The sequence below is a fragment of the Nonomuraea sp. NPDC049152 genome (assembly GCF_040648355.1).
In the GTDB taxonomy this organism is placed as follows: Bacteria; Actinomycetota; Actinomycetes; order Streptosporangiales; family Streptosporangiaceae; genus Nonomuraea.
The window spans coordinates 1-54,525 of record NZ_JBEZDO010000013.1 but is presented as its reverse complement, the minus strand read 5'-3'; the positions used below and the strand labels follow the sequence as shown (position 1 = coordinate 54,525).

Annotated in this window: 55 protein-coding genes and 3 pseudogenes (1 of these 58 only partly in view); 26 read left to right on the top strand and 32 right to left on the bottom strand. The window is 69.4% G+C overall.

What is annotated here, in order from left to right; all coding sequences use genetic code 11:
* Together AB0B45_RS23850 and AB0B45_RS23845 are read right to left on the bottom strand one after the other, a co-directional pair.
* Positions 1–860 carry the 5' portion of an ABC transporter permease gene (locus AB0B45_RS23850; RefSeq protein ID WP_358134109.1) on the bottom strand. The gene continues 112 nt to the left of window position 1, outside the view, so the window shows 860 of its 972 coding nt (coding positions 1–860); it begins with the start codon at positions 858–860; its stop codon lies beyond the left edge, outside the window.
* A 2-nt stretch (positions 861–862) separates the two neighbouring features.
* On the bottom strand, positions 863–2,407 hold the full coding sequence (locus AB0B45_RS23845; protein WP_358134106.1) for an ABC transporter substrate-binding protein: 1,545 nt from the start codon (positions 2,405–2,407) through the stop codon (positions 863–865).
* Between the two features lie 81 nt (positions 2,408–2,488).
* On the opposite strand from AB0B45_RS23845, the gene AB0B45_RS23840 reads away from it, so the two are divergent.
* On the top strand, positions 2,489–3,367 hold the full coding sequence (locus tag AB0B45_RS23840) for a MurR/RpiR family transcriptional regulator (RefSeq protein ID WP_358134103.1): 879 nt from the start codon (positions 2,489–2,491) through the stop codon (positions 3,365–3,367).
* 17 nt (positions 3,368–3,384) lie between these two features.
* On the opposite strand, the gene AB0B45_RS23835 is transcribed toward AB0B45_RS23840, so the two are convergent.
* Together AB0B45_RS23835 and AB0B45_RS23830 are read right to left on the bottom strand one after the other, a co-directional pair.
* Positions 3,385–3,876, bottom strand: coding sequence for a VOC family protein (locus tag AB0B45_RS23835; RefSeq protein WP_358134100.1), 492 nt, complete (start codon positions 3,874–3,876; stop codon positions 3,385–3,387).
* A gap of 172 nt (positions 3,877–4,048) precedes the next feature.
* Positions 4,049–4,489, bottom strand: a complete 441-nt coding sequence (locus AB0B45_RS23830) for a MarR family transcriptional regulator (protein ID WP_358134098.1) — start codon at positions 4,487–4,489, stop codon at positions 4,049–4,051.
* Between the two features lie 58 nt (positions 4,490–4,547).
* On the opposite strand from AB0B45_RS23830, the gene AB0B45_RS23825 reads away from it, so the two are divergent.
* Entirely contained in the window at positions 4,548–5,090 is a 543-nt protein-coding gene (locus AB0B45_RS23825; RefSeq protein ID WP_358134095.1) for an isochorismatase family protein, read from the top strand.
* A gap of 105 nt (positions 5,091–5,195) precedes the next feature.
* Here the strand turns inward: AB0B45_RS23825 and AB0B45_RS23820 are convergent, their stop codons facing one another.
* Positions 5,196–6,242 carry an ROK family transcriptional regulator gene (locus AB0B45_RS23820; protein ID WP_358134092.1) on the bottom strand — a complete coding sequence of 349 codons (1,047 nt, stop codon included), beginning with the start codon at positions 6,240–6,242 and terminating at the stop codon, positions 5,196–5,198.
* Positions 6,243–6,315: 73 nt separating this feature from the next.
* Here AB0B45_RS23820 and AB0B45_RS23815 point away from each other — a divergent pair, with 73 nt between their 5' ends.
* Positions 6,316–7,479, top strand: a complete 1,164-nt coding sequence (locus AB0B45_RS23815; protein ID WP_358134089.1) for an MFS transporter — start codon at positions 6,316–6,318, stop codon at positions 7,477–7,479.
* A 59-nt stretch (positions 7,480–7,538) separates the two neighbouring features.
* Here the strand turns inward: AB0B45_RS23815 and AB0B45_RS23810 are convergent, their stop codons facing one another.
* The 3 genes from AB0B45_RS23810 to AB0B45_RS23800 all read right to left on the bottom strand — a co-directional run bounded on the left by AB0B45_RS23810 (position 7,539) and on the right by AB0B45_RS23800 (position 11,724).
* On the bottom strand, positions 7,539–9,770 hold the full coding sequence (locus AB0B45_RS23810; RefSeq protein WP_358134087.1) for a catalase: 2,232 nt from the start codon (positions 9,768–9,770) through the stop codon (positions 7,539–7,541).
* Between the two features lie 235 nt (positions 9,771–10,005).
* Positions 10,006–10,770: an ankyrin repeat domain-containing protein gene (locus AB0B45_RS23805; protein ID WP_358134084.1), complete on the bottom strand. Its 765-nt coding sequence runs from the start codon at positions 10,768–10,770 to the stop codon at positions 10,006–10,008.
* Between the two features lie 129 nt (positions 10,771–10,899).
* Positions 10,900–11,724: an alpha/beta hydrolase gene (locus AB0B45_RS23800; protein ID WP_358134081.1), complete on the bottom strand. Its 825-nt coding sequence runs from the start codon at positions 11,722–11,724 to the stop codon at positions 10,900–10,902.
* 73 nt (positions 11,725–11,797) lie between these two features.
* Between AB0B45_RS23800 and AB0B45_RS23795 the strand changes: the two genes are divergently transcribed.
* Complete coding sequence (locus tag AB0B45_RS23795) at positions 11,798–12,376, top strand: TetR/AcrR family transcriptional regulator (protein ID WP_358134079.1); 579 nt, start codon at positions 11,798–11,800, stop codon at positions 12,374–12,376.
* Positions 12,377–12,386: 10 nt separating this feature from the next.
* A complete protein-coding gene (locus tag AB0B45_RS23790) occupies positions 12,387–12,800 on the top strand; it encodes a PPOX class F420-dependent oxidoreductase (protein WP_358134525.1) in 414 nt (137 codons plus the stop codon).
* Between the two features lie 141 nt (positions 12,801–12,941).
* Here the strand turns inward: AB0B45_RS23790 and AB0B45_RS23785 are convergent, their stop codons facing one another.
* Positions 12,942–13,535, bottom strand: coding sequence for a TetR/AcrR family transcriptional regulator (locus AB0B45_RS23785; protein WP_358134076.1), 594 nt, complete (start codon positions 13,533–13,535; stop codon positions 12,942–12,944).
* A gap of 142 nt (positions 13,536–13,677) precedes the next feature.
* Here AB0B45_RS23785 and AB0B45_RS23780 point away from each other — a divergent pair, with 142 nt between their 5' ends.
* The 3 genes and pseudogenes from AB0B45_RS23780 (at position 13,678) to AB0B45_RS23770 (ending at position 14,959) form a co-directional block, all read left to right on the top strand.
* Positions 13,678–13,983 (top strand): SDR family NAD(P)-dependent oxidoreductase, encoded by a 306-nt coding sequence (locus AB0B45_RS23780; protein ID WP_358134073.1) that lies wholly within the window; start codon positions 13,678–13,680, stop codon positions 13,981–13,983.
* A 20-nt stretch (positions 13,984–14,003) separates the two neighbouring features.
* Positions 14,004–14,413: pseudogene (locus AB0B45_RS23775) on the top strand (SDR family oxidoreductase).
* Positions 14,414–14,557: 144 nt separating this feature from the next.
* Positions 14,558–14,959 carry a hypothetical protein gene (locus AB0B45_RS23770; protein ID WP_358134070.1) on the top strand — a complete coding sequence of 134 codons (402 nt, stop codon included), beginning with the start codon at positions 14,558–14,560 and terminating at the stop codon, positions 14,957–14,959.
* A 148-nt stretch (positions 14,960–15,107) separates the two neighbouring features.
* Here AB0B45_RS23770 and AB0B45_RS23765 read toward each other — a convergent pair whose 3' ends face one another.
* Positions 15,108–16,253, bottom strand: coding sequence for a hypothetical protein (locus tag AB0B45_RS23765; protein WP_358134067.1), 1,146 nt, complete (start codon positions 16,251–16,253; stop codon positions 15,108–15,110).
* Positions 16,254–16,489: 236 nt separating this feature from the next.
* Here AB0B45_RS23765 and AB0B45_RS23760 point away from each other — a divergent pair, with 236 nt between their 5' ends.
* Together AB0B45_RS23760 and AB0B45_RS23755 are read left to right on the top strand one after the other, a co-directional pair.
* Positions 16,490–17,083 (top strand): WHG domain-containing protein, encoded by a 594-nt coding sequence (locus AB0B45_RS23760; RefSeq protein WP_358134522.1) that lies wholly within the window; start codon positions 16,490–16,492, stop codon positions 17,081–17,083.
* Positions 17,080–17,919, top strand: coding sequence for an alpha/beta fold hydrolase (locus AB0B45_RS23755; RefSeq protein WP_358134065.1), 840 nt, complete (start codon positions 17,080–17,082; stop codon positions 17,917–17,919). Before AB0B45_RS23760 ends, AB0B45_RS23755 begins: the two co-directional genes overlap by 4 nt.
* Positions 17,920–18,068: 149 nt before the next feature.
* Here the strand turns inward: AB0B45_RS23755 and AB0B45_RS23750 are convergent, their stop codons facing one another.
* The 4 genes and pseudogenes from AB0B45_RS23750 to AB0B45_RS23735 form a co-directional block, all read right to left on the bottom strand.
* Positions 18,069–18,896 carry an SAM-dependent methyltransferase gene (locus tag AB0B45_RS23750; protein WP_358134062.1) on the bottom strand — a complete coding sequence of 276 codons (828 nt, stop codon included), beginning with the start codon at positions 18,894–18,896 and terminating at the stop codon, positions 18,069–18,071.
* Positions 18,897–19,063: 167 nt separating this feature from the next.
* The gene (locus tag AB0B45_RS23745; RefSeq protein WP_358134059.1) at positions 19,064–20,107 is read right to left on the bottom strand and encodes a S66 peptidase family protein; all 1,044 of its coding nucleotides are present in this window, start codon (positions 20,105–20,107) and stop codon (positions 19,064–19,066) included.
* 138 nt (positions 20,108–20,245) lie between these two features.
* Positions 20,246–20,644: pseudogene (locus AB0B45_RS23740) on the bottom strand (winged helix-turn-helix domain-containing protein); the annotation flags it as partial.
* A 102-nt stretch (positions 20,645–20,746) separates the two neighbouring features.
* Positions 20,747–20,956: pseudogene (locus AB0B45_RS23735) on the bottom strand (helix-turn-helix domain-containing protein); the annotation flags it as partial.
* 395 nt (positions 20,957–21,351) lie between these two features.
* Between AB0B45_RS23735 and AB0B45_RS23730 the strand changes: the two are divergent.
* The 3 genes from AB0B45_RS23730 to AB0B45_RS23720 all read left to right on the top strand — a co-directional run bounded on the left by AB0B45_RS23730 (position 21,352) and on the right by AB0B45_RS23720 (position 24,863).
* Entirely contained in the window at positions 21,352–22,176 is an 825-nt protein-coding gene (locus AB0B45_RS23730) for an oxidoreductase (protein WP_358134057.1), read from the top strand.
* Between the two features lie 174 nt (positions 22,177–22,350).
* On the top strand, positions 22,351–23,244 hold the full coding sequence (locus tag AB0B45_RS23725; protein WP_358134055.1) for an ABC transporter ATP-binding protein: 894 nt from the start codon (positions 22,351–22,353) through the stop codon (positions 23,242–23,244).
* Positions 23,241–24,863, top strand: a complete 1,623-nt coding sequence (locus AB0B45_RS23720) for a hypothetical protein (protein WP_358134052.1) — start codon at positions 23,241–23,243, stop codon at positions 24,861–24,863. The genes AB0B45_RS23725 and AB0B45_RS23720 overlap by 4 nt, the downstream gene beginning before the upstream one ends.
* Positions 24,864–24,945: 82 nt before the next feature.
* On the opposite strand, the gene nadE is transcribed toward AB0B45_RS23720, so the two are convergent.
* From nadE to AB0B45_RS23690, 6 genes are all read right to left on the bottom strand, one after another.
* Entirely contained in the window at positions 24,946–25,788 is an 843-nt protein-coding gene (nadE, locus tag AB0B45_RS23715) for an ammonia-dependent NAD(+) synthetase (RefSeq protein WP_358134049.1), read from the bottom strand.
* 83 nt (positions 25,789–25,871) lie between these two features.
* A complete protein-coding gene (locus tag AB0B45_RS23710) occupies positions 25,872–27,107 on the bottom strand; it encodes a GNAT family N-acetyltransferase (protein WP_358134047.1) in 1,236 nt (411 codons plus the stop codon).
* A 320-nt stretch (positions 27,108–27,427) separates the two neighbouring features.
* Positions 27,428–27,670 (bottom strand): hypothetical protein, encoded by a 243-nt coding sequence (locus tag AB0B45_RS23705; protein WP_358134044.1) that lies wholly within the window; start codon positions 27,668–27,670, stop codon positions 27,428–27,430.
* A 140-nt stretch (positions 27,671–27,810) separates the two neighbouring features.
* On the bottom strand, positions 27,811–28,467 hold the full coding sequence (locus AB0B45_RS23700) for a VC0807 family protein (protein ID WP_358134042.1): 657 nt from the start codon (positions 28,465–28,467) through the stop codon (positions 27,811–27,813).
* Complete coding sequence (locus AB0B45_RS23695; RefSeq protein ID WP_358134040.1) at positions 28,464–29,075, bottom strand: TetR family transcriptional regulator; 612 nt, start codon at positions 29,073–29,075, stop codon at positions 28,464–28,466. The genes AB0B45_RS23700 and AB0B45_RS23695 overlap by 4 nt, the downstream gene beginning before the upstream one ends.
* Before the next feature lie 370 nt (positions 29,076–29,445).
* Positions 29,446–29,742: a hypothetical protein gene (locus AB0B45_RS23690; protein ID WP_358134038.1), complete on the bottom strand. Its 297-nt coding sequence runs from the start codon at positions 29,740–29,742 to the stop codon at positions 29,446–29,448.
* A gap of 265 nt (positions 29,743–30,007) precedes the next feature.
* On the opposite strand from AB0B45_RS23690, the gene AB0B45_RS23685 reads away from it, so the two are divergent.
* A complete protein-coding gene (locus AB0B45_RS23685) occupies positions 30,008–31,429 on the top strand; it encodes an amino acid permease (RefSeq protein ID WP_358134035.1) in 1,422 nt (473 codons plus the stop codon).
* Positions 31,430–31,684: 255 nt separating this feature from the next.
* Here the strand turns inward: AB0B45_RS23685 and AB0B45_RS23680 are convergent, their stop codons facing one another.
* Both AB0B45_RS23680 and AB0B45_RS23675 read right to left on the bottom strand, forming a co-directional pair.
* Positions 31,685–32,176: a hypothetical protein gene (locus AB0B45_RS23680; protein WP_358134032.1), complete on the bottom strand. Its 492-nt coding sequence runs from the start codon at positions 32,174–32,176 to the stop codon at positions 31,685–31,687.
* A gap of 279 nt (positions 32,177–32,455) precedes the next feature.
* A complete protein-coding gene (locus AB0B45_RS23675; protein WP_358134029.1) occupies positions 32,456–33,049 on the bottom strand; it encodes a TetR/AcrR family transcriptional regulator in 594 nt (197 codons plus the stop codon).
* Between the two features lie 109 nt (positions 33,050–33,158).
* Between AB0B45_RS23675 and AB0B45_RS23670 the strand changes: the two genes are divergently transcribed.
* The 3 genes from AB0B45_RS23670 to AB0B45_RS23660 all read left to right on the top strand — a co-directional run bounded on the left by AB0B45_RS23670 (position 33,159) and on the right by AB0B45_RS23660 (position 35,497).
* Positions 33,159–33,974 carry an SDR family NAD(P)-dependent oxidoreductase gene (locus tag AB0B45_RS23670; protein WP_358134026.1) on the top strand — a complete coding sequence of 272 codons (816 nt, stop codon included), beginning with the start codon at positions 33,159–33,161 and terminating at the stop codon, positions 33,972–33,974.
* A gap of 110 nt (positions 33,975–34,084) precedes the next feature.
* Complete coding sequence (locus tag AB0B45_RS23665; protein WP_358134024.1) at positions 34,085–34,618, top strand: redoxin domain-containing protein; 534 nt, start codon at positions 34,085–34,087, stop codon at positions 34,616–34,618.
* 27 nt (positions 34,619–34,645) lie between these two features.
* A complete protein-coding gene (locus AB0B45_RS23660) occupies positions 34,646–35,497 on the top strand; it encodes a cytochrome c biogenesis protein CcdA (RefSeq protein ID WP_358134021.1) in 852 nt (283 codons plus the stop codon).
* A 35-nt stretch (positions 35,498–35,532) separates the two neighbouring features.
* Here the strand turns inward: AB0B45_RS23660 and AB0B45_RS23655 are convergent, their stop codons facing one another.
* Complete coding sequence (locus AB0B45_RS23655; RefSeq protein WP_358134018.1) at positions 35,533–35,718, bottom strand: hypothetical protein; 186 nt, start codon at positions 35,716–35,718, stop codon at positions 35,533–35,535.
* Between the two features lie 53 nt (positions 35,719–35,771).
* The gene (locus AB0B45_RS23650; protein WP_358134519.1) at positions 35,772–36,209 is read right to left on the bottom strand and encodes a VOC family protein; all 438 of its coding nucleotides are present in this window, start codon (positions 36,207–36,209) and stop codon (positions 35,772–35,774) included.
* Positions 36,210–36,741: 532 nt separating this feature from the next.
* On the opposite strand from AB0B45_RS23650, the gene AB0B45_RS23645 reads away from it, so the two are divergent.
* A complete protein-coding gene (locus tag AB0B45_RS23645; RefSeq protein WP_358134016.1) occupies positions 36,742–38,541 on the top strand; it encodes an ABC transporter ATP-binding protein/permease in 1,800 nt (599 codons plus the stop codon).
* A 175-nt stretch (positions 38,542–38,716) separates the two neighbouring features.
* Here AB0B45_RS23645 and AB0B45_RS23640 read toward each other — a convergent pair whose 3' ends face one another.
* Both AB0B45_RS23640 and AB0B45_RS23635 read right to left on the bottom strand, forming a co-directional pair.
* Positions 38,717–39,352, bottom strand: a complete 636-nt coding sequence (locus tag AB0B45_RS23640) for an isochorismatase family cysteine hydrolase (RefSeq protein WP_358134013.1) — start codon at positions 39,350–39,352, stop codon at positions 38,717–38,719.
* 177 nt (positions 39,353–39,529) lie between these two features.
* Positions 39,530–40,558, bottom strand: coding sequence for an alcohol dehydrogenase catalytic domain-containing protein (locus tag AB0B45_RS23635; protein WP_358134010.1), 1,029 nt, complete (start codon positions 40,556–40,558; stop codon positions 39,530–39,532).
* A gap of 283 nt (positions 40,559–40,841) precedes the next feature.
* Between AB0B45_RS23635 and AB0B45_RS23630 the strand changes: the two genes are divergently transcribed.
* The 6 genes from AB0B45_RS23630 (at position 40,842) to AB0B45_RS23605 (ending at position 44,282) form a co-directional block, all read left to right on the top strand.
* A complete protein-coding gene (locus tag AB0B45_RS23630; protein WP_358134008.1) occupies positions 40,842–41,051 on the top strand; it encodes a hypothetical protein in 210 nt (69 codons plus the stop codon).
* Between the two features lie 175 nt (positions 41,052–41,226).
* The gene (locus tag AB0B45_RS23625; RefSeq protein WP_358134005.1) at positions 41,227–41,658 is read left to right on the top strand and encodes an SRPBCC domain-containing protein; all 432 of its coding nucleotides are present in this window, start codon (positions 41,227–41,229) and stop codon (positions 41,656–41,658) included.
* Positions 41,648–42,031 (top strand): metalloregulator ArsR/SmtB family transcription factor, encoded by a 384-nt coding sequence (locus AB0B45_RS23620; RefSeq protein WP_358134002.1) that lies wholly within the window; start codon positions 41,648–41,650, stop codon positions 42,029–42,031. The genes AB0B45_RS23625 and AB0B45_RS23620 overlap by 11 nt, the downstream gene beginning before the upstream one ends.
* Positions 42,024–42,512 carry an SRPBCC domain-containing protein gene (locus AB0B45_RS23615; RefSeq protein WP_358133999.1) on the top strand — a complete coding sequence of 163 codons (489 nt, stop codon included), beginning with the start codon at positions 42,024–42,026 and terminating at the stop codon, positions 42,510–42,512. The genes AB0B45_RS23620 and AB0B45_RS23615 overlap by 8 nt, the downstream gene beginning before the upstream one ends.
* Before the next feature lie 23 nt (positions 42,513–42,535).
* Positions 42,536–43,405 (top strand): DUF899 domain-containing protein, encoded by an 870-nt coding sequence (locus AB0B45_RS23610; RefSeq protein ID WP_358133996.1) that lies wholly within the window; start codon positions 42,536–42,538, stop codon positions 43,403–43,405.
* A 130-nt stretch (positions 43,406–43,535) separates the two neighbouring features.
* Entirely contained in the window at positions 43,536–44,282 is a 747-nt protein-coding gene (locus tag AB0B45_RS23605) for a hypothetical protein (RefSeq protein ID WP_358133993.1), read from the top strand.
* A 13-nt stretch (positions 44,283–44,295) separates the two neighbouring features.
* Here AB0B45_RS23605 and AB0B45_RS23600 read toward each other — a convergent pair whose 3' ends face one another.
* Positions 44,296–44,907 carry a TetR/AcrR family transcriptional regulator gene (locus AB0B45_RS23600; protein ID WP_358133990.1) on the bottom strand — a complete coding sequence of 204 codons (612 nt, stop codon included), beginning with the start codon at positions 44,905–44,907 and terminating at the stop codon, positions 44,296–44,298.
* A gap of 86 nt (positions 44,908–44,993) precedes the next feature.
* On the opposite strand from AB0B45_RS23600, the gene AB0B45_RS23595 reads away from it, so the two are divergent.
* Complete coding sequence (locus tag AB0B45_RS23595; protein WP_358133987.1) at positions 44,994–45,902, top strand: oxidoreductase; 909 nt, start codon at positions 44,994–44,996, stop codon at positions 45,900–45,902.
* 134 nt (positions 45,903–46,036) lie between these two features.
* On the opposite strand, the gene AB0B45_RS23590 is transcribed toward AB0B45_RS23595, so the two are convergent.
* On the bottom strand, positions 46,037–46,939 hold the full coding sequence (locus AB0B45_RS23590; protein WP_358133984.1) for a LysR family transcriptional regulator: 903 nt from the start codon (positions 46,937–46,939) through the stop codon (positions 46,037–46,039).
* Positions 46,940–47,075: 136 nt separating this feature from the next.
* Between AB0B45_RS23590 and AB0B45_RS23585 the strand changes: the two genes are divergently transcribed.
* Positions 47,076–48,536, top strand: coding sequence for an MFS transporter (locus AB0B45_RS23585; RefSeq protein ID WP_358133981.1), 1,461 nt, complete (start codon positions 47,076–47,078; stop codon positions 48,534–48,536).
* A 39-nt stretch (positions 48,537–48,575) separates the two neighbouring features.
* Here the strand turns inward: AB0B45_RS23585 and AB0B45_RS23580 are convergent, their stop codons facing one another.
* The 4 genes from AB0B45_RS23580 to AB0B45_RS23565 form a co-directional block, all read right to left on the bottom strand.
* Entirely contained in the window at positions 48,576–49,439 is an 864-nt protein-coding gene (locus tag AB0B45_RS23580; protein WP_358133978.1) for an LLM class flavin-dependent oxidoreductase, read from the bottom strand.
* 427 nt (positions 49,440–49,866) lie between these two features.
* On the bottom strand, positions 49,867–53,394 hold the full coding sequence (locus AB0B45_RS23575) for a WD40 repeat domain-containing serine/threonine-protein kinase (RefSeq protein WP_358133976.1): 3,528 nt from the start codon (positions 53,392–53,394) through the stop codon (positions 49,867–49,869).
* A gap of 107 nt (positions 53,395–53,501) precedes the next feature.
* The gene (locus AB0B45_RS23570) at positions 53,502–53,777 is read right to left on the bottom strand and encodes a dihydrofolate reductase family protein (protein ID WP_358133973.1); all 276 of its coding nucleotides are present in this window, start codon (positions 53,775–53,777) and stop codon (positions 53,502–53,504) included.
* Between the two features lie 336 nt (positions 53,778–54,113).
* On the bottom strand, positions 54,114–54,425 hold the full coding sequence (locus AB0B45_RS23565; RefSeq protein WP_358133970.1) for a hypothetical protein: 312 nt from the start codon (positions 54,423–54,425) through the stop codon (positions 54,114–54,116).
* Between the last annotated feature and the right edge of the window lie 100 nt (positions 54,426–54,525).

Here is a 54,525-nt window from a genome sequence, read left to right as displayed (position 1 = left end):
TCCTTCTGCTGGATGCCCAGCAACACCTGCCTGCCGATACCGGGAACGGAGAAGACCTGCTCGACCACCACGGCCCCGCCCAGCAGGTAGCCGAACTGCAGGCCCGTCATCGTCACGATCGGCACGAGCGCGTTGCCGAGCACGTGCCTGACCTGGAGGCGTCTCGGCGGCACGCCCTTGGCGCGGGCGGTGCGGACGAAGTCGTTCGAGCGCACCTCCAGCACGGCGGTCCGTGTGGTGCGCAGAATCGGCGCCGCGATGCCGAAGCCCAGAACGAGCGCGGGCAGGAACATCTGCTGGAGGTTGAGCAGCGGGTCGTCGAGCGGGCCCGCGAACCCCTGGCCGTTCGGGTTGAAGCCGAACGAGGCCGCCAGCACCGACAGCAGCGTCGTGGCCAGCAGGAAGGACGGAATCGACAGGCCGCCGAGGCTCACGATCTGCCCGAGGGCGTCCCTGGCCGAGTTCGTCCTGGACGCGGCGAGCATGCCGAGCGGGACGCCGATCAGCAGGGCCAGCACGATCGAGAACACCGCCAGCTCGAACGTGACGGGCAGCGAGTGCAGCGTCAGGTCCAGCACGCTCTGCTGCGAGCGTGCCGAGTAGCCGAAGTTCCCGCTGAACATGTTGCCGAGCCAGGAGAAGAACTGGGTGAACGGCGACTGGTCGAGGCCGTAGTAGCGCTCCAGCGCCTCCCGCTGCGCCGGTGTGAGCGCGGCGGCCTCCGTGCCCAGCCCTGCCGTGATCTGGTCGCCGGGAATCGCCCGGAGCGTGACGAAGACGAACACGGCCACCCCGAGCAGGGTGCCGAGCATGCCCGCCACACGCCAGACGACTCGGTGGCGCACGAGTGCTCTGAGCATGGCTAGGAGAGCGTCGTCGTGCGCAGGTACTGCAGCGAGCCGCTGGCCATCGGGACGAAGCCCTTCACCTGCAAGGTGGTGCCGGTGTAGGTGTAGCCGGTGAACAGCCAGATCCAGGCGGCGTTGTTCTCCAGCTCGGCCGACACCTTGGCGTAGATGGCCTTGCGCTCGGCCTGGTCGGTCGTGGCCTTGCCTTCGGCGAACAGCTTGTCGAGCTCGGGGGAGCTGTAGCCGGCCACCTTGTTCAGGTTGCCCTTGCTGGTGAAGTAGCGGCCGTACATCCCGTCGGGGTCGGGACGCCCGCCGTTCAGCGCGACGGCCGCGTCGAAGTCACCGGCGACCCACTTGTCCACGAACGCGCCCGACTCCAGCACCTCGAGGTCCAGGTTGATCTTGGCCTCGGCGAGCTGCGCCTTGAGGTTCTGCGCCTCGTTGACCGAGGTCGCGTACTCGCCCTGGGAGACCATCGTCTTGATGGTCACCCCGCCGGCCTTGCCCGCCTTTCCGAGGTACTCGGCCGCCTTGGCCAGATCACGGGTGGGGCACGGGCGTTGCTGCGGGTCCGACTTGAACACCGGGGAGGTGATCGGCCCGGTCACCTCGCCCTCGCCGAGGGCGGCGGTGTCGAGCACCTGCTTGCGGTCGACCGCGCACTGGATCGCCAGGCGCACGTTGAGGTCCTTCAGCTCGCCGTGCGTCGCGTTGAGCTGGAGTGCGTGGTAGTTGAGCTGCGGCGTCTTGGCGACGGTGATCGCGCCGCCCTGCGCGGTCTGCGCGACGAGCGGGTCGTTGAAGACCGCGAGCTGAACGTTGCCCGACTGCATCGCCGAGACGATGGACGACTCGTCGGGGATCACCCGGAACTCCACGCCGCCGAGCTTCGGCTTCTCACCGCCCCAGTACTTGTCGTTCCTGGCCAGGGTGATCGACTGGCTCGCGACGCGCTTCTTCATCAGGAAGGGGCCGGTGCCGTTGGGCGTCGTGTTGAGCTTTTCCTCGGTGTCGTCAGAGGAGAGCATCGCCATGTTGACCGTCGCCAGGTTGGCGGGCAGCGCGGCGTCGGGCGCGATCAGGTTCAGCACCACGGTGTTCGCGTCGGGAGCCTCCACCGACTTCACCGAGGACAGCGAGGCCCTCGCGACGGCGGCCGTGGCCTCGTCCATGATCTTGTCGAGGGAGTGTTTGACGTCCTTGGAGTCGAAGGCGCTGCCGTCGCCGAAGGTCACGCCCTTCCTGAGGGTGAGCGTCAGGGTCTTGCCGTCCTCGGCGGGCTTCCACGACTCGGCCAGGCCCGGCACCACGTTGAGGTCCTTGTCGAACTCCGTCAGCGTGCCGTAGATGTTCGTCAGCACGTTGACGGCCTGGAACTGGGTGGCCTTCCAGGGGAAGAGCGTGTCCGGGTCGGTGGTGACGCCGACGACGAGAGTTCCGCCCGACGCGCCCGCTGCGCCGGTGCTGGATACGGGCCCGGAGGATGAGGAGCAACTGGTGAGAGCGATGGACAGCGCTGCGGCGGCGCCGATTGCGGAGAACGCGCCACGGGGCATGTGGCCTCCTCGGGCAGTAGGTCATAAAATTACGGAGACCATACCATCCGTGTATAATACTTCCACTGCGGGTTGGTGAAGATGACTGACGGCAAAGTGCTCATCCGCATACGAGCGGCCGTGCCCACCCTCCGGCCAACGGAGAGACGCATCGCGGAGCTGGTCGTCGGCGACCCCGCGGGTGCCGCCAAGCTGTCCATCGCCGAGCTGGCGGCCCGCTGCGAGACCTCGACGACCTCGGTGGTGCGCTTCTACAAGCGCATGGGCTACGACCACTTCAAGGACTTCACCAACGACCTGACCAGGGAGGTCGCGCGGGAGGAGCTCGCCACCTCGAACCTTCCCGATGTGTCGGGCGACATCGACCGTCATGACTCCCTGGAGGGGATCGTGTCCAAGGTGGCGATGAACGAGACGCTCTCCATCGCCGACACCGCCCGCGCGCTGGACATGGACGCGCTCGCCCGAGCCGTGGCCCTGGTGCTCGCCGCGCGCCGTATCGACACCTTCGGGGTGGGCGCGAGCGCCCTCGTCGGGCTCGACCTGCAGCAGAAGCTGTCACGGATCGGCAGGACGGCCATCAACTGGCACGACTCGCACTCGGCCTGGACCTCCGCCGCCACGCTCAACGCCACCTGCGTAGCCGTCGCGGTCTCGCACACGGGCGCGACCGTCGACACGGTCGAGTTCCTGGCGATCGCCCGCAAGTCAGGCGCCGCGACCATCGCCATCACGAACTTCCGCGACTCGCCGCTGGCGGCCACGTCCGACGTGACGCTCACGACGTCGGCGCGGGAGACCCAGTTCAGATCGGGCGCGCTCGGCAGCCGCATCGCCCAGCTCATGGTGGTCGACTGCCTGTTCACGGGCGTGGCCCAGGCTTCCTACGACGAGTCGATGGCGGCCCTGCGCAACACCTACACGGTGGTCCACGACCGCATCATCCACAAACGCGGCTAGCCGTCCGGTCCGGCGGCTCAGGAGCCCTCCCGCCGCCCCTCCTCGGTTCCGAAGCCGTCGAGCGACTCGCGTTCCTCGAGGCTGCGCAGTTCCTGGAACACCGTGATGTGGAGACCTGCGGGCGCGTCGAATCTCGCGTTCAGCGACTGCCACGGTGTGACGGTGGGCGGCGCGACCTGCTCGGCACCGGCCGAGAGCAGCCGATCGGTGGTGTGCCGGGCGTCGTCGACCTCGAACGCGACCCGGATCTTGGGGGCCACCTGGCGGCCCACCTCCACATCGTCGATCATCCTCTTCTGTGCGGGGTTCGCGATCTCCAAGGTGGCCAGACCGGCATCGAGGATCACCACGTGCGCGCCGTCTCCGCCGGAGAAGGCGGCCTGCTCGGGCAGACCAAGGGCGTCCCGGTAGAAGGCGACGGCGGCCTCGTAGTCCTCCGCCTCGACGACCAGGCGGAGCTGGCGAACGGCCTGCGGCCTCTGGTTCTCGGAATCCTGGGAAAGGGTCATCGAATCGTCTCCTCAGCCGGGCGCTCCATGGGCGTGGATCGCGTACACGCTTCCCACGGGGCGCACCTTATCCGGTCGGCCGCCGGCGGCCCGTGGCCAGGTCGGGTGGGGCGGGTCGCGTGCGGTCGAGACCGAAGAGCTCGGCCACGTACGGCTGTCCGGGAGGCGACGGCTAATCGGCGGGGAGGCCGTTGTGGCGGGCGAGGGCGAGCAGGGCCGTGCGCAGCATCCCCGCCTCCTTGGGGGTGAGCACGTCGGCCAGTTCCGCGTCGAGCTCGACCGCCGCCTCGGTGCACACGGCCAGCAGTTCCCTGCCCTCCGCCGTGAGCGTGAGCACCTGCCTGCGCCGGTCGTGCGGATCGCGTTCGCGCCGGACCGCCCCCTGCTCCTCCAGCTGGTCGGCGAGTGACACCACCAGGCTGGGCGCCACATTCATGAGTTTGGCGATGTCGAGCTGCGAGGCCACCACTCCCGACTCCAGCACCGCCAGGAGCCCCACATGTTTGGGTTTGAGCCCGTGAGCCGCCAGCCGCGCCGAGAACCGCTCGCTCACCGTCGCTCCCAGCGTGCCGAGCCGGAAGACGAGCGTCGAAGTCAGCTTGACATCGTTCATGACGGCAATGCTACCTTGCTCATATCATTCACACTTTGAACGATTCGAGGCTGTAACGATGCTTGATTCCGCTGCCGTCCAGCTCGTCTTCGCCGACCTTCAGGACAGCATCGTCGAGGCCAGTGCCACCAATCCGGCCTCGGACATCCGCCGCTCGGTCAAGGTGCTGGACGGGCTCGCCGCGGCGCTCGGCATCCCGTTCACCGTCTCGGCCGCGCCGCGGCAGGGTGGTCCGGGGGTGATCAAGGAGGTGCCCCAGGCCGAGCCGTACGTGCGCACCGGCCCGTCGTGCTGGGACGACACCGCGTGGCGGGAGGCGATCCTGGCCACCGGCCGCCGCACACTGGCCATCTGCGGAGTGACCACAGAGATCGTGGTGCTGCGGACCGCCCTCGACGCCCTCGCGGACGGCTTCGCCGTACAGGTGCTGGTGGACGCGTGCGGCGGCCTCACGACCCGCACCGAAGACGCCGCGCTGCGGCAGATCGAGGCCGCGGGCGGCGTGGTGACCTCGGTGGCGGGCTTCGCCGCCGACATGGTGCGCGACTTCACCACCCCCACCGGCCGGCAGATCATCGCCGCGTTGCACGGGCTGATGTGAGCGGGCCACCGTGGCGCTCATCCGCCGCTGTGCCCATCGCCGCCGGGCGCACCCGACGAGGCTCTGACCCCGCCTGCACGGGGGCGAGGTCACAGCGGGCGCCGCTCAGCCGAAGATCTTGTCGCGGGCCGTGTCGAGGGCTGTCAGAACGGCTCCCTGCAGGATCGCGTTGCCCGCCACCGTGCTGCCCAGCACCCTGGTCGGCGCCGGTGACAGCTCGTGGAGACGCTCGGCCACCAGCCCGGCGAGCTCGTCGCCCCCGGCCCGCCCCGTCTTTCCGCCCAGGACGACCAGCCCCGGGTCGAGCACGGTGACCAGCGCGAACGCGCCTGTCGCGATCACCCCCGCCAGCTCGCCGTCGTCGAGCCCCCGCGCCACCGACGCGTCCACGAGGTCGCAGTACGTCGACCCGTTCACGTCGAGGAGCCCGATCTCGCCCGCGCCGCCCGACACTCCTCGCCGCAGCCGGCCGTCCAGCACGACCGCCGCCCCGACGCCGTCGTCGAGCCACAGCAGTACGAAGTCGTCGTTCCCGCCGGCCGCCCCTGTGCGGTGCTCGGCGATGGCGGCCAGGTTCACCTCGTTCTCGAGGACCACCGGAACCCCCATGCGGTGCCGTACCGACTCCAGGAAGCCGGGCTCCCAGCCGGGCACGCCGTTGTCGGACACCAGATCGCCGCGGCGTGGATCGACGAGGCCCGGCGCGCCGATCACCACCGTGTCCAGCGTGCGGCCTCCGGCGGCCGCGGCGACCGCGCTCTCCACGAGCTCGGCGAGCCCCACCCGCTCCGGGGCATCGCGCCCGCCGGTCGCCGGGATGTCGCGTACGGCGGTGCCGACCGTCGCTCCCGTGAGGTCGGCGACGGTCACGTTGATCGCCATCCTGCGCACGTCCACGCCGGCCACATGGGCGCGACCCGCCACGATGCCGTACAGGCGCGCCTTCGGCCCGCGCCGGTCCTCACCGCACTCCCCGGTCACCTCGATCAGCCCGCCGTCCATGAGCCGCTCGATCAGGTCGGAGACGGTCGGCCTGGAGAGACCGGTGAACGTGCGCAGCTGAGGGGCAGTCAGCGGGCCGCGTTCGAGCAGCAGGTCCAGGGCGAGACGGTCGTTGATCGCGCGGGCCATGGCCGGGGTGGCAGTCTTCACCCTGAAGATAATAATCAGGGAGCCTGCCTAATAAATCTTTTCATCAGGAAGGCTTCCTGATAATTTCCCGGCCATGAGCCCTCATCGCGCCATCGCCGTCGTGTTCGTCATCCACGGCGCCGTCGCGGGCAGCCTGGCCACCCGCATCCCCTGGATCCAGGACCACCTCGGCCTCGGCGCCGCCGCCCTCGGCCTGGCCCTGCTCTGCCCGTCCATCGGCGCGTTCGTCGCCATGCCCATGGCCGGCCGCCTGAGCCACCGGCTCGGCGGCGCCACCGCGACCAGGGTCCTGCTCGCCCTGTGGTGCGTCGTGCTCGCCTTACCCGCCCTGGCCCCCGTGCCGGCCGCGCTGGTCGCCGTCTTCCTCCTGTACGGCGCGGCCGCCGGCATGTGCGACGTGGTCATGAACGCCCACGGCGTCGTCCTGGAACGCCACCTGCGCCGCCCGATCATCTCGGGGCTGCACGGCATGTGGTGCCTGGGCAGCCTGGCGGGCGGGGGCCTCGGCGTCCTGGCCGCCCAGACGGGGACCGACGCCAGGACGCATCTCGGCATGATGGCGGTCGTGCTGCTCGTCATCGGCACCGTCGCAGGCCGCGGACTGCTCCGCGATGATTCGAAGGGTGATGCGCCCGCGCCGCGCCGGTTCGCCCTCCCACCGAGAGGGGTTCTTGCCATCGGCGTGGTCGGTTTCTGCGGAACCTTCGTCGAGGGCGCGAGCTCGAGCTGGACGGCCGTCTACCTGACCGAGGTCGCGGACGCGGGCCCCGGCATGGCCGCCGCCAGCTACACGATCTTCATGCTCTGCATGGCGGGCGCCCGGCTGGCCGGTGACCGCCTGGTCCACCGGTTCGGGCCGGTCACGATCGTCAGGGCGGCTGGCGTGCTGGCCGCCGCCGGCGGGCTCACGGTGGTCGTCGCCCGCACGCCGGTGCTGTGCGTCATCGGGTTCGCCCTGATCGGGCTGGGCGTGGCGGCCATCGTGCCGCTGGTCTTCGCCGCGGCGGGCCACGCGGGTCCCACCCCGGGCGAGGGCGTGGCGGGAGTCGCGACCATCACCTACCTGTCCGGGTTGACGGCTCCCGCGATCACCGGCTGGGTCGCGGGCGGGATCTCCTATCCCGCGGCCTTCGCGATGATCACCGGAGTGGCCGTGCTGATGGTGCTGCTGTCGGCGGCCATGCGCCCGCGCGTGCCCCAGGCCCCAGCTGCCCAGCTCGCTTCAACCGGAGCGTGAGTTCGGCCGTCCCCGCGGGAAGGCGTGCCCTCCCGCGGGGATCGATGGCGCGCACAGGCTCAATTCGGCGGCGCCGCGGCGGGGAACCGTTCCCACACGCGGTGCTGTCCGAGCAGCTCGACGATCCCGCCCAGCACCTCGTCGCCGCGATCACCTGACAGAACGCCTGGAGCCCCCAAGGGGATCGCCGCCAGCGCGAGGGCCTCCGTGGCGCCGTCCCAGCCGCCGATCGGCTTCCCATGGCGGTAGGCCTCGGCCAGCATGAGCAGCACCCGCGGGTCGACGGCGCCCACGGTGTCGCCCGCCTTGGCGTCCCTCGCTCCGTAGGCGTCGGCGCCGGGCGCGGGCACGCCGGCCACCAGCAGGGCGTCGAACTCGACGGACCGCGCGGTGGCGAACGTGCGCTGCACGGTGACGGATTCGCCGCCGTTTTCGAGCACGCCGCCCGCCGGCGCGATCACCAGCGGCACCATGCCGCCGTCGAGGATCGCCTGCCGGACGGAACCGACCGCGTCCAGGTCGCCGTTGCCGTCGGCGATGATGCCGATGATCCGTCCGGTCGTCGGCCAGGTCTTGCCGACCTGCGAAAGCGCCGGGCTCGGCTCGACGGACGGCAGCGGCTCGGGCGCCTTGGGCGCCGGGAGTCCGAGTCCCGTGGCCACCTGCTCGCACAGGTAGGGGTCGATCTCCGCGAGCACTGCCAGGGTGCGTTCCTTGATCGCCTGCTCGTAGACCTTGCCGAGCTCGAAGGTGTAGGCGGCGATCACGTGCTCGCGTTCCACCGGGCTCAGGCTCAGCCAGAACAGCCGGGGCTGGCTGAAGTGGTCGTCAAACGAGGCGGGCGCCTCGCGGACCCGCAGCGCCGACGGCACCTGCACGGGCACCTCGACGTAGCCGCCCTCCCGCTGCCCCGCGACGAACGGGCAGCCGCCGTCCAGCGAGTTCGGCCTGTACGGCGCGGCGCCGACGTGCACGGCCGTCTGGTGCATGCCGTCCCGCAACATGTCGTTGACCGGGGCGTGCGTCCTGTTGATCGGAAGCTGGGCGAAGTTCGGGCCGCCCAGGCGGGTGATCTGGGTGTCCAGGTAGGAGAACAGCCGTCCGGCCAGCAGCGGGTCGTCGGTGACGTCGATGCCGGGGACGAGGTGGCCGACGTGGAAGGCGACCTGTTCGGTCTCGGCGAAGAAGTTGACCGGATTGGCGTCGAGGGTCAGCAGGCCGATCGGCTGGACCGGCGCCAGCTCCTCCGGCACGATCTTCGTCGGGTCCAGCAGGTCGATGCCCTCGAACGTCTGCTCAGGGGTGTCGGGGAAGACCTGGATGCCGAGCTCCCACTCCGGGTAGGCGCCTGACTCGATCGCGTCGGCGAGGTCCCGCCGGTGGAAGTCGGGGTCCATGCCGTTGATCAGTTGCGCCTCCTCCCACACCAGGGAGTGCACGCCTGCCTTGGGCTTCCAGTGGAACTTCACCAGCACCGTCCCGCCCTCGGAGTCGACGAGCCTGAAGGTGTGGACGCCGAAGCCCTCCATCGTGCGGTAGGACCGGGGGATGCCGCGGTCGGACATGTTCCACAACGTGTGGTGGGTCGCCTCGGTGTGCAGGGAGACGAAGTCCCAGAACGTGTCGTGCGCGCTCTGCGCCTGGGGGATCTCCCTGTCGGGGTGGGGCTTGCCCGCGTGGATGACGTCGGGGAACTTGATCGCGTCCTGGATGAAGAACACCGGGATGTTGTTGCCCACCAGGTCGAAGACGCCTTCGCTGGTGTAGAACTTCGTCGCGAAGCCGCGCGTGTCGCGGACCGTGTCCGAGGAGCCGCGTGAGCCCAGGACCGTGGAGAAGCGGACGAAGACCGGCGTCTCGGCGTCCTTGGTGAGGAAGGCGGCCTTGGTCACCGAGGCGGCGGTGCCGTACGAGCGGAACACGCCGTGGGCGGCGGCGCCGCGGGCGTGCACGACGCGTTCGGGGATGCGCTCGTGGTCGAAGTGGGTGATCTTCTCCCGCAGGTGGTGATCACGCAGCAGCACCGGGCCCCTGGGGCCCGCCTTCAGCGAGTGGTCGGTGTCCGGCAGCCGCGTGCCCAGGGCCGTCGTCAGGTACGGCTCGCTCTGTGCCATCGCCGTCCGCGGCACATCGGCTCGCCGGCCCGTGGGGGTGTAGGGCTCGGGGCCGCGCTGGTCGGACTTGGGCGGGAGCGGACCCCGCGGCTCTGTCGGCTCGGCGAGCGACGGCGGCTCGCTGCCAGGACGGCCGGGAATGGCTCCGGCCTCGTTCGTCGGCTGAGACTCTTTCATGCGTTCCCCCAGATAAGGGCGCCGTGCCATCGTCCGAGCACGGCGCTGACCTTAGGGCGGCCTACCCGGATTGTCCGGGTCAAAGCAGACATTTTCCCCAGGTAGGGGAAGGAGCCGCCCGTTGCCGCCGCCGGGCCGGCCGGGGCTCAACTGTCTCAAGGGGAACGACGCGAGCGAGCCGCCGGCGAAGGAGTCGCCGCGGCGGGTCGTCCAGGCCGAGCCGATCGCAGGCGCTCTACGCGCGGGCGGGACGGGCCTCCAGGAGGCGCACGATCTCGGCGTGGCCGGTGCCCAGGACCGACTCCGAACGCAGTCGGCCGCTGCTGTCACGCTGCTCGGCCACTACGCGTTCACCGCCGCCTTCGGACTCCTCGCGGCGGACGGTGATCCGCGCTCCCTCAGTGGCGTACTCGAGGGCCCTGTCGTGCACGACCGCCTCGATGTCCCGGTCGGCGAACTCTCGAGCCAGATCGATGGGGAGCCGCTCCTGCTCGTCGGCGACCGCGGGATCGGCCCCGTGGTCGAGCAGCATGCTGACCACGGCCGCCGAGCCGTACCGTGCGGCGTGCGTGAGGGCGGTGCCCCCGGCGCCGTCGCGGAGGTCGGGATCGGCGTTCCTGTCGAGCAGCGCCGCCACGACGGCGGGAAAGTCCTTCGCGGCCGCCCAGTGCAGTGCGCTCATCGCCTGCCTGCCCGGGCCCTCTGTCCGATCGGGGTCGGCCCCTCCCTCCAGCAGCGCGACCACAGTGCCGAGATGGCCCCAGGACGCGGCGGCGCACAGCGGGAGCCCCTCGCTCTCGCCCTCGCTCTCCCGGTCGGGTTCGGCCCCCGCCGCCAGCAGCATCCGCACGATGTCGGCGTTCCCCTGCACGGCCGCCCGGTAGAGGGCCGTGGTGCCGCCGTCGTCGGGCTGGTCAGGGGCCGCGCCGCCGTCCAGCAGTCGCCTGACCTTGGCGGCGGCTCCGGTGCCCGCCGCGGACACCAGTCTGTTCTCCGTCACCCGGCCCAGTGTGTACGGCGGAGCCCCCGGCCTCCACCGATTTTCCGCCACCCGCCGGGTCTTCACGGGTGCGGAACGGTCTGCCCGCAGCGGAGGCCCGCCTTCGCGGGACCGGCGGTCGCTCGGTGGTCAGCCGCTCCGGAGGCCGGAGGCGAAGTGCTCGCGCAGGTGCGGCACGAGCTCGCCGGCGCGCTCCTCCACGAAGAACAGCCTGCCGCCCTCGATCTCCACGACCTTCCTGACCCCCGGGATGGTGTCGCGCAGCCACCGCGCCCACCGCGGCTCGAAGAAGGGGTCGTCGGTGCCCCACACCACCAGCGTGGGTACGGCGAGCGCGGCCAGATCGGGCTCGATCGCGATGAGGTCCTTGGCGTCCAGCCCGGCCAGGAACCGCTCGAAGCCGCGTCCGCGCTCGGGGTCGCTGAAGATCGGCCGGAGGAACCGGTCGACCAGCGCCTGGGGGTCGCCGATGCGCTCGTAGCTCGCGCCGAAGGCGCTCCGCACCACGAGCGCGGGCTGCTCGATCAGCGTCTCGATGAGTGGCGCGAGCTCTCCCCGCTCCGCGAGCTCGACCGTGGGCTTGAACGCCTCGGGCGGCAGGTTGTCGTGCACGTCGCAGTTGGTCAGCGTGAGCGTGCGCAGCCGTTCGGGATGCCTGACCGCGAAGACCTGCGCGATGGCGCCGCCGCTGTCGTTGGCGACGAGGTCGACCGTACCGAGGTCGAGGTCGGCGCATACCTCCTCGATCACCTCGGCCAGCGAGGGGAGGGACAGGTCGTCCCTCGCCTCGCTCCGCCCGTGCAGGGGCAGGTCGAAGGCCACGCACCTGCGCTCGGCGCGGAGTCCGGCGATGGCGTTGGCCCACAGGCTCGAGTTGGTGCCCGCCCCGTGGACGAACAGGGCGACAGGCCCCTGCCCTTCGTCGATGTAGGAGATTCCGTGGCGAGTTCTCATAGTCTCCTCCATTACAGACCGACTGTCGGTCTAGAAAATAACCGACCGTCGGTCGGTTGTCTAGAGTGTTGGCATGAACCTCAAGGCAGAGCGCGGCGCCGCCACTCGCGACAGGGTCCTTGCCATCGCCACCCGCCTGTTCGCCGAGCACGGGTACGACGGCACCTCGATCGAGATGGTCCTGCACGAGTCGGCCCTGAGCAGGGGCGCGCTCTACCACCACTACGCGGGCAAGGACGCCCTGTTCGAGGCGGTCCTCGAGGCGGTGGAGACGAGGGTCGGCCACGAGATCGCCGAGGCGGTGAAGGGCGCGGCCGACGCGGAGGAGGCGCTGCGCCAGGGCGCGCGGGCGTGGATCCGCCTGGCGAGCGAGCAGGTGATCCAGCGGATCGTCCTGATCGACGCCCCCTCGGTGCTCGGCTGGGAGAAGTGGCGCGAGGTCGAGGCCCGGCACGCCTTCGGCATGCTCAAGGGGGCACTACGGGCCACCAAGGCCGTCCAGGACGACCACCTGGAGGTCTACGCGCACATGCTGCTGGCGGCGATCAACGAGATCGCTTTGCTGGTGGCGCGGACGGGGAAGACGGAGAAGGCGGAACGGGCGGTCGAGGACTTCCTCACCCGCCTGCTGGCCGGAGCGCCGCCGCGCTGAAGGAGGGGCCCTGCATGTCGTTCACCGAGGAAGAGCTCGCCTACCTGCGCTCGCAGCCGCTCGCGCGCCTCGCGACCCGCTCCGCCGACGGGAGCCCGACGTCGTTCCCGTCGCGTTCGAGTTCGACGGGACGCACTTCTGGATCGGCGGCTCGGGGGAGACCGTCGTCGGCACCCGCAAGTTCCGCAACGTCGGAGCGGGCAACCACCAGGTCGCCCTGGTCGTCGACGACCTGGTCTCCTTCGACCCGTTCGTCGCGCGGGGCATCCGCGTCTACGGCCACGCCGAGCAGCCGGTCGAGCGGGTCGGCATGATCGGCCCCGGCCTCTTCCTGCGTATCACGCCGACGACCTCGTGGAGCTGGAACATGGCGGCCGAACCCGTCGGCGACACCTGGCACGAATCCCGGCGTGCCGTCCATTGAGGCAAACCGGCCGGCCACGCGGCCACCCCCTGCCCCGCGACGACCGACAGTTCGCCAACCCGCAGCACAAGCCCGTCGAAGCTCACGTGCGACGCCCGTCGCCTGGATGGGGGGTTGGCGATCGCGGTCAGCGTGGGCTGGTCAGGCTGGGATCGCGGCGTCGACTACTGCGGCGGCTACGGTGCGGGCTGCTGATTCGGCGCTGGGGTCGCGGTCCAGCCAGGCGCTGATCCCGGCACCGTCGTAGAGGAGTACCAGTTGCTGGGCGAGCGCCTTCGCGTCCTTGGCGCCTGCCTGCTGGGCGAGGTCGAAGAACAGGTCGCGAAGCCAGGTGCGGTAGTCCTGCGCGGCCTGTTCGACGACACCGCCAGGTGGGGCGTCGGCACTGGCGCTGATGAACGCGCAGCCGCGGAAACCGGGCTCGGTGAAGGACAGACCCTGTACCTCGAACGCGCCGACCAGGCGCTCTTTCGGGGTGTCGTACCGGGCTTCGAGTTCGCGTGTCATGCGCTCGGCGGTCGCGGTGTGCCGGGCCTGGAGGTAGGCGCGGACCAGGCCGTCCTTGCTGCCGAAGGCGCTGTACAGCGTTGCCTTCGCGACTCCGGCGTGCTCGATGACTCGGTCGATCCCGACCGAATGCACACCCTCGGCGTAGAACAGTTCGTTGGCGGCGGTTAGCAGCCTCGCCCGCGCTGCCGCGCTGCGTTCCCGCGGTGAGAGCGCCTTCTTGGACATACTCGCACGGTAGCAGACAGATCCGTCTGTCTTCAATCGACCGCAGGCTTTCATTGACACAGTCAGACGGGTCTGTCTAGATTGAAGTTGTTGCCAGACAGGCCGGTCTGGATAACAATTCCGAAAGGTGCATCCCATGTCCATGGAGCGCACAAACCTCGACCCGCACCCCCTCACCGCCCTGGTCACCGGGGCCACGTCCGGCATCGGCCGGGCGGTCGCCAAGCGGCTGGCCGCGGATGGAATGTCCGTCGTCGTGACCGGCCGCGACGCCCAGCGCGGCGCCGAGACCGTCAACGAGATCACCGCGGCCGGCGGCCACGCCCGGTTCGTCGAGGCGGACCTCGAGGACCCGGCCGGCATCGACCGGCTCGCCGCGGTGGTCGGCGAGATCGACGTCCTGGTCAACGACGCCGGCAGGCCGTCTGGGCGCCGACCGAGGACCTGAAGGTCTCCGACTACGACGCGATGTTCGCCAGCAACGTCCGGGCCCCGTTCTTCCTCGTGGCCGCGTTCGCCCCGGCGATGGCGGCGAAGGGATCGGGCAGCGTGATCAACATCGGCAGCATGGCCGGCAGCCTCGGCTTGGCCACCGGCGCCGCGTACGGCGCGACCAAAGCCGCGCTGGCGTCACTGACGCGAGGCTGGACGGCCGAGTACAGCGGCCGCGGCGTCCGCTTCAACACCGTTGCCCCGGCCCGGTCTACACCCGGGCCGCGGCCCGCGACCTGTTCGACGCGCTCGCTGAGACCACCGCGATGAAGCGCGCGGCCGAGCCCGCCGAGATCGCCGAGGTCGTCGCATTCCTCGCCTCGTCGAAGGCCGGCTACGTCACCGGTGCGACCGTCGCCGTCGACGGCGGCCGCACCGCCATCTGAACCTGCCTGCTCTGAGAGGACAACACTCATGACCAACACGGCAGGGCACGTTTGCCGACTCTCACGGTGCTGAGCGGTTCGCCACCGCCTGGCCATTCCTGGACCGCCTTGACCGCTCTCGTGCTATCTCGACACCATGCCGTCATGAGTGTCGGCCTCATCATCACGATGCCCCTCCGTCAGTGGGGTCTCGTCGACGCATGCATGGACCACGACGCCGACGTCGAGACAGTGGGCGGCGACCGCCGGCGGGCCGATCTTGCGCGCAGCGTCCGAAGGGCCGGTTGGGATCAGATCGCCCGCTGGACACCCGGTGTTCCCGGCTCCGGCACGTGGCCGCCGCCGGATGAGATCGTGAAACCCAAACTCACGATCGCCCAATGGCTTCTCACGGTCGACGTCCTCGAGCGCTGGGCGGCAATCGGTGAGCGGGCGGGACATCCCGACACGGCCGCTCGGCGTGAGCTTCGAGACCTGATCTTTTCTCGACTCCGAGCCCACGGCATCCAGATTCCGCCCGCCTGGGGCGCTTCTGGCGCTTCCTGATCGTTGCCGGCCGCTGTCGTCGAGTCGCAGGTCAACCTGGAGCGCCCAGGAGTGAAGCGAGGACGGACGACGTCGACGGTCGGGCCTGGACGTTGGGTGGACGGTGCAGAGCCAGGTGGTGGCGGCCGCCGCGTGCCGGCGGGGACGACTATCGTCGATCTCCCGTTAGCTTCCGCCGTCTCTGGCGGAGGAACGCGAACTGCAGCAGCAGCGCGGTGGCGCGCGGCAGCGGAGCGTGGACGAAGGACGGCAGCGACCGCATCACTTTCTCGCCCTCCACGACCATGAGCAGTTGCCCCGACTCCTGGTAGGCGGGCGGGCGGACGCCGAGTGATCGCAGCACCCGCGTGGTCTTCTTCCAGGCAGGGGAGTAGTCGCGCGCGCCCGCCATGGTCGCAGGCATCACGAAGACGCACTTGTCCAGCAGCCGGTTCTTGTGCAGCCACCTGATCTCCCAGAGCGTCCCGGCGAAGGCCAGCGGGACGATCACGATCAGCTCGGCCTGTCTGGCGAGCAGCTTGACCTTGTCCTGCCAGTCGTCCTCCGTGCATGCCACCTTGCCGGTGCCGGGGATGTCCCACGTGCGGTTGACCGGCCAGGTGTACACGCCTTCGGGCTGGGTGGACAGCAGCGTGCCCGGCCGGCCGAGCGCGATCAACGGCAGGTGGGCGGGAAAGCCGGCGGCCAGGATCGCCTCGAAGTCGGTCTGGATGTTGCCGGGCTGCTCGGTGGCGCTCGCCTGCACGCCCACGGCGTTGCTGGCCAGGTGGCCGGTCGTCGCGAACGGCCGCAGGTAGAGCGAGAAGCGCGGCGGTGGCCCTCCGGTGGGATCTTCGAGGAGGGCCATGATCCGCCCGGCCTGCCTGTCTCGTGAGGACTGCCGGCCACGGCTCTCCAGCCCGATGAGCGCGAACAGCGGAGCGAGGATGAGTGTGACCTGGAGAAATCCGCCCACGGTGGCGACGACCAGGAAGAGGACGATGTAGATCAGATGGCTGGGGATCCGCAGGAAGATCGACGGAAACGTGCCGATGAACTCCCAGCCATCGATGACCTTGGTCACCATCCATTTGTAGAGCTCGAGTGAGGCCGACCATAACGGCGACAGCATGAGCACCACGACCACCGTCCGCAGGATCGGCCCCGTGTGGACGGGCCGCAACGCCACGCCGGCCAGCGCCACCCCGGCCACCAGGAGGGGATGGTGGTCGAACAACAGACCTGCGGCGATCGCCGCCGCACTCGGCAGCGCCCAGTGAACCACGAAGAACGCCCTCAGAAGAGCAAGCCCCACACCCTCACTGTGCACCCTGAGCGCCGCAAGGCAAGAGAAGTCTGGAGGTAGGCGGCGAACGCGGCGACGGCCTGTCCCGTCCCTGCCTGCGCAGGTCGATCTCCTGCGGTGCGGGGCGCCTTGGTGGACGGGCCGTTCCGGTCGGCATGCGGCGCACTTGCCAAATCCTAGGGACCCAAGGTAAAAACTAGTCTTGTTAGTTCTAGTCGAATGGCTCTAGGAGAAGGACGGTGCACATGGCGCGGGCCGGGTTGACGGCGGATCGGGTGACGCTCGCCGGTGCCGAGCTGGCGGACGAGGTCGGGCTCGACCACGTGACCATGTCAGCGGTGGCGCGACGACTCGGGGTGAAAGACGCCAGCCTTTATGCGCACGTCCGCAACCTGGAGGACCTGCGCGGGCGGATCGCACTGCTGGCGGCGGACGAGAAGACCATCCGCATCGCGGAGGCCACGGCCGGGCGGGCCGGAAGGGACGCGCTGGTGGGGTTCGCGAACGCCTGGCGGAAGTACGCCCACGACCACCCGGGCCGGTACACGGCGACGCAGACCCCGATACAGATCGATCCCGAGCTCCTGGCCCAGGCGCTCGGGCCACGACGCGCGGTCGAGCTGACCTACAGCATGCTGCGCGCCTACGCACTGGACGAGCCTGACCTGACCGACGCGGTCCGACTGTTGCGCAGCATGATCCACGGCTTCATCGGCCTCGAGGCGGCGGGCGGGTTCGCGCACGCGCGTCCAGCCGAGGACTCCTGGATCCGCGGCCTCGATGCCCTGCACACCCTCCTGGAGCACTGGCCCGCACACCATGAAGGAGACCCGGCATGACCAGCCCGACCACCGGCCGCCTGCGCGTGGACGGCGCCACCCTGCACTACGAGGTACGCGGAAGGGGCCCACTCCTGCTGCTGATCCCCGGCGGCGCGGGCGGCGCGGCTTCCTTTGACGGCGTCGCCGACGACCTGGCCGCCGACTACACAGTCGCGGCCTACGACCCACGCGGCCTGTCCCGCAGCCCGCTGGACGACCTTGATGCCCAACAGCAGGTCGCGCAGCACGCCGACGACGCGTTCCGGGTGCTGGAGCTGCTGTCTCCAGACGCGCCCGCCCGCGTGGTCGGCTGCAGTTCGGGTGCGATCGTCGCACTGCACCTGCTCGCCACCCATCCCGAGCGGATCGAACGCGTCGTGGCGCACGAGCCGCCCGTGGTGGAGGTGCTGCCGGACGCCGTCGAGCATCGCGCGCTGCTCGCCCGTGTCCAGGACACGTTCCACCGGGACGGGCTGATGCCCGCGGCGGCCGTGTTCGCGGCAGGCCTCAGACGGCCCGGCGCCGATCCCGTCGACGCCCAGGCGGCAACCGAGCTACCGCCGCAGGTGACGGCGCGAGCTGAGCGGACGATGGCAAATATGCCCTACTTCATCGGGCGTATCGTGCCGAGCTTCATGGCCTACGCCCCCGACGTGGATCGCCTGAAGGCTCTGTCGGACCGGCTCGTGCTCGCGGGCGGAGCGGACTCGCGCGGCGAACTGCCGTACCGTTCCGCCGCCTTCCTGGCCGAGCGGTTCAGCACGGAGCTCATCCACTTCCCCGGCGGGCACACGGGCCTCAGCACGCACCCCGCCGAGTTCGGCGAGCTGCTCCGCAAGGTGCTGAGCGCCTAGCTCTCGACGATGGAAGTGCCCTGTGCCGATCGGCCACCACCGGCAGCTCGTTGCCGCCCGCGCCCGCGGTGGCCGGACCGCCGGGCTCGGTCATGTCGACCCCTGCGGTAGCACGTGCGCGGCATCTGGGCGAACCGGCCCGAATGACGTCAGGCCCGTCGGGCGCGCACGAACCAGACGTCCTGGATGATGGCCCGCAATCGGTCGGGCAGCGGCGGCAGCCAGTCGCAGCGGCCCTCGGCGATGTCGCCGTGCAGCGCCGCCTGCGCCAGCCAGCCGTAGGGCGCCAGCCACTCCACCGGGTCGTCGAACGAGCCGACGAACGGCGAGCCGCGCTCACTCATCTGCCGCAGGAAGTCCTGCCGGGCGGGATCGGTGAGGAACCGGTCGTGCGGCCCGTCGAACGTCAGGCGCGAGCCCTGCGCCGACATCGCGCTCATGGCCTCGGCCAGTGCCCGCCCCTGCGGCTTGGTGAGGTAGTAGAACAGCCCCTCCGCGATCCAGTGCACCGGCTGCCCGGGATCGAAGCCCGCGGCGAGCAGCGCGGCCGTCCAGTCGTCTTCGCGCAGGTCCGCCTCCACGACCTCGACCCGGCATCTGGCGGTGAACCCGGCCGCGCCGAGCAACTCCGCCTTGCCGGCGAGCTGGCCGGGCAGGTCGACCTCGAAGTAGCTGAAGCCCTGGTCGAGCGGCAGCCGGTAGGCGCGGGAATCGGTGCCCGAGCCCAGGCACACCGCCTGCCGTACGTCTGAGTCGAGCAGCGTCAGGTCGCCGAGCCGCCCTCTGATCGGCACCACCTCCGACGGCAGGCCCTTGCTGCGGATCTCGTCGTAGCTGGCCTCGGATTCCGAGGTGACGAAGGCGGCGGCGCAGGGATCGTCCAGGTATGCGTCCGCCTGAGCGCGCTCCCTGCACCGGATCACGGCCATCCAGTCGCTGGTGAGCATCACGGACCCGGCCCGCACCTCATCGTCCATCGAAACGCTCACCTTTCGCACGCGATTCTTGACTCAGAGTCATCATGCCTGATGGCGTCCCGCCTAACCTCCGGAGGGGTGCGAGCGGAGTCGCGGGCGGCCACGCACCCGCCCCGTGGAAGCCCACATCGCCGACCCCGAAGGCTTCGCCGTCGCGGGCTTTCCGATCAGTACGTCACGATGATCCGTCGAGCCGGCCCGTCGATGCGGACCCGACCCCCGTAGGGGATCACCAGTTGCGGGTCGGTATGACCGAAATCCACATCGAAGACCACCATCGCCTCGGGGGCATAGACGGACAGGGCCCGCAGGACGGCCTCGCGTTGTTGCTCGGCGTAGGCGGCCTTCTCGGCGGGGTCGTTCTGCCGCTGCAAGGACCAGGCTTTGGGGCGGGCGAACAAGATGGCGGGGAACTGCTGCAAGAGACCACGCTCACCCATGTTGCGCAGAATCCAGAAGACCTCGCGGGCCGAGGGCAACTCCTCACTGGTCTCCAGCAGAAGGATCATGCCCTGGTAGGTCTCGGCAGCTGGGATGTCCCGGTCGGCCATCAAGAGCCAGGACAGAATCTCCAGATTGCCGCCCCAGGTGGCTGACTCCACGACGCGGTCGGGACGGTGCCAAGACCATCCCGCGCAGGACTCCATGGGCGGGGCGGACTCGAATGACCTGGGATCCTGCCAGTCCATGTCGACATCGCCATATTCGACGCTCTGACTGAGTTCGAACTCACCAGAGGTGAACAGCGCGGCCCGCAACGAGTCCGCGCTCAGCGGATGCATCTGACCGCAGCGTCCGAACTGGCACATCACCGAGCCGCCGTGATAGCCGACAACGCCCAGGTTCCACAGGTAAGCCAGCAGATTGGTGTTGTCGCTGTAGCCGAAGAACGGCTTGGGATCGGCCCGGATCAACTCGCCGTCCAGATGCGGCGTCACGGTGATCTGATCCTCACCACCGATGCTGGCGATGATCGCCTTGATCTCGGGGTCACCGAACGCGGCGTTGATGTCGGCGGCCCGATCGATCGCCGTCGCGCCCATGCGCCGCGTGGTGGGATATTCCACCGGGATCAGGCCGAAGTCGTCGCGTAGTCGCTGGAGCCCTGCTTCGAAGGGGAGGGGAAACAACTCGGGCAGGCCGGCGGAGGCAGACAGCACCGCCACCTTGTCGCCGGGCTGGGGTTTGGGAGGGTAGACCAGCTCATGCATGCCCAGACCGTAGCAACGGGCCAGGAAAAGATCACTCCCGTTTCGGAAGCGATCTCCGCGCGCCTGCGCCGTTCCCAGGCATCACCCCCTGGTCGCGATCCCCGGCTGACCAGCAGGACCTGTGGAGCGTCAGGCCGTTCAGCGCGTGACGTCCCCGGTGCCGGAGAAGGTCTGCCGGTAATGTTCGGCCGCCTGCTCCATGTCGCGGCTGAGGAGCTCGAAGAAGCGGCTCGCGGTCCTGAGCCTGGTGCCGGCCGGGGTTTGCACACCGAGGACGTCGACGCCTTCCCGGACGGTATCGGCCCACAGCGCCATCGACCGGGTGCCCACCAACCACGCGCGGTACCAGACGTCAGTGTCGATGGAGTACCGCTCACGCCGGTTGTCCCGCTCGCGTTCGACGAGTCCCACTCGCTCGAGCCAACCGACGCCCTTGGAGATCGACGCGGGGCTGACCCGCAGCCGTTCAACCAGGTCGGCGACGGTCATGCTGCCGGCATCGCTGGTGAACAGGCAGACCATCACCCTGGCCGCCATCGGCGGAACCCCTGCCAGCACCCCGGTGAGTTTCTGCTCGAATTCCCGTACCGCCTGAGGGTCACGCCCTTCGGCGTCCGCGGTGGCCGGCACACCCAGTGGCGGCTTCGGCCGGCGGCGGGCGCGCCATCCGGTCGCCTGCTGCGCCCGCGCCGCGCGGTAGCCATGGGGGCCGCCGTTGCGTGCGATCTCGCGGCCGATGGTCGACCGCGGCCGCGCCAGGCGGCGGGCGATCTCCGCGTAGGTGAGCCCTTCCGCCAGCCCTTCGGCGATCTTGCGGCGGTCCTCGAACGTCAGGTGGCCTCCCGGCATGCGTCCTCCCGGCCCTTTCCTCGTCGCGCCGGCACAAGTATGTCTCCGGGCCTGCTCGATTGCGACACCGTAGGGAGGACTGTTGCATTTGCTGACAAGGTCGTTGCGCCAGTCTCATGCCTCTGAGCTGCGACAACGGCATTCCTAACTTGCCGAATCCGTGAACGCATCCGTAGCTTTCCCTATGCGTGAACGATGGCCGTTCTCGCGGAGAGAACCGACATGACCCAGCCACATCCGGCGCCCGCGCTGCCGACCGAGCGCGCCACGGAGCGCCCCTCCGATCCTCCTCCCGGACGCGCACAGCTCCGCGAAGAGCGTCCGCTGAGCTATCGGACGCTCTGGAACGGCCCTCCTGCGGACCCCGCCCTTCGAGTCGCAAGGAGACCCCTGGCATGGCTGCCAAGATCTGCCTCGTGACCGGCGCCTCATCCGGCATCGGCCACGCCACCGCACTCGAGCTCCTGCGCGCCGGCCACATCGTGTACGGCGCGGCGCGGCGCGTGCACAAGATGGCGGCGATCAGCGAAGCGGGAGGTCACGCCCTGCCGATGGACGTGACCAAGGAAGAAGACCTCCAGCGGGTCGTCCGTACCATCCTGGACGAACACCAGCGGATCGACGTCCTGGTGAACAACGCGGGAGCCGTCGTACACGGCGCGGTCGAGGACACGCCCCTGGAGATGGCGCGCGACCAGTTCGAGGTCAACCTGTACGCACCGGCCCGGCTGATCCAGCTTGTCCTGCCGCGGATGCGGCAACGGCGATCGGGCACGATCGTCAACGTGTCCTCGATCGGCGGCGAGCTCGCCTTGCCGCTCGGCGCCTGGTACTACGCCTCCAAGCATGCCCTGGAAGCCTTCTCCGACACGCTCCGCATGGAGACAGGACAGTTCGGCATCGACGTCGTCGTCGTCCAGCCCGGCATCATCAAGACCGATTTCGAGGCCGGGACCGCCCGGCAACTGCGGGAGATCTCTGGAAACGGGGCCTACCGGCAGATGGCCGAGGTCATGGCACGCGCGGCCGAGGTGTCGGTGAGCGAGAGCGACCAAGCCTCGGACCCCGGAGTCGTCGCGACGGCGATCCGGGAGGCCATCGAGTCGCCCCGGCCGGAAACCCGCTACGTCGTGGGCTGGCAGGCCGAAAATCTTCTCAGCCTCAAGAGGTTCCTCCCGGACCGCGAATTCGACGCACGAGTGACCGGCCTCGCTCGATGAGCCCAATAGCGACACAGGCCCCGCGGTCCTGACCGAAGCGCAGGACCGGGGGCGGTTTCCCCCCGACGCCGGCCAGGCCGTCCTTGTCCTGACGCGCTCCGGCACCTTCACCCGCGATGAGAGCGAGCGTCGCCTCCTCGCCATGCTCGAACAGACCCGCTATCGGAGACACCCATGACCCCTGCCATCGCCACCTCCGGGCTCGTCAAGGCCTTCGGGCCGACACGCGCCCTCGACGGGCTCGACCTCACCGTAAGCACCGGCGAGGTGCACGGCTTTCTCGGCCCGAACGGAGCGGGAAAGTCCACCACCATCCGCATCCTGCTGGGCCTGATGCGAGCCACCTCCGGCAGCGCCAGGCTGCTGGGCGGCGACCCATGGGCCGACGCCGTCGCGTTGCACCGGCGGCTGGCGTACGTGCCGGGCGATGTGGAGCTGTGGCCCAACCTCACCGGAGGAGAGGCCGTCGACGTGCTGGGCCGCCTACGCGGCGGGCTCGACAGAAGGCGCAGGGACGAGTTGATCGAGCGGTTCGAGCTCGATCCGAAGAAGAAGGCGCGGACCTACTCCAAGGGCAACCGCCAGAAGGTCGCCCTCGTCGCCGCCCTCTCCGCCGACGTGGAGCTGCTGATCCTGGACGAGCCCACGAGCGGGTTGGACCCGCTGATGGAGGCGGTGTTCCAGCAGGTCGTCGCGGAAGCCAAAGCCACCGGCCGCACCATCCTGCTGTCCAGTCACATCCTCGCCCAGGTCGAAACCCTCTCCGACCGGATCACCATCATCCGGGAGGGGAAGGTCGTGGAGTCGGGGACCCTGGCGCAGATGCGGCACCTGACCCGGACGACGATCGTGGCCGACACCGCCACCCCGGTCAACGGCCTCGACCTGCTGCCCGGCATCCACCATGCGAAGACCGAGGGCCGAAGCGTGCGGTTCAGCGTGGACACCGAACACCTCGACGCCGCTGTCCGGCACCTCACCGGTTTCGGCATCCACTCGCTGGTCAGCCACCCGCCGACGCTCGAGGAGCTCATGCTCCGGCACTACGGGATCAAGGAGGCGGCATGACCGCCACGCTTTCCCCGGCGCGCGGCCGTACCGGATCGAGGGCGGCGAGCAGCCACCTGACCGGCACCGGCGCCATGGTACGGCTGGCGCTGCGCCGCGACCGGATCAAGCTGCCCATCTGGGTGCTCGCCATCACGGTCCTCGTCCCGCGCTTCTACTACGCAGCCGTGACCACGGTCGTCCCGACGCCGGAGGCCATGGCCGAAGCCGCGCAGATGATCCGAGTTTCGTTCATGAGGGTGCTTGCCGGGCCCCTCTTCGGCGAAGTCACCTCGCAGAGATACTTCCTCGCCGCCTACTGGGTCGAGTTCCTGCTGGCCGCCGCGCTGATGAACACGCTGCTCATCACCCGGCACACCCGGGCGGAAGAGCAGACAGGCCGGGCCGAACTCATCAGGGCGGCCGTCGTGGGCCGGCATGCCCAGCTCACCGCGGCACTGATCGTCGCTTCGATCGGCAACGCCGTCCTCGCGGTCTTCACCGCGGCCGCGGCGATCAGCATAGGGTTTCCCACCGGCAGCGCGCTGCTGTTCGGCGCGTCCCTCGCCGCGGCCGGGCTGGTGTTCGCCGCGGTCGCCGCGGTCACCGCCCAGATCACCGGGCACCCAAGAGGCGCCAGCGGGCTCGCGGGCGTAGCCCTCTTCGTAGCGTGGATCCTCCGTGGCGCGGGAGCGATGCAGAGCCAGGAGGGCGGTCCGCTGTTCTGGCTGTCCCCGATCGGCTGGTCACAGCAGACCCGGGTGCTGACCGACGAGCGCTGGTGGCCGCTCGGCATCTCCGCTCTTGTCACCGGGCTCCTGGTCGCGGGCGCCTACGCCCTGGCGGGCCGCAGGGATCTCGGTGCCGCCTTGGTGGCCCCGCGTCCCGGCCGGGCCTCGGCACCTTCTTGGCTGCGCTCGCCGTTCACGCTCGCTCTGCGGCTCCAGCAGGCAGCCATCGGCTGGTGGGGAGCCGCGTTTCTCGCCGTCGGCCTCGTCCTGGGCGGCATGACCGGCGGCATGTCGAACACCGATCTCCCCATCTTCGCCGGGGCGGACTTCGGGCGAGCCTGGGTCAGCCTCATGGTGTTCACCGGCTCCCTCTACACCGGTGTCTTCGCGGTCCTGTCGGTCGTCCGGCTCCGGGCGGAGGAGGTGCGCGGCCGTATCGGTCCAGTGCTGGCAGGGCCGACCGGCAGATCGACGTGGCTCGGGTCGTCCCTGCTGATCTCCGCGCTCGCCGCGGTCACACTGCTGGCGGTGTATGGCGCCGCGCTCGGCGTCGGCGCCGCCGTATCCACCGGCGATGTCGGCCTCGTCGGCGAGGTCATCTGGGCGAGCCTGATCCGCATCCCGGAGGTGCTGGTGCTGCTCGCCGTCCCCGCCGCGCTGCTCGGGCTCGCCCCGCGGGCCATCAGCGTGGCCTGGGCCGTGCTCGTGTACAGCGGGTTCGTCCAGATCCTGGGGTCCTACTGGGGCGTGCCGGGATGGCTGGTGAACACGTCGGTGCTGTCCCACCTTCCGTGGCACCCGTTGGGGTCGTTCGCCCCGGTGGCCACGGTGGTGCTGCTCGCACTCGCCGCGGCGCTGACGATCCTCGGCCTGTACGGCTTCCGCCGCCGCGACCTCGCCTCGGACTAGGATGCCGCCGGTGCCGACGACCGATCGCCACCCGACGGCAAGTCGACCACCACGTCCTGGCCCGGCTCGGCGAGCCGGGAGATCAACGCCGCCACCAGTCGTCGAGTGGGGTGACCGGAACCGCCCGCTTGTGCCGGGTCGCGAGGTAGAGCGCCTCCACCTTCGCCGCCAGGTCCGGCGTGACGTCGAGACCTTCCAGATAGTCGTCGATCTGGGTGTACGTCAGGCCGAGCGCCACCTCGTCCGGAAGCGCGGGCCGGTCGTCCTCGAGGTCGGCGGTCGGCACCTTCTCCCAGACACTCGGTGGTGCGCCCAACTCCTGCAGCAGGGCGGCGCCTTGGCGCTTGGTCAGTCCGGTCAGCGGCGTGATGTCGACACCGCCGTCGCCGTACTTGGTGAAGAACCCGGTCACCGCCTCGGCCGCGTGGTCGGTGCCCACGACGAGCAGGCTCAGCTGACCGGCGATCGAGAACTGGATCACCATGCGTTCGCGGGCCTTGATGTTGCCGCGCACGAAGTCCCGCAGCTTGGGCTCATCGCCCAGCAGCTCCCGCAAGCCGAGCGCCGCCTCGGCGGCGACGGCGTCCGTGCTCGGCTTGACGTTCACCGTGATCGACCGGTCGGGCCGGATGAACTCAAGCGCGATCTGCGCGTCGTGCTCGTCGGCCTGCACGCCGTAGGGCAGCCGCACCGCGACGAAGGTGGCCTCATGCCCCTCGGCACGCAGCTCCTCACTGGCGAGCTGGCACAACCTGCCGGTCAGCGTGCTGTCCTGGCCGCCACTGATCCCGAGCACGTAGCCCTTGGCCGGGGTCGACCGCAGGTAGTCCTTGAGGAAGTCGACCCGTTGCCGAATCTCGACTTTGGGGACAATGGTCGTCTTGACGCCAAGTTCAGCGAGAATCTGCTCCCGTAGGTTCGCCATTCCACGTACTGTACTGGCCGGAATCGACCCGCCGTCCGACCCTCTGCCGGCGGCGGCTGCCTTGACCACCTGACAAAGCACTCCTAGTACGGCAGGTAGTAAGTGAGCACATCGGCGGTGAGTGGCGGGAAGAGCGCCTGGAACAGCTCCTCCTCCCCGGCGTAGACGTCGGGCCTGATCCGGGTCAGCCCCTCGATTCCGTGCGGGCCGAACAGCAGGGCGGGCAGGTGGTCAGGTGCCACTCCGGCGCCTCCCACGGCTCCAGGCCCCTGCATCGCGCCGCCGGTGACGACCTCGCCGAGGCCGTCGGCGTGGACCGGGATCCGATAGTGGGCGCCGAAGGTGGAGATGACGATGTCGCGGCCGGTGCGATCCACCCCGGCCGTGGTGAGGCGGTGCCAGAGCAGCGGCCGCAGCCGGTCGAGCAGCGCCGCGACGTCCGGGATGCGGACGTAGTACTGCTCCGCCTGCGCGCGCGGTTCGTGGTCGAGGAACTCCTGCCAGGCGGCGGCGGTCACGGTGCCGGTCCGATGGACGACTCGCGGCCGGCTGCCGGGTACCAGGGCGGCGACACCGCGCAGCAGGTCCCGTGCCGCCGTCTCGTCGAGTGCGGCGGCCTCGGCCAGCAGCACCTGGTCGTCGGGTGGCGTGGTGCGTCCGGTGGCGACGACGGTGTCGCCGTCCTCCAGGACCCAGACGGTGCTCGCCTCGTGCGCCGGCAGCCATCGCCAGCATGCCGCCGAGTGTGGCATTGCCACGTCGAACCCGTTCTGGGCCGTGTCCTGCAGGGCTGCCATGGCGGGGATGTCGGAGGGCAGGGCGGCGCGGAGCGCGGGTGTTCCCTCTCCGGGCGGTGGGGTGTGCACGGTCAGCGCCGGAGGTATGTCGATGGCGTACTCGTAGCCGAACAGCCGGTAGAAGTACGGGATCCCGATCATCGTCTGGATGACGTGGCCGCGGGCGGCGGAGCGGTCGTGTGCCCATCGCATGAGCGCCCGTACGAGTCCGCGTCCTTCGTACTCCCGGTCGGTGGCGACCAGTTCGACCTGGCCGGCGGGCAGGTGGACGCTGCCGACGCGTACTTCTTCGTCGAGGAGCGTCGCGGTGGAGACGACCCGGTCGCCGTCGACGACCACGGCGCAGGCCGACCAACCGGCGTCCGGGTCTGTGACGACCAGCCGGTGGTCGAGGGCGTCGGCCGGTTCACCCCGTTCGGCGAGGAGCATGCCGATCTGGTCGAGGTCTGCGGGCTGTGCCTGTCGCAGGACGAGGCCGTCGGCCAGTGAGATGGCTGCGGAGGAGGCTGCGGTCGTGGTCACTGCGGGACTATCGCATCGCCTGGGCCGCCTCGTCCATCGGGTTTCCGCCGGGTGGCGGCGGCGCTCGACACAGGGCAGGTTCCCCTCAGCCCCCGCGGTACGGCCCGCACCTCGCCGCGTGCTCTACCGGGCCATGGCGCATCGCCATCCGGTCGTCTGGATCCCGCGTATCGAGCAGCACGGAGCGACCTCCTGGAGACGCTGACCGGGGATACGCGTCGGTAGCCCACGGTCGCCCGTACGGCGTCACCTGCCGAGGTGGAGGGTCTCCTCAGGAAACAGCCCCGCCCCGTCGTGGGAGGGCGGGGCGGCTTGTTCGCCTAGAGATAACGGCCGCAGGGGAGGTACCCCCACTCGTAGCTCCAGCACATGTTCACCACGAAGGGCCTGCCGTCCTCGTAGTAGACCTTGTCGCCGGAGTGCCACTCCTGCTCGTCGTTCCAGTGGTCACCCCACTGGGGCTGGGCGTGGGCCGGAGCGGCGACCGCGCCGCCGATGGCGGTGGCGGCGGCCAGCCCGATCATGAGCGCGGCGATCCGCTTCTTGGTCCTGGAGAACTGCAACGGAGATCACTCCACATCGTCGTCGTGGACTTCGGACATCACGCAGTCCACTACGACGAACTAGGAGGTCACTTGGAGCTCGGTTGGATCACGTCAGGCGCGACACCCTCGCCGGGGACGAGCACCAGCCAGAGAGATCATCACTCAGCCTCCGCGACGGTCTCCTGCGCGTAGAGCCTGGAATAGCGGTTGTAGAGGCCAGTGGGCACCAGATAGGCGTTGATGGCGACCTGTATCAGGAGCAGGAAGACGCCGTACTGCACGGCGCCGAGGCCAAGCACGACGTCGACCGGCAGCGTGTAGGCCATGACGATCCGCACGGCGGCGTCGAGCAGCAGGCCGGTGCCGTAGATCACCGTCACCACCCGCCAGATCCTGCGGAAGGCGGGCAGCCGCTCCCACAGCACGTCCCACGATTCGCGGTTCGGGCCGATGCGCCCCTCCAGCAGGAAGCGGGACAGAGTGAAGGCCAGCGGCCGGTCGCCGCGGGTGGTGGCCAGGAACCAGAGCCCGGCCACCGCGGTGAACCAGCCGTCCTTGGCCAGCAGGAGGCGATCGTCGTGGACGAGCAGAGACACCGCGGCGCTACCCAGAATCATCGCCGTCATGAACAGGCTCAGACCGTCGGGCCGGCGCCGTCGTACCAGGGCCAGGACGATGCTCAGGCCGGGGACGAGCGAGCTGACCAGCAGCGCGCCGTGGTCGCTGACGCCGCTGGCGCGCAGCAGGTAGTACAGGCCGATCGGTACGGCGATGTCCACCGCCGCGACCAGCAGTCCCCTCGACCGAGGGCTCATCGTGCGGCCCCGGTGGCGCGGGCGAAGAGCTCGGCCAGTTCGTCGGCGTACTCGGCCAGGTCCGCGTCCGGATCCGCCTCCAGCAGGAACGGCAGGCCGTCGAGCGCACGCTGGATCGCCATCGCCATCACCCGGGTGCTGAACGGGCGGAACGCTCCAGTGTCCTCGCCCCAGGAGAGCAGCCGCTCGATGTGGGCCAGGGCCGACAGGTCGGTGGCGGCGTCCCGGGCGGACGTGCCGCCCTCCGGCCGGAAGTTGAGGAAGATCTCCGTGGCGGCGCGCATCTCGGCGCGGTGGTCGCCGATGTACTCCACCAGCGAGCGGATGTAGGTGTCGAGGGCCGCCGCGGGTGTGGTCTGGGCGCCGACCCTGGAGGTCATGAAGGCCGCCAGGTCGGCGTAGACCGTGGTGAGCACCTGGCCGATCAGCTCGTCCTTGCCGTCGAAGTGGTAGGAGATCATCCGGGTGCTGCTCAGCCGGGCGCGCTCGGCGATGCGGGCGAAGGACGCCTGGTGGTAGCCGAGCTCGGCGATCGTCTGAATCGCGGCCGTCACGATCTGCTGCCGTCTGGCGGAGCTGGTGACCGAGCCCGCCTTTCTTACTTGCATGAGTAATTTTTAACTCATCCGAGTAAGGCGGGCAAGTGCCCTGTCGTACCGGCTCGATTGTGGCGACGTCTGCGTCACCACCCGCCCTGGCAACGAGCCGGCTCGCGGAGGCGCAGTAGGACGACCTGCCATCTGCCGGCGCCTGGTCGAGGCGCTGGCAGACGTGATGATGCCGGTTCGCCCACGTCGTCATGAGCGCTCTGAGGATCAAGGAGGAGGGCGGCCGCACAGTGCTGACCTGCTCGGACAGGGGCTGGCGCACGGCGCTGCCGTCAGGGGTCAGAAGGCTCGTCGTTGTCTACCGACGGAGAACGACGAGCCGAGGACTCGTCGCGAGGCCCTGAAGATCATCGAATGGCAGGCGAGCCGCCTAACTCGTCCGGACCGGCTTCCAGCGGTAAGCGTCCGTCCAGAAGACACATTTGAGCTTGCGACTGTGCGGGGCGTGGTTCATCGAGTAGCCGTAGGCCCCGCGCTGCTCCTTGGAGCAGGTGAGGTGCTCGCCGACACAGTCCCAGTGGTTCTTGTGCTTGTAGTAGTACCGGTTCTTTGGCGGGTTCTTCTCGTTACAGTACGGCCGCGCCGTGGAGGCCGCAGAGGCGGTAGGGGGAAGCGCGGTCAGCAGAAGGGAGGCGATGGCGACGGTCGCCGCGAAGATCGGTCTCATGGTTCCTTGCACAGAGGGACGAAGGAGCGAGCATGATCAGCTCGTCGCAGGAGTCTAAAACGGTCGGACTTGTCCTGCCATGCCCGAGCGATCCCGGCAAGCAGACGCCGCGCCTCAACGACCTCACCACCTGGCGCCAACAAACCCCCGACGAACCAGCGGGCGCGACCTCTCGCAGGAGCTTCGGGAGTCCTGGGCCGTGAAACGGGTACTTTCGCATCATTCCCCTCACAGGTGACAGCGTCGTGACCAGGGAGGCGAAACGATGGCGACACGGCATTCGTTCGGAGGCGGCTCGGGAGTGTTCCGGCGCAAGCCGGTGGAGCAGATCGCCAGCGAACACGAAGGAGAACTGAAGCGGACGCTGGGCCTGTGGCAGCTCACCGCGATCGGCATCGGCGGCATCATCGGCGCGGGGATCTTCGCGCTCGCGGGCGCGGTCGCCAACCAGACGGCCGGGCCTGCCGTGCTCGTCTCCTTCCTCATCGCCGGCGTGGCCAGCGCGGCCGCGGCGTTGTCCTACGCGGAGTTCGCCGGGCTCATCCCGAAGGCCGGATCCGCCTACACGTACGGCTATGCCGTCCTGGGCGAGCTGACTGGATGGTTCATCGGCTGGGACCTCTTGCTGGAGTACACCGCCATCGTCGCGGTCGTGGGGATCGGCATCTCCGGCTACTTCGGGTTCCTCGTCGGAAATCTGGGCATTCATCTGCCCGAATGGATGCTGGGCGCGCCGGGCACCGGGCCGGGTCGGGTGGTGGACCTGTTCGCGGTGGTGTTGTGCCTGTTCATCGCGTTCATGCTCAACCTCGGCATCAAGGCCGCCGCGCGGTTCGAGACCTTCGTCGTCGGGCTGAAGGTGGCGGTGGTGCTGCTGGTGATCGTGGTCGGCTTCTTCTACATCAACCCGGCCAACTACACCCCGTTCTTCCCGTTCGGCGTGGGCGGCGCGATCACCGGCGCGGCCACGGTGTTCTTCGCCGTCTTCGGGTACGACGCGATGAGTACGGCCGCCGAGGAGTCCAAGGACTCCCGGCGCCACATGCCCAAGGCGATCATCTACTCGCTGGCCATCTCCATGGTGCTGTACGTCCTGGCCACGCTGGTGCTCACCGGCATGCAGAACTACCGGGAGATCGACCCCGAGAGCGGGTTCTCCTCGGCGTTCGCCTCGGTCGGGCTGTCCAAGCTGGCCGGCGTCATCGCGGCCGGCGCGATCGTCGGCATCCTCACCGTCATGTTCACCTTCATGCTCGGCGTCACCCGCGTGTGGTTCGCGATGAGCCGTGACGGGCTGCTGCCGCACTGGTTCGCCAAGCTCCACCCGGTGCGCCGTGTGCCGACCCGTATCACCTGGATCGTCGGCGTGATCTCCGCCATCATCGCCGGATTCCTGCCGATCCGAGAGGCGGCCGAGCTCACCAACATCGGCATCCTGCTGGCCTTCGTCGTGGTGTGCATCGCCGTCATCGTCCTGCGGTACCGGCAGCCCGACCTGCCCCGGACCTTCCGCACGCCCGGCATGCCGGTGGTCCCGGCCATCGGCGTCGTCTTCGCGATATGGCTGATCACCTTCCTGAGCCCGGCGACCTGGCTGCGCTTCGCGGTCTGGTTCGTGCTCGGGTTGATCATCTACTTCGCCTACGGCTACCGCCACTCCGAGATGAACCGTCAGCAAGCGCCGTGACGCCCCGCAGCTCACGGTCAGCACACCCCTGCGGCGTACCAGCCCTCTTCCCTCGCAGGGAGCGCGACCCGTGCCGGCTCGGCGAGCCGCCCCTCGACGTCGCCCGCACGCCGCGTGCCCGGCCCGCCTCATCCACCCGGTGTCAAACCGTGGCCATGAGGGACCGGGCACGACGGCGTTGACCTGTACGGCGGGGCCGCGTTCGACGGGCAGCTGCATCTGCCGGAACCGCCTCAAGCACTGAGCCGCATCCTGTCAGGACTTCTTGGTCGGCGCGGCATTCGGCCGTTGGCGTCCTTGCATCAGCCAATCGGCAAGGTGAGCGGTAAGTGCGTGCAGCGCTGCCATCGCGGCTGTCACCAGCTCCTCCTTGGGAGGATCATCGCCCTCTGCCAACTCCAGTGCTCGCCTCAAATCGCCGATCTCTTGGGAGAACGCGTTACCTGTCTTCCGGCCGAGAGAGAACAGGGCGATCTCGGCCTTCAACGCGTTGACCGTCCAATCCTTGCCGTCTGTTATACGCGGTAACGCAGCGCCGTCGTCGAGGGCCTTGGTCAGCTGTATGTCTATGTCGGCCAAGAGGAGAAAGAACTCGATCGCGCTTGTCCGGGCTTCGATCTCGAGCGCGGCTTGCCTCTCGTACCGCCTTGTCGCTGCCACGACGGCCCATGCGGTCATCGCCGCTACGATGCCGCCGATGACCGCCGAAAGCGCGCCCTGTAACAGGTTCGCCAACCAGCCCTGCATTCGCCACTCCCTCCGGCACCTCGTGACGACAGGTGCCGGAACCTATTAACTACGGCGGCCCTTTCGAGATCAACCAATGTGCGGCAGACCGACCCCAACTGTGGTCGATCGCCAGGCGTCATCGTGAGTCTCGTAGCTGAGGTTGTGCGACTCCTCCGGACTGAGCACTGATCATGCCCGGCCGGTGCTGGTCTTGGGGGTGGCGGGCATCGCAGGGTCACTGCTGGCGGTCCAGGTGGCCTGCCTGGCAGAGCCGTTCGGCAGGAGCCCCGGGACCGCTCAAGGCCGTAGCGCCTTGAGGACGAGGCCGACCAGCGCGTCGGCGTACTCGGGGGTCAGCGGGCCCGTGCGCAGCAGCCAGCGCTGGTAGAGGGGGGCGTACATCAGCTCGAGCGCCAGGTCGAGGTCGGCGTCCGCGGCGATCTGCCCAGCCCGCTGCGCGCTGCGCAGCCGGGCCTTCTTGGCCTCGTGGACGGGACCCGCCAGCTTCTCCCGGTACTGCGCGGCAAGGTCGGGATCGTTGATGATCTCGGTGTTGAGCGCTCGGATCGGCGCCTCGAACGCCGGATCGGCGAACTCGGCCACCGTCGCCCGCATGACGACCTGCAGATCGGCCTCGATGTCGCCCGTGTCAGGCAGCGCCATGCCGTCCTGTGGACCTGACTCGCTCAGCGCCAGGATGGAGTCGAAGACCACCGCACCCTTGGAGGGCCACCAGCGGTAGATCGTCTGCTTGCCCACGCCGGCGCGCGCGGCGATCGCCTCGATCGACAGCTTGGCGTATCCCACCTCGGAGACCAGCTCGCGGGCGGCGGTGAGGATGGCCTGTCGCGACCGCTCGCTGCGGCGCGCGGGGTTCGGCTGCTTGGACATGCGGTCGAGCTTACCATGCAAACGAGACGAGGCGGTTCGTCTTGACGTGAATGCGAGCGAGACGTATCGTCTCGTCTCGCAAGTTGTCGCTCAAGGAGGTGGGAGTCTTATGACTCGGGTATGGCTCATCACGGGTGCGTCGAGGGGACTGGGCCGGGCGTTCGCGGAGGCGGCGCTGGAGGCCGGGGATCGCGTCGTGGCCGCCGCGCGGGACGTCGAGCCGCTGGCTGACCTGGCACAGAAATATCCGGACGATCTCGTACGGCTGCCGCTCGACGTGTCCGACCGCGCCGCCGTACAACAGGGCGTGGACCGGGCGGCGGCCGCGTTCGGCCGGCTCGACATCGTGGTCAACAACGCCGGCGGGCTGCTGCTCGGCATGATCGAGGAAGCCACGGAGGAGCAGATCAGGGCCCATCTCGACGTGAACCTGTTCGGCGCGATCTGGGTCGCCCAGGCCGTCGTCCCGCACCTGCGGGCGCAGGGCTCGGGCCACATCCTTCAGGTCACGTCGATGGGCACGGGCGGTGGCTTCGCCTCGACCGGCTTCTACGCGGCCGGTAAGTCCGCGCTCGACTCGATCAGTCAGGCGCTGGCCATGGAGGTGGAGCCGTTCGGCATCAAGGTCACCATCGTCCAGCCGGGAGGCTACAGCACCGCGTTGTTCACCACGGGCACCACCGCAACCGAGGCCGACCCGGCCTACGAGCCGCTGCGGGCCAGGCTGGCCGAGATGTGGGGCGAGGACGCGGGACCCGACCCGAGCACCGCCGCGCCCGTCGTCATGGAGCTGGTCGACCTGCCGGAGCCGCCCCTGCGACTGATCGTCGGCGGCCATTCCTACGATCTGGTCCAGGAGATGGATCGGGCCCGCGCCGCGGAATACCGCGCCTGGGAACACCTCAGCCGCAAGGCACCGGGCTGAACCGAAATGGCGCCGTAGCCCATGCGGGTGATCGTGACGCCGGCCTCATCGTGCTGGCCACCGCCAGGCGCCGCACGCTCGGCAGGTGAGCGTGGGGTTACGCTGGAGTGGTGGGGACCCGTACGGCGGCGGTCCTCATGACCGCCGTGTTGCTGACGGCCGCGTGCGGAGCGCAGGGGGACGGCTCGGTCGGCGCGCTCCGCGCCGAGCCGGCGTCCTCCGCCGCCGTGGCGACGGTTCCCGACGCGCTGAAGTTCACCGCCAGGACTCTGGACGGCAAAGCCTTCAAGGGCGAGAGCCTGGCGGGAAAGCATGTGGTCTTCTGGTTCTGGGCGCCGTGGTGCGTGGACTGCCGCGACGAGGCGCCGGCGGTCAGGGCGGCCTCGGCGAAGTTCCGTGACGTCGCCTTCATCGGTGTCGCGGGCCTTGACACCGAGGCGGCGATGAAGGAGTTCGTCCAGAGCACCAAGACCGGCACGATCGTGCAGCTCTCCGACGACAAGGGTGTGGTGTGGACCAAGTTGGGGGTCAGTGAGCAGTCCACCTTCGTGTTCATGAGGCCGGACGGCTCGACCGGGCGGGAATGGGGGCCGCTCACCACCGAAGAGCTGACCGGTTATGTCACGACGCTGCTGGCCGGCTAGCACGACGTCCCCGCCGGGACCGCGACGGTGGTGAACGCCGACCTGCCGCTCGCGCTCGCCCTCACCGCGGGCACCCTGGCCGCGTTCAACCCGTGCGGCTTCGCCCTGCTCCCGGCCTACCTGACCATGCTCCTCGCCGACGACGCGGGCGCTCGCTCCGGCCCGGTGACGCGGGCGCTCAAGCTCTCGGCCGCGATGACGGCCGGGTTCGTCACCGTCTTCGGCCTGTCCGGCCTGGTCCTCACCCCGCTGGCGGTGTCGGTCGGGGAGTACCTCCCCTGGCTGACGATCGTGATCGGCGTGGCCCTCGCCGCCCTGGGGCTGTGGCTGCTGAGCGGCAGAGAGCTGTCGCCGCGCACGCCGAAGCTCGCCACCGGCCGCCCGGCGATGTCGATGGGATCGCTGTACGGGTATGGGCTGTCCTACGCGGTGGCCTCGCTGTCGTGCACGGTCGGACCGTTCCTCGCTGTCGTCTCCTCCGCCCTGGTCGGCGGCGGGGTGCTCGGCGGGCTGGCGGCCTTCGTGGCGTACGCGCTCGGCATGGGGCTGGTCGTCGTCCTGCTGTCGCTGGCCGTCGCGCTGGCCAGGGGCGCGGTCGTGGGCGGACTGCGGCGGATCCTGCCGTACGTGTCGCGGATCGGCGGCGGCCTGCTCCTGCTCGCCGGGCTGTACGTCGCCTACTACGGCTGGTACGAGCTGCGCGTTTTCGCGGGTGCCTCGACCGGCGATCCGATCGTCGGCGCCGTGAGAGCCGTCCAGCGAACGGTGGCGGGATGGGTCGCGGTCATGGGCGCCGGCTGGATCGCCGCCGCGCTGGCCGTGGCCGTGCTCGCCGCGTTCGGGCTGGGGCGCAGCCGTACCGGATCACGCGGGAAATAGCGCGGCACGCCCGTCCGGGTGGGGTGAGACGGTGCTCACCCGCTCGCGCCCGGGCTCGCAGGACCGGCGTCCCCTGCCTGCTCGTGCACCATGTACTGCGCGTACCAGTCCGGCCAGTCCGGGTCGGGGTGCCCGATCTCCGCCTCATGGCGGCCGTGCGCGGCCTCCGCGCGGCGCAGGGCCTCGGCCAGATCGGCCGCGGAGTCAAAGGTCACGTGCATCTCGGTACTCCTCCTGCGGGACAGCCGCCCGGCCGCCACGCTCCGGCCCGGGGTCAGCGGCCCGGAAGGCGGGTGGTGATCTCCTGGAGCATCCAGGCGTTGCCATCGGGGTCACTGAACGGGGCAAAGGAGCCGTAGCTCGTGCGGTCCGGATCCGGGCCTGACACCCGTCCCTCGGTCCCGGCGTGGTGCCACACCCCGCCCGCGTCATGGAACACCTCACCCACGTTGGCCCCGCGGTCGATGAGCTCGGATCGCGCCGCTTCGATGTCGTCGACGATCAGGTACAGGCCCTGCATCGAGCCCGGCGCGGCCGAGGTGATCCCGGTGCCGAAGATGACCGAGCACCCCGAGCCGGGGGGAGTGAGCTGCACCACCCGGAAGTCCTCGCCGGCGGCGAAGTCGGCGTCCTCCCGCCACCCGAGCGCCTTGTAGAAGTCCTTGGATCGGTCCACGTCGGCGACCGGCACCACCACGACCTCGAGCTTCATGTCCACGGCGTCGATTCCTCCCCGTTCGATGCCGGTGGCCTGCGTACGCCACCGGGGCTGCTGTCGTGCCGTGGGGGGTCCTGCCTTCTACACTCGCGTCCCTCACCGGCGAAGTCCAGGAGCGGCAGCTTCAACTATCGGCAGGCGGTCGTCCAGCTTTTGGAGGGGTAAGCCAGGGAATGGCCCCGGATGAGCAAGACGCGCCCCGGCCACACCTGGATGAATCGGGGGGCGTGTTCGACAACCCGCCCCGAACGTCGTCGACCGCACCGTGTCCGAGAACCTTCAGGTCGTTCGACACCAGCCAGGACTTTCGCGTCTTATGCGAGAGCGCGATCACTGACTTCAGCGTTCCATGCGCTATCCACGGGCCCGGTCGATCCCGATCCCGACCTCGGCGTCGTCGGAAACATCGACGCCACCGAGCCACCGGCCGGTCACCGCCATCAGGGTCACGGATAGAAGGATGAAAGGGGACGCATTACCTGTTCTTTCTACAAAAGGGCATCAATCGGACTTATTGGGGGAAAGCATGACCGCAAGCCTGGACTGGCGGCACGAGTGGTTTGCCTCCCTCATGTGGACGGCCACCGCCTGCGTCGTCACCCTCATCGCCTGCGCCGTGGCGGTCTGGCTGCTTGCGCGATACACGCGGTGGGGGCGCCAGTTCGGGCGGCTCGCCTTCCCCTACTTCGATCCCCGGCGCAGCCTGCGGCCGCTCCTCATGGTCCTGCTCACGCTCGCACTGACGATCATTTCGGTACGTGTCCAGGTGCTCATCTCGTATGCGCTGAACGACATCTTCACGGCGCTGGGACGGCTGCACGCGCGGGACTTCTGGTCCTCCATCATGCGCTTCATGGTCCTGGCCGGGTTCTACGTGGCCGGGTCTCTCATCAGCTATCTCATCGCCCAGCGGTTCACCATCCACTGGCGAGCCTGGCTGACCGACCACATGATCACCGACTGGTTGAACGGGCACGCCTACCACCGGGGCCAGTTCGTGACAGAGCCGGTCGACAATCCCGACCAGCGCATCCAGGAAGACATCCAGCAGTTCGTCGAGGAGTCCCGATACCTGTCGAGCGGCGCGGTCGACGCCGCCTTGAGGCTGGTGTCGTTCACCGCCATCCTGTGGGGGCTGTCGGGACCGATACCGGTCTTCGGTCACGAGGTGCCACGGGCGATGGTCGTGCTCGCCTATGTCTACGTGCTGGTGGCATCACTGATCGCCTTCAGGGTCGGGCGCCCGCTGATCAGGCTGGAGTTCCTGCGCGAAGGGCTGTCCGCGTCCTTCCGGTACGCGCTGATCCGCCTGCGTGACCACTCCGAGAACATCGCGTTCTACGGCGGTGAGAAAGTGGAGCGGGCGGCGCTGGCCACCAGGTTCTCCGCCGTCATCAAGAACACCTGGATCATCGCCCTGCGGAGACTGAAACTGCAGGGGTTCAACGACTCGGTCACCCAGATAGCGCAGGTGTTCCCCTACGTGATCCAGGCGCCGCGCTTCTTCGCTGGGACGATCGCGCTCGGCGACGTCACCCAGACCGCCGACGCGTTCGCCCAGGTGCACAACTCGTTGTCCTTCTTCAGGAACTCCTACGACTCCTTCGCCGGCTACCGAGCGGCGCTCGACCGGCTGACGGCCATGATGGACGCGAACCACGACTCGCGCCAACTGCCGTCGCCGACCGTCGCCGACCATCCGGCTGCGCTGGTGATCGAGGGCCTGAGGGTCTGGCGTCCCGACCACGAGCCGCTGATCGAAGGCCTGACGCTGACCATGAGCCCGGGGCAGGCGCTCCTGGTCAAGGGCGCCTCGGGCAGCGGCAAGGCCACGCTGCTGCGCAGCCTGGCCAGCCTCTGGCCGCACGCGGACGGCACCATCCGCAGGCCCACCGGCGGACGCACGCTGTTCCTGCCGCAGCAGCCGTACCTGCCCATGGGCAGCCTGCGCACCGCCCTGGCCTATCCGGAGTCGCCGCACCTGATCGGGGATGAGCTCGCGCGCGAGGTGCTGCACACGGTGCAGCTCGGCCACCTGGAGTGCCGGCTCGACGAGGAGGTCCACTGGTCCCGCATGCTGTCACCCGGGGAGCAGCAGCGCCTCGGGTTCGCCAGGATCCTGCTGAGCCGGCCACACCTGGCCTTCCTCGACGAGGCCACATCGGCCGTCGACGAAGGCCTCGAGCACGCGCTGTACCATCTGATCCGCGAACGCCTGCCCGGATGCATGGTCGTCAGCGTGGGCCACCGCAGCACCCTCAGCGCCTTCCACACTCACCAACTCAACCTGCTGGGCGCCGGGCGTTGGGGCATGACCGCGGCGTAGAACGCTGTTCGGCGGACCGGCGCCCGGTCACCGCGTCGTCGCCACCGCTCCCGGCGCCGACGGCACGGCCCGCATGGTCGGCCCGCTCCCCAGGTCACAGTCGGGGAATGGCGAGCCGAGTCGTGGCCGCCACTCGTGCCGCCTCGACTGGGCCGCTCCACCGGGCGTCACCCGGTCAGGATCGCGACCGAGCCTCCTTCAACGCGGTGACCAGTTCTCCCGTGTCGACGATGGCATGGGCGTACGTGGGGCCGTTCAACTCATGTGCGGCGTGCATCATCTCGGGGAGGAAGGCAGCGGTTGCGTCGCGGACCAGCGTCACGTGGTAGCCGAGCTCCATGGCGAAACGGCCGGTGGACTCGATGCAGGTGTTGGCCAGCACGCCGACGACCACCACGTGGGTGATGCCGTGCTGCTTGAGCTGGGCGTCCAGGTCGGTGTTGGCGAACCCGCTCTGCGCCCAGTGCTCATGGATGACGACGTCGCCCACCTGTGGCTGGAAGTCGGGATGGAACTCCCCGCCCCATGAGCCCCTGGCGAAGGTATGCCGCTCCTGGATGCCGCGCTGGGTCGGGTTCGGGTGGGCCCAGGCGTCGTAGTCGCCCGGCTCCCAGCGGCGGTGCGGGACGAACACCACTCGGACGCCGGCCTCGCGGGCGGAGGTGACCACGGAACGCAGGTTGTCCAGCAGGCCGACCTCTGTGGCCATCGGCTCGAGTCGCGGCCAGAGCTTGCCGCCCACGGCGATGAAGTCGTTGTAGGGATCGACCAGCAGAATCGCCGTGCGGCGGGGATCGTAGCTCTCGGCCACGGTTCCTCCTCAGATCTGGATGATGGGCATCGGTGCCTGAAACGGCGTCACGACGATCTCGACGCCCTCCGCCTCGACGCCGTCGACAGACCACACGCCGGGCGGGCGCGCTACGACAGACCTGCCATCTTCGGTATGGCCCCAGAGGTACGGCCTGGCATCCCTTCCCACGAGTATTCAGTTACCGGTGGTCAGTACCATCCGGAATCGGGCCTGGCCGGACAGCATCTTCTGGAACGCCGCACCGGCTTCCTCCAGCGGAACCTCCTCGGTCCACGCCCGGACGCCGCTCTGGACGGCGAACTTCAGGGTGTTCTGGGTGTCGACCGCGATACCGGAGGCGTGCCCGTACACCCGCTTGGCCTCGACCACGAGCTGCAGGGGCGTCACCTTCACCGGCGCCATGGCGACGCCGACGATGACGAGTTCGCCGCGGCGCCCCAGCCCGTTGACCGTCGCGGACATCGCCGCGGCGTCGGTCACCGTCGCCAGCACCACCTTGGCTCCCCCGAGGGCCTGTAGCGCGTCGGCCGGCTCCTCGGTGGCGCTGTCGATGTAGTGAGACGCGCCGAGCTTGTGAGCCAGTGACGCCTTTTCGGGACCGCGGGCGATCGCGATGGTGCTGAAGCCCATCTTCGAACCGAACTGAACGCCCAGGTGCCCCAGGCCGCCCAGACCGAGAATCGCCACGGTGTCGCCCGAACGCGCGGAGCTGCGGCGCAGCGCGTTGTACACGGTCACGCCGGCGCAGGCCAGGGGCGCTGCTTCCACCGCCGTGAGCTCGTCGGGGATCGAGGCCAGGGCGACGGCCGGCACCACGACGGAGTCGGCGAACCCTCCGGCGTAGGCGACACCCGGCACCTGAAGCTCGGGACAGAGCACGCCGTCGCCCTCCCGGCAGGCGTCGCAGTGGCCGCAACTGCCTCCGTACCAGCCGACCGCCACCCGATCGCCGACGGACCACCCGGTGACATTGCCGCCGATCGCGTCGATGCGTCCCGCGATCTCGTGCCCTGTCGTGACGGGAAAGGTGGTGCCCGGCATGTATCCGGCGGTGATCAACTCGTCGGAGTGGCACACCCCACACGCCTCGACGGTGATCCGCACCTGGCCCGGGCCAGGCTCCTGGGTTTCCACCTGAATCAGAGACAGGTCCCCGCCAGGCTCGGCGACCTGCATGGAACGGTGCACGGCAGAAGAAGACATGCCGTCTCCTCTTCTTGCGGGAAGCGGCGGCCTTACAGAGAGGCCTTCACTAGTCCATCGTTTCCGGTTTCGTCCCGTTTATCCCATCGTCCCGTCGGCCCCCGTAGGGAGCCGTGAAACGTCAAAGAAAGGTATGCGGCATGTCCCTATATTGGAAATCAGTGGAAGTGGTGGAATGGGGGACTTGCCGTGAAGGTTGCAACGCCACATATCCGGATTCATCACGAAATTCCGGAAAGCCAGTCCGGGGCTCGCCCGGGGCGCAACCGATGGAGTGATCTCAATGATCAAGCTGAAGAACGTTCTTGCGGCCGGAGCGGTAGCGGCCTTCGCCCTCGTCGCACCCGCATCCGTGTCCGCCGATGTCTTCGGCGTCGACACCGTGGCCGGGGCGCACTACACCGCATTCGCTGCCGACCGGCCAGATATTGGGCAGGGCATTGGTCTTGGGGGCACCAACGCGGGCGGCGGTGGCAGCAACAGGAATAACTAAATGAAATTGCTGGAAACTTTCAGGAAAGAAATGAAGGGGCGTCGGAGGTCCATCCTCCGGCGCCTCTTCGTCGCTGCCCGTTGACCGCTTGACCTCGGGGAGCGGGACCGTTGACGCAACCAGTCGATTGCTATAGTGTGGCAACCGTTCGGTTGCTACTTGCTAGGAGGCTGTCATGGGTTTTCCTGATCGCATCGAGCGCACCGTGGAGGTCGCTCATCCGCCGGGCAAGGTGTGGGCGGCGCTCACCACGGCTGAGGGGCTGGGCTCCTGGTTCGGCGATGAGGCGACGATCGACCTGCGTCCGGGCGGGTCGGCCCGGATGACGTGGACCGGCGGGTTCACGGTCGACATGCGGGTGGAACGGGTGGAGGAGCCGACGGTGTTCGGGTTCACCTGGCACATCCACGGCCTGCCCGAGGACGATCCCCGCCGTACCTATGTCGAGTTCACGCTCGAACCGGTCGGTGCGGGCACGCGGCTGAGGGTGGTCGAAACCGGCTTCGCCCAGCTGCCAGAGGACGCGTACCGCAAGGCGTACGACGCCAACATCCAGGGTTGGGCGAGCGAGCTGGGCGAACTGGTCGACTACCTCGATGCCGCCTGACATCGAGGCGATCGCCGAGCAGGTCTTCATCGCCCTGGCCGACCCGAGCCGGCGCGCCATCCTGGCCGCGCTGGCTTCAGGGGGCCCGGCCACCGCCACGGACCTGGCCAACCGTCTGCCGATCACGCGACAGGCGATCGCCAAACACCTGGCCCTTCTGGCCGAGGTCGGCCTGGTGACGGCTGAACCGGGGGAGCGGCGCCGGGTACGGTACCGGCTTCGCTCCGCGCCGATGCAGGTGGCGCAGCAGTTCCTGGCCGCACTGGCCCGCGACTGGGACGGCCCGCTCGACGCGTTGAAGGACCACCTCGACCGGTCTGCGAGCGGGCCCACCACGACGCCACTCCACGAAAGCCGAGGACAGCATGACTGATCACGGATTCACCACCACCTTCGCGGTGGACCAGACCCCGACGCAAGCCTTCGACGCCATCACCGACGTGCGAGGATGGTGGTCAGAAGAGATCGACGGCCGCACCGACCAGCTCGGCGCCGAGTTCACGTACCGCTACGAGGACGTGCACCGCTGCCGGATCCGGGTGACAGAAGCCGTTCCCGGCCGGAAGGTCTCCTGGCTCGTGGTGGACAACTACTTCAACTTCACCGAGGACGAGACCGAGTGGACGGGGACCACGATCACCTTCGACATCTCGGAAAAGGACGGCCAGACCGAAGTCCGCTTCACCCACCAGGGCCTGGTTCCCGCCTACGAGTGCTTCGAGGTCTGCACCACCGCGTGGGGCTTCTACGTCGGCAGCCTGCGGAGCTTGATCGCCACCGGTGAAGGACAGCCCAACGGCCGCGGCCGCCCACGCCTTCCCGCTGAAGAAGCGGCATCCGGTCAGGGGCGGTAGAAGCCGCCGTCCCTACTCAGCGCGTGAGCGCGAACCTGAACTGGAAGGTGGACACCACCATGAAAACCCCATCGATCGTCACGCCTCAGGAGTGGGAGGCAGCGCACCAGCAGCTGCTCGTGAAGGAGAAGGAGATGACCCGCGCCAGGGACGCGCTGGCCGCGGAGCGCCGACGGATGCCGTGGCTGGCAGTGGAGAAGGAGTATGCGTTCGACGGACCCAAGGGCAGGGTGAGCCTGCCCGACCTGTTCGACGGCCGCCGTCAGCTGATCGTCTACCGCGCCTTCTTCGAGCCCGGCGTGTACGGCTGGCCCGACCACGCGTGTCGCGGCTGTTCCCTGGTGGCCGATCAGGTCGCCCACGTCGCCCATCTGAACGCCCGCGACACCACTCTCGTCTTCGCCTCGCGCGCGCCGCAGCCGGACATCGAGCGCTTGAAGGCGCGGATGGGCTGGACGATGCCCTGGTACACCATGACCGACGAGTTCGACGCCGACTTCGGCGTGGACGAATGGCACGGCACGAACGCGTTCATCCGCGACGGCGACCGCGCGTTCCGCACCTACTTCATCAACAACCGTGGCGATGAGGCGTTGGGGAGCACCTGGAGCTACCTCGACATGACGGCGCTCGGGCGGCAGGAGGAGTGGGAGGACTCTCCCGAGGGCTATCCCCAGACCCGGCCGTACGAGTGGTGGAGCTGGCACGACGAGTACAGCGACGCCGAGCCGGCGGAGGGGTGGCTGGCCAAACTCGCCGAGGTCGCCGCCGGCGCCGACCGTGGCAAGGACGACCTCGGCCCCACCGACGCCCGACCGCGGCAGCCCACGTCCTCGAAGGGCGACGACACCATGCGATCGCCGGGGTCGGCGGGGTGCAGCTGCTCTGAATGAGCGGGCATGATGCGGAGGTCCATTGGCCCGGTCGGGAGGCGCCTGGAGGGGGCCCAAGACCGGTAGGTACGCTCCACGGCGACTGGCCCTGGGGCTGGCGGCCGCGGTGGTGCTCGCCGCGGGTGCGGCGGTGGGTCCGAGCTTGCTGGAGGACGGTGTCGGCGTGCCGAGCTCGTACGCCGTCACCAAGGCCGCCGACGGCATCGTGATCATCCAGGTCCGTGACTTCCATGACGCGCCTGGGCTGGAGAGGCGCCTGAAGGACCTCGATGTCCCCGCCATCGTCGACTACGTGCCGTACGGGCAGATGTGCCGCGAACCGCGCGGCAAGCACGTGAGGGACATCCCCCAAGGCCTGTACAGCCTGCCGGAAAGCATCCCCGGCGAGAGGCACGGCTGGCAGATGCGGATCGACACCAAGCTGTTCAGGCCGGGCCAGACCTTCGTCTGGACCATCAGCGGCCCTGCGAACGGCGGAGGTGGCAGCACCACCACCTCTCTTATGGAGGGTCCGGTCTCGTCCTGCGAGCCCGTGCCCGCTCCCGTGCAGAAGGAGATCAAGGCGGAATTCCGGACGGCGACCACCAAGGGTGGCTCGCTCGAGGGATTCCGCGTGGATGAGAAGACGGTCGGCGAGGTCCTGCCGGAGCTCAAGAAGCGCGGCAAGAAGGTGATCTTCCTGATCATGGCCATCGCGCCGGGAAACCCTGGAGGCTTCGGCGAGGAGCGCACGCAGCAGGAGCCCGTCAGCGACGACTGGATCGTCTGGGAGGCGGAGGAGAACGCCAAGGGGGTGATCCGCCTGCTCGTCACCGACAGGCGCTATGACAAGAACCCGGTCTACGGGGGCCCGCGGGACGCCATCATCACCGAGTAGCGTGCGGTCCCTTTCACGATCGCCCTTCCCCGAGGACGCCGGCGCGGGCGGCGGCCAAGGTGATCTCGGCCGCGTGGTCGGCGGTGCCCTCGTCGATGGGCTCGCCGGTGACCAGTAGCCGGAAGTAGACCGGGGCGGCCAGAGCCTTGAGGAGCTGCGGGGGGTCGGTGTCCGCGGGCAGTTGGCCCCGTTCGACGGCGCGCACGACGACGGGTTCGGCCCGCCTGAACCGGTCGTCGAAGATCTGGCGCCTGGCCTGGGCGATGCCCGGGACGTCGGCGCCCCCGGAGAACATCGCCGCCAGCAGCGCCCCGCCTGTCGGACCGGTCATCATCCGCACGAGCGACCTGGCCAGCTCGCGCAGGTCGGTCTCCACCGACCCGGTGTCGGGGATCGGCACGTCCATCGCCGACTGGTCCGACAGCGCGTCGACGACAAGGCTTTCCTTGTCCTTCCACCGGCGGTAGACCGTCGTCTTGTGCACCCCCGCCCGCTGGGCGACACCGTCGACGGTCAGCGCGGCGTAACCCCTCTCCACCAGCTCGGCGAGCGTCGCGGCGTGGACGGCCACGCTCACCTTCTTGCCACGTCCGACCGGAGCGGGGCGCGGGGGGACGGAATTCATTGCAACTCCAAGTTGCGTTATTGACAGGGTCGATGCCACGATCACTGTATCGCGACTCAAAGTTGCAATGAGAGAAGGGCAGGACCATGTGGACACTCGACTCCATCCCTGACCAGTCAGGACGGCTGGCCGTGGTGACCGGTGCGAACAGCGGCATCGGTCATGTCACGGCATGCGAGCTCGCCCGCCGCGGCGCCCACGTCGTCCTGGCGTGCCGCAGCCTCGAACGCGGCCGGGCGGCGCTCGACCGTCTCGAGGCCGAGGCACCGGGCGCGCGGGCCGAGGTGCGCCGCCTTGACCTGTCCAGCCTCGAGTCCATCCGCTCCTTTGCCGCCGGATGGGATCTCGGGCCGCTGGACCTCCTGGTCAACAACGCGGGCGTGGCCATGGTCCCCTTCGCCAGGACCTCCGACGGGTTCGAGTCGCATTTCGGCATCAACCACCTGGGGACGTTCGCGCTGACGGGGCTGCTCATGCCGTACCTGCTGGCCGGGCGGGAGCCGCGGGTGGTGACGGTCAGCAGCGAGGGACAGCGCTTCGCCAGGTTCGACCTGGGCAACCTCAACGCCGAGCACGGCTACAGCGCGCCCTTCGCCTACGTGCAGTCAAAGAGGGCCAACCTCTACTTCGCCGTCGAGCTGGACCGCAGGGCGAGCGCCACGGGCCTGCGCAGCATGGCGGTCGCGCCGGGACTGACCCGCACCAACGTGCTGACGGGAGGCGCCAACGCCGGTCGCGGCCGGGTGTATCAGAGCTTCGTCCGGTCACTTGTCCGCGCGGCCTTCCAGCCCACCAGGGAAGGCGCGAGGACCTCGCTGTACGCGGCGACGGCTCCCGAGCTGCGGGGCGGCGAGTACATCGCGCCCGACGGATTCCTGGAACTGCGCGGACGCCCATCGGTCCGCCACGGGCACAGGGCCATGCGCGAAACCGGCACCGCGCGCCGCCTGTGGGAGATCTCGGAGAGACTCACAGGCGTGACCTGGATCGCCTGACCCGTCCCCTGGGCGGCGACTATGACACGGCAGAGCGCTCCCGACGGCCGGCCGCCGATCACGTCGCGGCAGCGCCTTGTGCTGATCACCGTGGCCGGTGCCGGCGCTCTCGCCATGCTCGTCCTCTCAAGCCATCACCCCTGTTCGTCGAAGCGACACACACCGAACACGCAGCCGCGCAGCCATCGGTGAGCCGGGTCGGTGTCGAGCCGGACGTGCCACAGCAGCGACACCGTCACCTCGGGAGCGCGGAAGGGCAGCTCGAAGGAGCACATCCCACGCCGCAGGTTTGCGGTGTGACGCTCAGGAACCGTGGCGACCAGGTCCGACGCGTTCGCCAGCGCCAACGCGGCGCTGAAGCCGTCGACGACCGTCACGACCTTCCGCTGGTGACCCGTCGAGCCGAGAGCCTCATCCACCAGCCCCTCCGTCAGACCGCGCCGCGAGACGTGCACGTGTCGCGAGGAGGCGTACCGGGCCGTGGTCACCTTCCCTGCGCTCAGCGGGTGCTCGCGCCGCACCACCCCGACGAACCGGTCGGTGAACAGGGGCTTGCTCAACACGTCCGGGGTCAGAGCGTCCTCGACGACGCCCGTCTCAAGGTCGACGACGCCGTCTCGCAGGGGACCGGTGTCCTTCTTGGTCTTCTGCAGGAACCGCAGCCGCACGCCAGGTGCCTCCCGGCCGACCTGGGCGACCAGCTCGGGTCCGAATCGTTCCACGAATCCATCGCTGCTGCGCAACGTGAAGGTCCTCTCCAGCGTCGCCAGGTCCAGCTTCTCGGCCGGCCGCAACACCTCTTCGGCCTCCTGGACCAGGCCACGCACGCGGTCGCGCAGTTCCAAGGCGCGCGGCGTGGGTACCAGCCCTCGGCCGGCCCGCACCAGCAGCGGGTCACCCGTGACTCGCCGCAGTCGCGCGAGCGCGCGACTCATCGCGGACGGGCTGAGCGCAAGCCGTTCTCCCGCTCGCGTCACGCTGCCCTCCTCGAGCAGGACGTCCAGGGTGACCAGCAGATTCAGATCGGGCCGGGCCATGCGAACACGATCTCACAGTTCAGCCCTGACATGGCGTCTCATGCACACATGACTTTCCATCATTGCGCCTTCCGCCAGGTCGGAACGAGACCTACGTTCGTTGCTACCCCGTCGACTCCAGGAAGCGGCCATCATCTTGAGACCAGCAACCCTTCCGGGCACCGAGCCTGAGCAGAAGCGCCGTCCACCACTGGCCTGGGCGCTCACCGCACTGTCGCTGTCCATGCTTCTGCCCTCACTGAGCGTCAGCATCGCCAACGTCGGCCTGCCGAACATGGCTGTGGCCCTCGACGCGCCCTTCAACGAGGTCCAGTGGGTGGTGATCGCCTACCTCCTGGCCATCACCACACTGATCGTCGGCGCCGGCCGACTCGGCGACCTCGCGGGCCGACGTCGCCTCCTGCTGAGTGGCATCGCCGTGTTCACCCTCGCGACGCTGCTGTGCGGTCTCGCCCCCAACCTTCCCCTCCTGGTCGCCGCCCGGGCGCTCCAAGGAGCCGGCGCCGCGTGCATGATGGCGCTGACCATGGCCTTCGTCGGTGAGACGGTGCCCAAGGATCGCACCGGCAGCGTCATGGGGCTGCTCGGAACGATGTCAGCGGTCGGCACGGCGCTGGGGCCCTCCCTCGGCGGAACCCTGATCGCGGTCTTCGGCTGGCGTGCGATCTTCCTCGCCGCCGTGCCGCTCGGCCTTCTCGCGCTCGCGCTCACCTTCCGGGTACTGCCCGACACCGCACCGGCCACGAGTTCCGCACGCCAGCGGTTCGACAGCGTGGGCGCGGCGTTGCTGGCGATCACCCTGGGCGCCTACGCCTTGGCCATGACGATCGAAGGGAACTCCTTCGGCCCCCTCGCCATCGGACTGCTCCTCGTCTCGGGGGCGGGCCTCGCCCTGTTCGTCATCACCGAGAGCCGGGTCTCCTCCCCGCTGCTCACCCTTTCCATGCTCCGCGACCCCGCCCTTGCCGCCGGCCTGATCACGAGCGCCCTGGTCTCGACCGTCATGATGACCACTCTCGTCGTGGGCCCCTTCCATCTGGCCCTGGCACTCGACCTCGACCCCGCCTTCGTCGGCCTGGTGATGTCGGCAGGCCCCGCGGTGTCCGCCCTCACCGGCGTCCCTGCGGGCCGCGCCACCGATCGCTTCGGAGCCGAGGCCATGGTGGTCATCGGGCTCAGCGGCATCATCGGCGGCGCCGTGGCGCTCTCCTTGATGCCCACGGCAGCCGGTGTCATCGGATACGTCCTGCCCCTGGTCGCGGTCACTGCCGGCTACGCGCTGTTCCAGGCGGCCAACAACACCGCGGTCATGAAGGACGTCTCCCCGCGCCGGCGTGGCCTGGTGTCGGGCATGCTGAACCTCTCCCGCAACCTGGGCCTCATGACCGGCGCGTCGGTCATGGGGGCGGTCTTCGCCTTCGCCGCCGGCACGAGTGATGTGACCACAGCCGCGGCAGCGGAGGTGGCTCGTGGAACTCACCGGACTTTCGCCGTCGCGGCTCTCCTCGTGGCCTTCGGCCTGGCCATAGTCCTGGGGCTTCGGCTGCGTTCCCGGCTCTCGCCCGGCGTTCGTCCAGGCAGAGCCGATGCGGAGTGATCCAGGTGCTCGTCGCGCAGGTCACACCCGGTGGAGGGCCTAGGCCATCGCCTCGGCGAGCAACTCGACCTGGTCGAGCCGTGACGATGTGGGAACGAAGATGAGCTCGTCGCAGCCGCCGGCTTCGAACGAGGCGATGGAGGACCTGACCGTCTCGGCGCTCACCGCGGCGCCCGCGGCGATCTGCCCGGCGACGTCGCCGAGCCAGGCGTAGTAGTGCAGAAGGTAGGCATCCGCCTGCGAGCGGGCGTCGGAACCGAGCGCGAAGTAGGCCAGCGACAGCTTGCGTGGCCTGCCCGGCCGGCCCGCGTCCTGCCAGGCGGCGTCGACGCCCGCTGCGGCCTGCGCGAACATGTCCGGTGAGCCGCCGCCCATGATCCAGCCGTCGGCCAGCCGGGCCACCCTGCGGAAGCTCGCCTCGGACGCGCCGCCCAGGATGAGCTCGGGGCCGCCGTCGCGCGCGGGCTCCGGCCCGATCGCGCCGGCGGACCCGCGCTCTTCCCCGGACCAGATCCGCTTCATCTCGGCGAGTTGCTCCTCCAGACGGCGCCCCCTGCCTTCGGTGGTCAGCCCGCTGGCGGTGTAGTCGTCTTCGCGCCCGCCCAGGCCGAGGCCCAGCACGAGACGCCCCCCGGAGAGCCGGTCGAGCGAGGCGGCCTGCTTCGCCAGCAGCGCGGTGTTGGTGTACAACGGTGCGATCAGCACACTGGTGGTCAGCCGGATCCGGCTGGTGACCGCCGCGGCGGCGGTGAGGGCGATCAGCTCCTCGTAGCTCGGGTACACGAGCCGGCCGATCGTGCCCAAGGTACTGAACCCCGCTTGCTCCGCCTGCCGCGCCCAGTCGACGAGGGAACCCCCTTCGGTTCCGGGGACCGCGTTGGGCAGGCCTATCCCGATATCCATCCGTACCTCCGGTCATAGCGACATTCAGACAACGTCAATACCGCCGGGCCGGGCCGGTCAGGAGCCGACACGCTGCCGGATGGGAACGACGTGGACACGGCCGGGGTGTTTCCTGGCCTGTGATCGGCGACGAGCTCGGAACCTCCGGCGGCCAGGCCGCGAGCCGATCCCGCCAAGGCCGGGTAGGTAGGTTGGCCTCCGTGTTGAGAGTCTGGCCATGATCTTCGCCGCCCGTGAAGGCTCGGCGGCTTTCGACGGCCCGGGCCTGCCGGTGCTGCATCTGGGTCCGCTGACCGATGACGCCGGATCCGCGCTGCTCGCTGTCCAGCGGATCTTCGACGAGCGGATCAGGGCGCTGCCGCTCCGGCGCGGCGTAGGTCCTGATCACCGGGTGGTCCAGGGGACGCGAGAGACCGCGCCGCTCCCGTCAACCGCACACCTTCTCCGACGGAACGTCCGGCAGGTACGCCCCCCACTCCCGCTCGGTGAGCGTCCGGCCGGATCTGCCGCACAGGGCTTCGGCCACGGCCGACGGCGCGACGGGGTACTCGTGTCGTGCGCCGAACTGGTCGAAGGTGATCAGGCGGGCGCCGTCGGGCGTGAAAGCGACCCGCTGGACGGCCCCCCGATCATCGTCCAGGACCGCGCCGATGGACTGTCCCAGCGTGAGGTCATAGAGGCGGACCCGGCCGTCGCCGCCTACCAGGGCGGCCAGGTCCTCCGTCGGCGCGACGGCGAGCGGCGCCGTGGGCGTGCCGGGCGTCCCTCTGATGACCGTCCTGGGCGAGCCGTCCTGGTTCCAGACGGTCAGGCGTCCTCGGCTGTCCGCGGTGACGAGCAGTCCGGCCCTGGTGAACGCGCCGTACGCGAGGCTGGTCGCCCGGCCGGTGGCGCGGAGCGCCGGGCCGACGCGCTTGCCCGTCGCGGCGTCCAGCAGGCCCGGCTCCTGCGCCAGCACGGCGAGCCGAGCTCCGTCAGCGGTGAAGGCGACGTCGGTCAGCCTGTTCAGCTTGGCCGACCACAGCGGCCGGCCTGCCTTCCAGTCCCAGAGCTGGAGGGTGGACTTCGTCGAGTCGTCCGACACCTGGAGTTCCACCGCGACCTTGCTGCCGTCAGGGCTGACGCCGCGCACGAACGCCTGTCCGCTGTCGCTCAGGGTGAGTCGTTTGATCTCCTTTCTGGTCGCGGTGTCGTGGATGCGCAGGCGGCTGATGTTCTCGATGTCGTCGGGAGCCGTGCCGGAGATCTCGAAGGTAGTGAGCGCGATCAGTGTGCCGTCGGGGCTGAAGGCGGCGCCGGTGAAGTCGAACTCTCCATCGGCTCCGCCACGCAGCAGCAGCTCTCGTTTCTTCGTACTGCGCACGTAGGCGTCGGTGCGCGAGTCCGTGCCGCGCAGCTCCACGCTGCGCGTGCCGTCCGGGCTGATGGCCGCCGTGTGGGACTCGAGGTCGGCCGGTGCGGTGAGCGCCGAGAAGTCGAGGGAGAACACGCGGTCCTCGCTGAGGTAGCGCAGCGTCTTCCCGTCCGGGTCGAATCGCGGTTGCGGCGACATCACCCTGGCCGCCCACTGGTTGGGGTCGGGCGCGGAGCTGACGGTGAGCGTGGTGAGCAGCATGCCGCCTCCCCAGAGCTGGATCTGGCCGTCTGTCGCCGACGCGAACAGCTCCTCGTCGTGGCTGAAGACCAGGCTTCCCTGATTCCACTGGTCAGGGCCGCTGTCGATCAACGCGCCGGTCGCGAATCCTGTCGTGTCCTTCAGGTCGGCCGTCCCGAGCCGTCGTCCAGGCAGCGCTTCGAGCAGCCAGCCCTTCTTGGTGACGGCCAGTGGGTCGGGGCAGGAGGGGCACGCTTCCTGCGCCGGCCTGGTGCCGGTGAGTTTCAGGCCGGGCAGCGCGAATCTGCCGATCGTCCTGGTGTTCCGGTACTGCATGAAGATCGCCGAACCGTCCGGGGTCATCGCGCCGTTCCAGTTGCCGGGAAGCCTGGCGGTCCGGCCGGTCTCGAGGTCCCAGAGGGTGAAGGTCTCCCGTTGCAGCATCACATAGCGGTCGACCGTGCCGAAGCTGACGGAGGCCAGGTCGAACTCGTCGCCGCCGACGGCGGTCCGGAACGGCCACGCGCGCCTGACCTTGCCCGTCTTCACCTCCCAGGCATACACGCCTTTGCTGGTCAGGAGCACGAGCACCGCGCCGGACGGGCTCAGCGCCATGTCGATCGGCGTGCCCTTGACGTCCAGCTTCAACCTCCCGACCTGGCGGCGGCCGACCACGTCCCACAGGCGCGCCTCGTTGCCGCTGACGCTGACCAGGGTCCTGCTGTCGGCGCTGAGCGTGCGGATCGTGTCGGGTTCGACCGCCGGGTCCTTGAACACGCCGGTCTCGCGTTGGGCGAGGGAGTCGTTCATGGCCTTACGGGTCTGCGCGGTCGGGTTGAGCCGCCATGCGGCGACGCTCAGCAGCCCGCCGAGTCCGGGATCGGTGGCACGGATCGTCCCCGCGGCCGCCGCGACCCTGGCCGCCTCGGAGGCGCGGAACCGGTCGTCGGCCACCTTGCCCTGCCACACCGCCACGCCGGTCGCGCCCAGCGACACCACCAGCAGGACGGCCAGGCTCAGCGACACCAGCCGGGTCCTGCGCGCCCTGCGGCGGCCCAGCGCGGCGCCCGCGTCCAGGAAGTCGCGTTCGAACCTGGCCAGCGTGATGTCCCTGCGGCCGGTGGCGGCCCACTGCAGCGCGTTCTCCAGCGAGTGCCCGGCGAACAGGTCGCCGTCTCTCCGGCCACGCTCGTCCCACCGCCGAGCCGCCGCCAGGATGTCCCTGTGGGCGGCCAGGCCGTCCCTGTTGCTCTCGATCCAGCGGCGCAGCCGGGGCCAGGCGTGCGGCAGCGCCGGCCGGGCCAGCCGTACCTCATCGCCGCTGATCTCCAGGAGATAGCCGAAGACGCGCAGCACGCCCTGCGCCTCGGCGAACTCGCTCAGGCGGGCCCGCCGGATGGACAGCTCGCCGTCCTCGTCCACCGTCACCAGCCGCAGGAACACCTGCGCGGCCAGCTCGCGGTCGGCCGGGCCGAGCAAGCCGTAGGCCTCCTCCGCGAGGGGGCCGAGGCCGGGATCGTGCGCCTCCGTCGTGAGATGTGACGCCCGGCCGCCTTCGGCGAGCAGCCGAGCCGTGTCGAGCTGCCCGTCGCCGCTGATCAGGGCCAGTAGCAGGGCCCGGGCGGTGGGCCGCTCCAGCGGGTCCTTGCGCAGCGCGGCGTGGACCAGCGGGCGGAGCGACCGCGGCAGGCAGGTGAGATCCGGTTCGACGGACATGACCTGGTGCATGACCGCGCCGAGCGTCTCGGCCTTGAACGGATCCTTGCCGGTCGCGGCGAACAGCATGATCCCGCCCCACGCGAACACGTCGGCGGGCGCCCCGGCCCGCTCGCCGGCGAAAACCTCCGGCGCCATGTACGTGGGCGTCCCTGAGATCAGCCCGGTCGCGGTCAGCGACATCTCCAGCGTCCGCGCGAGCCCGAAGTCGATCACCCGGGGGCCGTCGGGACCGAGCAGGACGTTGTCCGGTTTCATGTCCCTGTGGATCACGCCCGCGTCGTGGATCGCGGTCAGCGCGGTGGCGATGCCGGTCGCCAGCCGGTGCAGGTCTCCCGCGGTGAAGCTCCTGCCGTCCCGTACGGCGGCGCCCAGACTGGGCCCCTCCACGTACTCGCTGACCAGGTACGGCCGGGGCCCGGTGAGGTCGGCCTCGATCACGCCCGCCGTGCAGAAGGACGACACCCGCTGGGCCGCGGTGGCCTCGCGCTGGAGCAGGCCCACGTCGACGCCGTGCAGCATCTTGATCGCCACCCGGCGCCCCGCCTGGTCGTACGCCTCGTAGACCACACCCTGACCACCCGCGCCCAGCCGTCCGGCCAGCCAGTAATCCCCGATCCGCAGCGGATCTCCCTCAACCAGCATCACAAGATCTTGGATGCGCCGCGTCACCACAAAGTTCGCGAATCACCTCCGTGCGTACCTCCGCCGCCGGGTCGCGACGAACGACGAGCAGTTCGGACTGCCCGGCATCACGCGCCGTGGCCGACCACCTTGTAACGCAGCAGCACGTTGTCCGAGTCATCCCGCCTCCGGGTGCTCATGAGCCGGAGCGGCGGGACCGGCCCGGCGCCGAAGGCCGGGGTGCCCCCGCAGAGAACGGTCGCGCCGTCCATGAGGTGCAGTTCGTCGACGAGCCCGGTGACCAGCAGGTCGTTCCAGAGCGTCCGCCTCCCGAACATCAGGATGTCCTTGCCCGGCCGGTCCTTGGGCTCCGCGACGGCCTTGTGCACGTCCGCCCGTCGCACGATGGTCGTGGTGTCGGTCGGCCACCGCCGGCCAGTACCCCTTGAGCCCCATGTACGTCGTCGCGCCCAGCTGCCGTTCGAGGTTGTGCTCGTCGAAGAACCCCTCCATCGGCGCCATGACGTTGCGGCTCGGCCCCTCGAAGAACCCGTCGAGCGACATGATGGTGGAAACGATGAGCTTGCGCATGGTGCACCTCTCAGGTTGGTGTTCGAACCGTCACCTGATCAGAGACACCGCCGACGCTGGATTCATCGGTCCGGCCGAGAAATTTCTGGCTTTCTGGTGCTGCCCGCTCGGAGCCTCCACGGAGGGGACGTCCGGACCGACCGGGTGGGTCAGATGCTGCCCTTGCGTTCGATGACCAGGATGCGCGCCTCCGGCGCGGGGTGTGCGACGTGCTCGTCACCAGGCTCGGCGTAGCAGACGCGGCCAGGAACCAGCCGTTCGACGTGCTCCTCGCCGTCGTGGCGGTAGTGCATGTCGACGACACCGTCGAGAACGACGAAGACTTCAGGCCCGTCGTTGACATGCCAGACGTACGGCCGGTCCGCCCAGTGCAGCCGCACGGTCGCATCGTCGATCTCGGCGACGTCGACGGCTCCCCAGGGCCGCTCGGCGGTGTAGGAGCGGGCGTCGAGGAAGAGCATGAGGGTCCCTAAGATCGATTTGTCTGGAGTGAGTCGCTCTGGATGCCCAGGACGACGGGGTGTGGCTGATGAGGGTCCGCTGCTGCTGTTGTGGCTTGGA

Excerpts from the sequence above, each read along its gene's own strand:
- AB0B45_RS23845 (WP_358134106.1), bottom strand. The coding sequence starts at position 2,407 with ATGCCCCGTGGCGCGTTCTCCGCAATCGGCGCCGCCGCAGCGCTGTCC.
- AB0B45_RS23840 (WP_358134103.1), top strand. The coding sequence starts at position 2,489 with ATGACTGACGGCAAAGTGCTCATCCGCATACGAGCGGCCGTGCCCACC.
- AB0B45_RS23835 (WP_358134100.1), bottom strand. The coding sequence starts at position 3,876 with ATGACCCTTTCCCAGGATTCCGAGAACCAGAGGCCGCAGGCCGTTCGC.
- AB0B45_RS23830 (WP_358134098.1), bottom strand. The coding sequence starts at position 4,489 with ATGAACGATGTCAAGCTGACTTCGACGCTCGTCTTCCGGCTCGGCACG.
- AB0B45_RS23825 (WP_358134095.1), top strand. The coding sequence starts at position 4,548 with ATGCTTGATTCCGCTGCCGTCCAGCTCGTCTTCGCCGACCTTCAGGAC.
- AB0B45_RS23815 (WP_358134089.1), top strand. The coding sequence starts at position 6,316 with ATGAGCCCTCATCGCGCCATCGCCGTCGTGTTCGTCATCCACGGCGCC.
- AB0B45_RS23810 (WP_358134087.1), bottom strand. The coding sequence starts at position 9,770 with ATGAAAGAGTCTCAGCCGACGAACGAGGCCGGAGCCATTCCCGGCCGT.
- AB0B45_RS23800 (WP_358134081.1), bottom strand. The coding sequence starts at position 11,724 with ATGAGAACTCGCCACGGAATCTCCTACATCGACGAAGGGCAGGGGCCT.
- AB0B45_RS23795 (WP_358134079.1), top strand. The coding sequence starts at position 11,798 with ATGAACCTCAAGGCAGAGCGCGGCGCCGCCACTCGCGACAGGGTCCTT.
- AB0B45_RS23785 (WP_358134076.1), bottom strand. The coding sequence starts at position 13,535 with ATGTCCAAGAAGGCGCTCTCACCGCGGGAACGCAGCGCGGCAGCGCGG.
- AB0B45_RS23780 (WP_358134073.1), top strand. The coding sequence starts at position 13,678 with ATGGAGCGCACAAACCTCGACCCGCACCCCCTCACCGCCCTGGTCACC.
- AB0B45_RS23770 (WP_358134070.1), top strand. The coding sequence starts at position 14,558 with ATGAGTGTCGGCCTCATCATCACGATGCCCCTCCGTCAGTGGGGTCTC.
- AB0B45_RS23760 (WP_358134522.1), top strand. The coding sequence starts at position 16,490 with ATGGCGCGGGCCGGGTTGACGGCGGATCGGGTGACGCTCGCCGGTGCC.
- AB0B45_RS23755 (WP_358134065.1), top strand. The coding sequence starts at position 17,080 with ATGACCAGCCCGACCACCGGCCGCCTGCGCGTGGACGGCGCCACCCTG.
- AB0B45_RS23750 (WP_358134062.1), bottom strand. The coding sequence starts at position 18,896 with ATGGACGATGAGGTGCGGGCCGGGTCCGTGATGCTCACCAGCGACTGG.
- AB0B45_RS23745 (WP_358134059.1), bottom strand. The coding sequence starts at position 20,107 with ATGCATGAGCTGGTCTACCCTCCCAAACCCCAGCCCGGCGACAAGGTG.
- AB0B45_RS23730 (WP_358134057.1), top strand. The coding sequence starts at position 21,352 with ATGGCTGCCAAGATCTGCCTCGTGACCGGCGCCTCATCCGGCATCGGC.
- AB0B45_RS23725 (WP_358134055.1), top strand. The coding sequence starts at position 22,351 with ATGACCCCTGCCATCGCCACCTCCGGGCTCGTCAAGGCCTTCGGGCCG.
- AB0B45_RS23720 (WP_358134052.1), top strand. The coding sequence starts at position 23,241 with ATGACCGCCACGCTTTCCCCGGCGCGCGGCCGTACCGGATCGAGGGCG.
- nadE (WP_358134049.1), bottom strand. The coding sequence starts at position 25,788 with ATGGCGAACCTACGGGAGCAGATTCTCGCTGAACTTGGCGTCAAGACG.
- AB0B45_RS23700 (WP_358134042.1), bottom strand. The coding sequence starts at position 28,467 with ATGAGCCCTCGGTCGAGGGGACTGCTGGTCGCGGCGGTGGACATCGCC.
- AB0B45_RS23695 (WP_358134040.1), bottom strand. The coding sequence starts at position 29,075 with ATGCAAGTAAGAAAGGCGGGCTCGGTCACCAGCTCCGCCAGACGGCAG.
- AB0B45_RS23690 (WP_358134038.1), bottom strand. The coding sequence starts at position 29,742 with ATGAGACCGATCTTCGCGGCGACCGTCGCCATCGCCTCCCTTCTGCTG.
- AB0B45_RS23685 (WP_358134035.1), top strand. The coding sequence starts at position 30,008 with ATGGCGACACGGCATTCGTTCGGAGGCGGCTCGGGAGTGTTCCGGCGC.
- AB0B45_RS23680 (WP_358134032.1), bottom strand. The coding sequence starts at position 32,176 with ATGCAGGGCTGGTTGGCGAACCTGTTACAGGGCGCGCTTTCGGCGGTC.
- AB0B45_RS23675 (WP_358134029.1), bottom strand. The coding sequence starts at position 33,049 with ATGTCCAAGCAGCCGAACCCCGCGCGCCGCAGCGAGCGGTCGCGACAG.
- AB0B45_RS23670 (WP_358134026.1), top strand. The coding sequence starts at position 33,159 with ATGACTCGGGTATGGCTCATCACGGGTGCGTCGAGGGGACTGGGCCGG.
- AB0B45_RS23655 (WP_358134018.1), bottom strand. The coding sequence starts at position 35,718 with ATGCACGTGACCTTTGACTCCGCGGCCGATCTGGCCGAGGCCCTGCGC.
- AB0B45_RS23650 (WP_358134519.1), bottom strand. The coding sequence starts at position 36,209 with ATGAAGCTCGAGGTCGTGGTGGTGCCGGTCGCCGACGTGGACCGATCC.
- AB0B45_RS23645 (WP_358134016.1), top strand. The coding sequence starts at position 36,742 with ATGACCGCAAGCCTGGACTGGCGGCACGAGTGGTTTGCCTCCCTCATG.
- AB0B45_RS23635 (WP_358134010.1), bottom strand. The coding sequence starts at position 40,558 with ATGTCTTCTTCTGCCGTGCACCGTTCCATGCAGGTCGCCGAGCCTGGC.
- AB0B45_RS23630 (WP_358134008.1), top strand. The coding sequence starts at position 40,842 with ATGATCAAGCTGAAGAACGTTCTTGCGGCCGGAGCGGTAGCGGCCTTC.
- AB0B45_RS23625 (WP_358134005.1), top strand. The coding sequence starts at position 41,227 with ATGGGTTTTCCTGATCGCATCGAGCGCACCGTGGAGGTCGCTCATCCG.
- AB0B45_RS23620 (WP_358134002.1), top strand. The coding sequence starts at position 41,648 with ATGCCGCCTGACATCGAGGCGATCGCCGAGCAGGTCTTCATCGCCCTG.
- AB0B45_RS23615 (WP_358133999.1), top strand. The coding sequence starts at position 42,024 with ATGACTGATCACGGATTCACCACCACCTTCGCGGTGGACCAGACCCCG.
- AB0B45_RS23600 (WP_358133990.1), bottom strand. The coding sequence starts at position 44,907 with ATGAATTCCGTCCCCCCGCGCCCCGCTCCGGTCGGACGTGGCAAGAAG.
- AB0B45_RS23595 (WP_358133987.1), top strand. The coding sequence starts at position 44,994 with ATGTGGACACTCGACTCCATCCCTGACCAGTCAGGACGGCTGGCCGTG.
- AB0B45_RS23590 (WP_358133984.1), bottom strand. The coding sequence starts at position 46,939 with ATGGCCCGGCCCGATCTGAATCTGCTGGTCACCCTGGACGTCCTGCTC.
- AB0B45_RS23580 (WP_358133978.1), bottom strand. The coding sequence starts at position 49,439 with ATGGATATCGGGATAGGCCTGCCCAACGCGGTCCCCGGAACCGAAGGG.
- AB0B45_RS23575 (WP_358133976.1), bottom strand. The coding sequence starts at position 53,394 with ATGCTGGTTGAGGGAGATCCGCTGCGGATCGGGGATTACTGGCTGGCC.
- AB0B45_RS23565 (WP_358133970.1), bottom strand. The coding sequence starts at position 54,425 with ATGCTCTTCCTCGACGCCCGCTCCTACACCGCCGAGCGGCCCTGGGGA.